Annotated in this window: 52 protein-coding genes, 2 pseudogenes and 1 riboswitch (1 of these 55 running past the window's edge); of the genes and pseudogenes, 21 read left to right on the forward strand and 33 right to left on the reverse strand. The window is 63.6% G+C overall.

The features are described 5' to 3' along the window. Window positions 1-151: 151 nt before the first annotated feature. Entirely contained in the window at window positions 152-1,354 is a 1,203-nt protein-coding gene (gene tyrS, locus CKO23_RS08930; RefSeq protein WP_200330178.1) for a tyrosine--tRNA ligase, read from the reverse strand. Window positions 1,355-1,560: 206 nt separating this feature from the next. On the opposite strand from tyrS, the gene CKO23_RS08935 reads away from it, so the two are divergent. Then, window positions 1,561-1,833, forward strand: coding sequence for a hypothetical protein (locus CKO23_RS08935; protein ID WP_200330180.1), 273 nt, complete (start codon window positions 1,561-1,563; stop codon window positions 1,831-1,833). Between the two features lie 293 nt (window positions 1,834-2,126). Here CKO23_RS08935 and erpA read toward each other — a convergent pair whose 3' ends face one another. From erpA to CKO23_RS08965, 6 genes are all read right to left on the reverse strand, one after another. Then, window positions 2,127-2,477 carry an iron-sulfur cluster insertion protein ErpA gene (gene erpA, locus CKO23_RS08940; RefSeq protein ID WP_200330182.1) on the reverse strand — a complete coding sequence of 117 codons (351 nt, stop codon included), beginning with the start codon at window positions 2,475-2,477 and terminating at the stop codon, window positions 2,127-2,129. A gap of 213 nt (window positions 2,478-2,690) precedes the next feature. Next, entirely contained in the window at window positions 2,691-3,401 is a 711-nt protein-coding gene (locus tag CKO23_RS08945; RefSeq protein ID WP_200330184.1) for a DUF6776 family protein, read from the reverse strand. A 10-nt stretch (window positions 3,402-3,411) separates the two neighbouring features. Next, window positions 3,412-4,440: an N-acetyl-gamma-glutamyl-phosphate reductase gene (argC, locus tag CKO23_RS08950; RefSeq protein ID WP_200330297.1), complete on the reverse strand. Its 1,029-nt coding sequence runs from the start codon at window positions 4,438-4,440 to the stop codon at window positions 3,412-3,414. A 307-nt stretch (window positions 4,441-4,747) separates the two neighbouring features. After that, window positions 4,748-5,119, reverse strand: a complete 372-nt coding sequence (locus tag CKO23_RS08955; RefSeq protein WP_200330186.1) for a HesB/IscA family protein — start codon at window positions 5,117-5,119, stop codon at window positions 4,748-4,750. A gap of 83 nt (window positions 5,120-5,202) precedes the next feature. Beyond that, entirely contained in the window at window positions 5,203-5,706 is a 504-nt protein-coding gene (locus CKO23_RS08960; RefSeq protein ID WP_346014590.1) for a DUF5063 domain-containing protein, read from the reverse strand. Window positions 5,707-5,787: 81 nt separating this feature from the next. Then, window positions 5,788-5,952 (reverse strand): rubredoxin, encoded by a 165-nt coding sequence (locus CKO23_RS08965; protein ID WP_200330189.1) that lies wholly within the window; start codon window positions 5,950-5,952, stop codon window positions 5,788-5,790. 190 nt (window positions 5,953-6,142) lie between these two features. Here CKO23_RS08965 and thiD point away from each other — a divergent pair, with 190 nt between their 5' ends. From thiD to CKO23_RS08985, 4 genes and pseudogenes are all read left to right on the forward strand, one after another. Further along, the gene (gene thiD / locus CKO23_RS08970; RefSeq protein ID WP_200330190.1) at window positions 6,143-6,994 is read left to right on the forward strand and encodes a bifunctional hydroxymethylpyrimidine kinase/phosphomethylpyrimidine kinase; all 852 of its coding nucleotides are present in this window, start codon (window positions 6,143-6,145) and stop codon (window positions 6,992-6,994) included. 13 nt (window positions 6,995-7,007) lie between these two features. Then, the gene (thiE, locus tag CKO23_RS08975) at window positions 7,008-7,661 is read left to right on the forward strand and encodes a thiamine phosphate synthase (protein ID WP_200330192.1); all 654 of its coding nucleotides are present in this window, start codon (window positions 7,008-7,010) and stop codon (window positions 7,659-7,661) included. Beyond that, on the forward strand, window positions 7,661-8,947 hold the full coding sequence (hemL, locus tag CKO23_RS08980; RefSeq protein ID WP_200330194.1) for a glutamate-1-semialdehyde 2,1-aminomutase: 1,287 nt from the start codon (window positions 7,661-7,663) through the stop codon (window positions 8,945-8,947). Before thiE ends, hemL begins: the two co-directional genes overlap by 1 nt. A 217-nt stretch (window positions 8,948-9,164) precedes the next feature. Continuing rightward, window positions 9,165-11,090, forward strand: a pseudogene (locus CKO23_RS08985) (propionyl-CoA synthetase); the annotation flags it as partial. Between the two features lie 101 nt (window positions 11,091-11,191). Here the strand turns inward: CKO23_RS08985 and CKO23_RS25530 are convergent. Next, window positions 11,192-11,314 (reverse strand): DUF3096 domain-containing protein, encoded by a 123-nt coding sequence (locus CKO23_RS25530; RefSeq protein ID WP_242482325.1) that lies wholly within the window; start codon window positions 11,312-11,314, stop codon window positions 11,192-11,194. 39 nt (window positions 11,315-11,353) lie between these two features. Further along, window positions 11,354-11,488: pseudogene (locus CKO23_RS26340) on the reverse strand (DUF3096 domain-containing protein); the annotation flags it as partial. 99 nt (window positions 11,489-11,587) lie between these two features. On the opposite strand from CKO23_RS26340, the gene CKO23_RS08995 reads away from it, so the two are divergent. The 5 genes from CKO23_RS08995 (at window position 11,588) to CKO23_RS09015 (ending at window position 17,023) form a co-directional block, all read left to right on the forward strand. Beyond that, window positions 11,588-12,394 (forward strand): TIGR04282 family arsenosugar biosynthesis glycosyltransferase, encoded by an 807-nt coding sequence (locus tag CKO23_RS08995; protein WP_242482318.1) that lies wholly within the window; start codon window positions 11,588-11,590, stop codon window positions 12,392-12,394. A gap of 175 nt (window positions 12,395-12,569) precedes the next feature. Then, on the forward strand, window positions 12,570-13,256 hold the full coding sequence (locus tag CKO23_RS09000; RefSeq protein ID WP_200330200.1) for a GntR family transcriptional regulator: 687 nt from the start codon (window positions 12,570-12,572) through the stop codon (window positions 13,254-13,256). A gap of 80 nt (window positions 13,257-13,336) precedes the next feature. Next, the gene (prpB, locus tag CKO23_RS09005; RefSeq protein WP_200330202.1) at window positions 13,337-14,227 is read left to right on the forward strand and encodes a methylisocitrate lyase; all 891 of its coding nucleotides are present in this window, start codon (window positions 13,337-13,339) and stop codon (window positions 14,225-14,227) included. Window positions 14,228-14,333: 106 nt separating this feature from the next. Next, window positions 14,334-15,491: a bifunctional 2-methylcitrate synthase/citrate synthase gene (prpC, locus tag CKO23_RS09010; protein ID WP_200330204.1), complete on the forward strand. Its 1,158-nt coding sequence runs from the start codon at window positions 14,334-14,336 to the stop codon at window positions 15,489-15,491. 83 nt (window positions 15,492-15,574) lie between these two features. Further along, entirely contained in the window at window positions 15,575-17,023 is a 1,449-nt protein-coding gene (locus CKO23_RS09015) for a bifunctional 2-methylcitrate dehydratase/aconitate hydratase (protein WP_200330207.1), read from the forward strand. 409 nt (window positions 17,024-17,432) lie between these two features. On the opposite strand, the gene CKO23_RS26345 is transcribed toward CKO23_RS09015, so the two are convergent. Together CKO23_RS26345 and CKO23_RS09020 are read right to left on the reverse strand one after the other, a co-directional pair. Then, window positions 17,433-17,567, reverse strand: coding sequence for a hypothetical protein (locus tag CKO23_RS26345; RefSeq protein WP_274600201.1), 135 nt, complete (start codon window positions 17,565-17,567; stop codon window positions 17,433-17,435). 217 nt (window positions 17,568-17,784) lie between these two features. Further along, on the reverse strand, window positions 17,785-18,555 hold the full coding sequence (locus tag CKO23_RS09020; RefSeq protein WP_200330209.1) for a spermidine synthase: 771 nt from the start codon (window positions 18,553-18,555) through the stop codon (window positions 17,785-17,787). Between the two features lie 179 nt (window positions 18,556-18,734). On the opposite strand from CKO23_RS09020, the gene CKO23_RS09025 reads away from it, so the two are divergent. Further along, on the forward strand, window positions 18,735-19,682 hold the full coding sequence (locus CKO23_RS09025; RefSeq protein WP_200330211.1) for a hypothetical protein: 948 nt from the start codon (window positions 18,735-18,737) through the stop codon (window positions 19,680-19,682). A gap of 17 nt (window positions 19,683-19,699) precedes the next feature. After that, the gene (locus CKO23_RS09030; RefSeq protein ID WP_200330212.1) at window positions 19,700-20,275 is read left to right on the forward strand and encodes a YqiA/YcfP family alpha/beta fold hydrolase; all 576 of its coding nucleotides are present in this window, start codon (window positions 19,700-19,702) and stop codon (window positions 20,273-20,275) included. Here the strand turns inward: CKO23_RS09030 and CKO23_RS09035 are convergent. Then, a complete protein-coding gene (locus tag CKO23_RS09035; RefSeq protein WP_200330214.1) occupies window positions 20,254-21,465 on the reverse strand; it encodes a TraB/GumN family protein in 1,212 nt (403 codons plus the stop codon). The two genes, CKO23_RS09030 and CKO23_RS09035, sit on opposite strands and share 22 nt — an antisense overlap. A gap of 170 nt (window positions 21,466-21,635) precedes the next feature. Here CKO23_RS09035 and CKO23_RS09040 point away from each other — a divergent pair, with 170 nt between their 5' ends. Further along, window positions 21,636-22,082, forward strand: a complete 447-nt coding sequence (locus CKO23_RS09040) for a hypothetical protein (protein WP_242482319.1) — start codon at window positions 21,636-21,638, stop codon at window positions 22,080-22,082. Between the two features lie 28 nt (window positions 22,083-22,110). Here CKO23_RS09040 and CKO23_RS09045 read toward each other — a convergent pair whose 3' ends face one another. Continuing rightward, on the reverse strand, window positions 22,111-22,401 hold the full coding sequence (locus CKO23_RS09045) for a hypothetical protein (protein ID WP_200330216.1): 291 nt from the start codon (window positions 22,399-22,401) through the stop codon (window positions 22,111-22,113). Between the two features lie 48 nt (window positions 22,402-22,449). On the opposite strand from CKO23_RS09045, the gene CKO23_RS09050 reads away from it, so the two are divergent. Then, a complete protein-coding gene (locus CKO23_RS09050; protein ID WP_200330218.1) occupies window positions 22,450-22,764 on the forward strand; it encodes a DUF3301 domain-containing protein in 315 nt (104 codons plus the stop codon). A gap of 24 nt (window positions 22,765-22,788) precedes the next feature. On the opposite strand, the gene CKO23_RS09055 is transcribed toward CKO23_RS09050, so the two are convergent. The 10 genes from CKO23_RS09055 to CKO23_RS09100 all read right to left on the reverse strand — a co-directional run bounded on the left by CKO23_RS09055 (window position 22,789) and on the right by CKO23_RS09100 (window position 31,430). Next, entirely contained in the window at window positions 22,789-23,280 is a 492-nt protein-coding gene (locus tag CKO23_RS09055) for a ClpXP protease specificity-enhancing factor (protein ID WP_200330220.1), read from the reverse strand. Further along, window positions 23,280-23,915: a glutathione S-transferase N-terminal domain-containing protein gene (locus tag CKO23_RS09060; RefSeq protein WP_200330222.1), complete on the reverse strand. Its 636-nt coding sequence runs from the start codon at window positions 23,913-23,915 to the stop codon at window positions 23,280-23,282. Before CKO23_RS09060 ends, CKO23_RS09055 begins: the two co-directional genes overlap by 1 nt. Before the next feature lie 386 nt (window positions 23,916-24,301). After that, complete coding sequence (locus CKO23_RS09065; protein ID WP_200330223.1) at window positions 24,302-25,033, reverse strand: cytochrome c1; 732 nt, start codon at window positions 25,031-25,033, stop codon at window positions 24,302-24,304. After that, the gene (locus tag CKO23_RS09070; protein ID WP_200330225.1) at window positions 25,030-26,274 is read right to left on the reverse strand and encodes a cytochrome b; all 1,245 of its coding nucleotides are present in this window, start codon (window positions 26,272-26,274) and stop codon (window positions 25,030-25,032) included. Before CKO23_RS09070 ends, CKO23_RS09065 begins: the two co-directional genes overlap by 4 nt. Next, window positions 26,274-26,867, reverse strand: a complete 594-nt coding sequence (gene petA / locus CKO23_RS09075) for a ubiquinol-cytochrome c reductase iron-sulfur subunit (RefSeq protein WP_200330227.1) — start codon at window positions 26,865-26,867, stop codon at window positions 26,274-26,276. Before petA ends, CKO23_RS09070 begins: the two co-directional genes overlap by 1 nt. A gap of 204 nt (window positions 26,868-27,071) precedes the next feature. Beyond that, window positions 27,072-27,824 (reverse strand): Nif3-like dinuclear metal center hexameric protein, encoded by a 753-nt coding sequence (locus CKO23_RS09080; RefSeq protein ID WP_200330229.1) that lies wholly within the window; start codon window positions 27,822-27,824, stop codon window positions 27,072-27,074. Between the two features lie 416 nt (window positions 27,825-28,240). Further along, window positions 28,241-28,981, reverse strand: a complete 741-nt coding sequence (gene phbB, locus CKO23_RS09085; RefSeq protein ID WP_200330231.1) for an acetoacetyl-CoA reductase — start codon at window positions 28,979-28,981, stop codon at window positions 28,241-28,243. Between the two features lie 168 nt (window positions 28,982-29,149). After that, window positions 29,150-29,515, reverse strand: coding sequence for a phasin family protein (locus CKO23_RS09090; RefSeq protein ID WP_200330233.1), 366 nt, complete (start codon window positions 29,513-29,515; stop codon window positions 29,150-29,152). A gap of 120 nt (window positions 29,516-29,635) precedes the next feature. Beyond that, entirely contained in the window at window positions 29,636-30,112 is a 477-nt protein-coding gene (gene phaR, locus CKO23_RS09095; protein ID WP_200330235.1) for a polyhydroxyalkanoate synthesis repressor PhaR, read from the reverse strand. Window positions 30,113-30,245: 133 nt separating this feature from the next. Continuing rightward, window positions 30,246-31,430, reverse strand: a complete 1,185-nt coding sequence (locus CKO23_RS09100; RefSeq protein WP_200330237.1) for an acetyl-CoA C-acetyltransferase — start codon at window positions 31,428-31,430, stop codon at window positions 30,246-30,248. A gap of 137 nt (window positions 31,431-31,567) precedes the next feature. Here CKO23_RS09100 and phaE point away from each other — a divergent pair, with 137 nt between their 5' ends. Both phaE and CKO23_RS09110 read left to right on the forward strand, forming a co-directional pair. Continuing rightward, window positions 31,568-32,662 carry a class III poly(R)-hydroxyalkanoic acid synthase subunit PhaE gene (gene phaE, locus CKO23_RS09105; RefSeq protein WP_200330239.1) on the forward strand — a complete coding sequence of 365 codons (1,095 nt, stop codon included), beginning with the start codon at window positions 31,568-31,570 and terminating at the stop codon, window positions 32,660-32,662. Between the two features lie 63 nt (window positions 32,663-32,725). Beyond that, window positions 32,726-33,793, forward strand: coding sequence for a class III poly(R)-hydroxyalkanoic acid synthase subunit PhaC (locus CKO23_RS09110; RefSeq protein WP_200330241.1), 1,068 nt, complete (start codon window positions 32,726-32,728; stop codon window positions 33,791-33,793). 45 nt (window positions 33,794-33,838) lie between these two features. On the opposite strand, the gene CKO23_RS09115 is transcribed toward CKO23_RS09110, so the two are convergent. Both CKO23_RS09115 and CKO23_RS09120 read right to left on the reverse strand, forming a co-directional pair. Then, on the reverse strand, window positions 33,839-34,474 hold the full coding sequence (locus CKO23_RS09115) for a hypothetical protein (protein ID WP_242482320.1): 636 nt from the start codon (window positions 34,472-34,474) through the stop codon (window positions 33,839-33,841). Further along, window positions 34,464-36,542 carry a bifunctional diguanylate cyclase/phosphodiesterase gene (locus tag CKO23_RS09120; protein ID WP_242482321.1) on the reverse strand — a complete coding sequence of 693 codons (2,079 nt, stop codon included), beginning with the start codon at window positions 36,540-36,542 and terminating at the stop codon, window positions 34,464-34,466. The genes CKO23_RS09115 and CKO23_RS09120 overlap by 11 nt, the downstream gene beginning before the upstream one ends. A 140-nt stretch (window positions 36,543-36,682) precedes the next feature. Then, window positions 36,683-36,851, forward strand: a riboswitch (TPP riboswitch). A gap of 165 nt (window positions 36,852-37,016) precedes the next feature. On the opposite strand from CKO23_RS09120, the gene thiC reads away from it, so the two are divergent. Further along, a complete protein-coding gene (gene thiC, locus CKO23_RS09125; protein ID WP_200330245.1) occupies window positions 37,017-38,909 on the forward strand; it encodes a phosphomethylpyrimidine synthase ThiC in 1,893 nt (630 codons plus the stop codon). Window positions 38,910-39,277: 368 nt separating this feature from the next. Here the strand turns inward: thiC and CKO23_RS09130 are convergent, their stop codons facing one another. After that, window positions 39,278-40,843: a hypothetical protein gene (locus CKO23_RS09130; RefSeq protein WP_200330247.1), complete on the reverse strand. Its 1,566-nt coding sequence runs from the start codon at window positions 40,841-40,843 to the stop codon at window positions 39,278-39,280. A 535-nt stretch (window positions 40,844-41,378) separates the two neighbouring features. On the opposite strand from CKO23_RS09130, the gene CKO23_RS09135 reads away from it, so the two are divergent. From CKO23_RS09135 to CKO23_RS09145, 3 genes are read left to right on the forward strand one after another with little or no spacing between them, the layout of a single operon-like run. After that, the gene (locus CKO23_RS09135; RefSeq protein ID WP_200330249.1) at window positions 41,379-42,101 is read left to right on the forward strand and encodes a glycosyltransferase; all 723 of its coding nucleotides are present in this window, start codon (window positions 41,379-41,381) and stop codon (window positions 42,099-42,101) included. Between the two features lie 7 nt (window positions 42,102-42,108). Beyond that, a complete protein-coding gene (locus CKO23_RS09140; RefSeq protein WP_200330251.1) occupies window positions 42,109-42,507 on the forward strand; it encodes a DUF2304 domain-containing protein in 399 nt (132 codons plus the stop codon). Between the two features lie 9 nt (window positions 42,508-42,516). Next, window positions 42,517-43,701, forward strand: coding sequence for a glycosyltransferase (locus CKO23_RS09145; protein ID WP_200330253.1), 1,185 nt, complete (start codon window positions 42,517-42,519; stop codon window positions 43,699-43,701). On the opposite strand, the gene CKO23_RS09150 is transcribed toward CKO23_RS09145, so the two are convergent. From CKO23_RS09150 to CKO23_RS26540, 7 genes are all read right to left on the reverse strand, one after another. Continuing rightward, window positions 43,683-45,149 carry a hypothetical protein gene (locus CKO23_RS09150; RefSeq protein ID WP_200330255.1) on the reverse strand — a complete coding sequence of 489 codons (1,467 nt, stop codon included), beginning with the start codon at window positions 45,147-45,149 and terminating at the stop codon, window positions 43,683-43,685. The two genes, CKO23_RS09145 and CKO23_RS09150, sit on opposite strands and share 19 nt — an antisense overlap. Before the next feature lie 2 nt (window positions 45,150-45,151). Further along, window positions 45,152-46,330, reverse strand: a complete 1,179-nt coding sequence (locus tag CKO23_RS09155) for a hypothetical protein (protein ID WP_200330257.1) — start codon at window positions 46,328-46,330, stop codon at window positions 45,152-45,154. Window positions 46,331-46,577: 247 nt separating this feature from the next. Then, window positions 46,578-47,729, reverse strand: coding sequence for a glycosyltransferase (locus CKO23_RS09160; protein ID WP_200330259.1), 1,152 nt, complete (start codon window positions 47,727-47,729; stop codon window positions 46,578-46,580). 289 nt (window positions 47,730-48,018) lie between these two features. Next, the gene (locus tag CKO23_RS09165; protein WP_200330262.1) at window positions 48,019-49,659 is read right to left on the reverse strand and encodes a sialidase family protein; all 1,641 of its coding nucleotides are present in this window, start codon (window positions 49,657-49,659) and stop codon (window positions 48,019-48,021) included. Window positions 49,660-50,043: 384 nt separating this feature from the next. Then, window positions 50,044-51,129 carry a hypothetical protein gene (locus CKO23_RS09170; RefSeq protein ID WP_200330264.1) on the reverse strand — a complete coding sequence of 362 codons (1,086 nt, stop codon included), beginning with the start codon at window positions 51,127-51,129 and terminating at the stop codon, window positions 50,044-50,046. Window positions 51,130-51,557: 428 nt separating this feature from the next. Next, window positions 51,558-52,541 (reverse strand): GNAT family N-acetyltransferase, encoded by a 984-nt coding sequence (locus CKO23_RS09175; RefSeq protein ID WP_200330266.1) that lies wholly within the window; start codon window positions 52,539-52,541, stop codon window positions 51,558-51,560. 38 nt (window positions 52,542-52,579) lie between these two features. After that, a complete protein-coding gene (locus CKO23_RS26540) occupies window positions 52,580-55,078 on the reverse strand; it encodes an O-linked N-acetylglucosamine transferase family protein (protein WP_200330268.1) in 2,499 nt (832 codons plus the stop codon). 106 nt (window positions 55,079-55,184) lie between these two features. Here CKO23_RS26540 and CKO23_RS09185 point away from each other — a divergent pair, with 106 nt between their 5' ends. Continuing rightward, window positions 55,185-56,669: the 5' portion of a PIG-L family deacetylase gene (locus CKO23_RS09185; protein WP_200330270.1), read on the forward strand. Its footprint extends 255 nt past the window's final position; the window shows 1,485 of its 1,740 coding nt (coding positions 1-1,485); it begins with the start codon at window positions 55,185-55,187; its stop codon lies beyond the right edge, outside the window.

Here is a 56,669-nt window from a genome sequence, read left to right on the forward strand (position 1 = left end):
TTTTCTCGCCGCCGATCCAATCCCCGAATCAGCTCACTCCCTCGCAACCCCTCAATATCCCTTCCTCCCGAAGGAGCCGCGCATTCTAGCGAAACCATAGAACACGTCAAGCCCTTTTTACAGACCACCCCGCACAGAAAAGTCCAACACCTCATACAAGACGAATCCGCGCAAAACGACGCTTGCCAACCTGGTAAATGTGCTCGCTACCCGCGGCACAGGTCAGCTGAGCATCGTCGACGCGCACGCCATCGATCTTCACCGCGCCTTGACGGATCATCCGTATGGCCTCCGAGGTGCTGGCAACCAGCTGGGCGTCTTTCAGGAGATTCGCGATCGGCAGCAAGCCGGCCTCGCCGCAAGCAAGATCGAGCACATGGATATCCTCGGGCAGGGCGCCGCGCTGGAATCGGGCGATGAAGGCCTCTCGCGCCTTGCCCGCCTGCTCAGCACCGTGGAAGCGGCTTACCAACTCGGCTCCCAGCTCGAACTTGATGTCGCGGGGATTGGCACCCTCTTCGACCGAGCGTCGCCACGCATCGATCTCCGACATGTCACGGAAGCTCAGCAGTTCGAAGTAACGCCACATCAGGTCGTCCGAAACGGACATCACCTTGCCGAACATCTCCTCGGGCGGATCCGCGATACCAATATAGTTACCGAGGGATTTCGACATCTTTTGGACACCGTCGAGCCCCTCGAGGATCGGCAGGGTAATGACGACCTGAGGCTCCTGCCCATAGAGCTCCTGGAGCTGCCGACCAACGAGCAGGTTGAACTTTTGGTCCGTCCCACCCAACTCCACATCGGCCTTCAGCGCAACCGAGTCATAGCCCTGGATCAGTGGGTAAAGGAACTCATGGATCGCAATGGGCTGACCGGATTTGTAGCGCTTGGAGAAATCATCCCGCTCAAGCATGCGTGCAACGGTGTGCTGAGCCGCAAGCTGGATGAGGCCGGCGGCACCGAGCTCGTCGAGCCATTCTGAATTGAAGACAACGCGGGTGCGCTCCGGATCGAGAATCCGAAATATCTGATCTTGATAGGTCGCGGCATTTTTCTGGATGTCTTCCCGCGACAAGGGTTTGCGGGTCGCACTCTTGCCGGTCGGATCACCGATCATGCCGGTGAAGTCGCCGATGAGAAACAAGACCTCGTGCCCAAGATCCTGAAATTGACGCAACTTGTTGATGAGCACCGTGTGGCCGAGGTGTAAGTCCGGCGCCGTGGGGTCGAACCCCGCCTTGATGCGCAGCGGGCGTCCTTGCATCAGCTTCTTGCGCAAGGCCTCCTCTAACAAGATCTCTTCTGTGCCGCGCCGAATCAGCGCGAGGGATCGCTCGAGTGAATCCATCTTCGGTTCGTCTGTCTCAGGCTTTGATGGGGCGCCGCCGCCGGCGCGGAAAGCGCGAGAGCGTACGACGGGCTCAAGAAGGAGACAAGGGCACTACCCGCGTTGACGCCCACCTCTGGCACCAGCCGGCCTTGTTCAAAGACGCGAATTCCGACTACACTAAGGCCAAGAAAAATCTTTGATTTCCTTGATATTGCGGCTTCTTCATGATTCGCGATTACAAATTCCAGAGAACCGAGTGGACGCTTAGAAAGAAGCGCAGGCTCAGTCGTCGGAGCCTGGTCAAATTGCTGCTGCTCCTTGCTGCGGTGGGGGCCAGTTATTCGGCCTACCTGCTGATCACGGCAGCGCCGAGCGATCCTCAGGAAGCTGCGCCCGTCGTGCAGCAGGATTCGCGTGAGTCGCAGTTCATCCAGCTGCAGCTCCCGCCCAACCCTCAAGCCGACTCGACACCCGCGACGCCGGACCAGAAACCTTGACACTCGACGGGCTAGCCAGCCTCCAGCGATAGGGGCACTTTCGATCCTTGCCCCTCCCTGCGCACTAGCGTCCGTCTGAGAGACGGCCTTGAAGACACGCCGCAACAAAAGCCTCGCGCAAGGCGGCATCCTCTCGATTGACGGCGCTTCTACTGGGACATCCCTCGACAAGCGCGAAGGACTCCGGTTCGGCCGCGAAACCGCGCGTCGGGGGGAGGCCCCGCGACGACCCTCATTTCAAGAGCCGATCTATCGACGCAATTCTCCGCTTCGCCACGCCCCCAACTCCGAGGTCAGGCCGAGAAGGATGAGCCGCATCCGCAAGTCGTCGTCGCGTTCGGATTTCTGATGACGAACTGCGCCCCCTGCAACCCTTCCGTGTAGTCGATCTCGGCGCCCATGAGGTACTGCATACTCATAGGATCGACGACCAGGGTGACGCCATCGGTAACGATCTCCGTATCGCCCTCCTGGACGTCTTCATCGAACGTAAAGCCATACTGGAATCCGGAGCAACCCCCGCCCTGGATGTAGACCCGCAACATCAAACTCGGATTCCCTTCCTCGCGGATCAACTCGGCGACCTTCGAAGCGGCCGAGGAGGTGAAGACCAAATCTGCATCTAGAGTCATTTCGGCGGTCATGGTGGATTCATCCTCACTGGTAAGCCTATCGGAAGAAGGTGCGTCTGACATGACGGCGGTTCAAGCCAAACGAAGCGGGCTGCGCAGAACCCCAGCATTCGCAGAACGACGAGGCGACTAACTTGAACGCCAACCAGCTCGGGCTGCGCGCGCAGAGACGACGCTAGGGACGGCGATTTGCCGAGGCGCGCCCTACCGAGGCCCGACGTCGATTCATTGAGCGCTCAGCTCCCACGGCAGCATGACCGAGGTCGAAAGCAGAAGATTGGAGTTCGGCTTGATGTTGACGACGATGGCCTTCGGCTCAACATCCGGCGGAATCTCGAGACTCCCCTGAAAATTCTGGAAGTGCTCGAAATCCATACTCAGACTCTTGGGATCAGCCGATGGCAGGTCGCCGAGCCCGAGAGAAAGCGTTTCGTCATCGCGCGTACCCTCGACGGTCAACTGCACGCTGCCTGTGGATTGCCCGAACCCCTGAACCAGCTGCGTGATCGTGAAGGCATAAAGAAATTCCCGCGGAGTAGCCCCCTGCGAGAGGCGCATGTCATAGACCTGAATCGCCCCCTTGCCGCCGGTCTGAACCAATCGCTTCAGATAGGTCAACTCGCGGTTCACCTCCAGCCGGGCATCCTGCGCCTGCTTGAGCTCGTCCTTCAGGACGCGCGTCGCCTCTTGGTCGATTTGTGCCGCCCGCTCGAGGATCACCCGCTGGCGCTCGGACTCCGCCAGCAGGGCGCGCAGGGTATCGCGTTCTTTCAGGAGATGGACACGGAGGGAATCAGGAGAGGTCACGCCGCTGACCGAATCCGAGGCGCCTCCGCCACCCAGCTCGAACCCGATCAGGAAAATGGCGGCCACCACGAGGGTGAATGCGCCGGAGGCCAGTAGCCGAAAGGAAAGTCGCTGGAAAGAATCCGGCATGTCCTGCCAGCTAGGGCAAGAGGGCCAAGGCCCCAAGCCCCGTCGACTCCTCGACGCCGAACATCAGATTCATATTCTGCACGGCCTGCCCAGCGGCTCCCTTGACGAGATTATCGATGACCGACTGCACGATCACGACAGGGCCGTCGCCCGGGCGAGAAACGGCGATCCGACAGACATTCGAGCCGCGCACCGAGCGCGTGTCCGGATGTCCTCCCGGCATCAGATCAATGAAAGCCTCACCAGCATAGCGTTCGGCGTAGAGACCTTCGAGATCGACCGCCGGGTCCAGCAGTCGCGCATAGAGCGTCGCCTCGATCCCCCTGATCATTGGCACCAGGTGAGGAACGAAGGTCAACCCGACATCCACCCCGCCGAACAACTTGAGGTTCTGCGCAATCTCGGGGGCATGCCGGTGTCCACCGACGGAGTAAGCCTTGAAGCTCTCACCGACCTCGGCCATCAAGAGGCCGGTCGTGGCTTTGCGGCCCGCACCGCTGACCCCAGACTTGGCGTCCGCAATCAGCCAGGACGGATCGATGACCCGAGACTCCAGGAGTGGCAAGAAGCCGAGGGTGACCGCTGTCGGATAGCAACCCGGATTGGCGACGAGCCGAGCGTCCCGGATCGCCGCGCGATTGATCTCAGCCAAACCGTAGACGGCCTCATCGAGTAGGTCTGGGCATTGATGAGGCATGCCGTACCACGTCTGCCAGACGGACGCATCCTTGAGCCTGAAGTCGGCTGCCAGATCGATCACCCGCGCACCACGGTCGAGCAATTGCGGCACCGTCTGCATGGCGGTCCCGTTCGGCGTGGCGAAGAAGACGAGATCGCACTCGGCCAAGGCCCCGGTATCGGGCTCAGTGAAGCGCAAATCGAGATGGCCGCGCAGATGGGGGAACATCTCGGCCACAGATTGACCCGCCTCGCTCCGAGACGTGATGACGTCCACAGAGGCCGAGGGGTGCCGCGCCAGGATACGCAGCAGCTCGGCGCCCGTATATCCGGTTCCTCCGACAATACCGACCCTGATCATGTCAGGCATGGGCTCCTGTTCAATGCATCTCTCGAAATGCCAAGTCGCCGCCCTCAGCGATAACGCCGCATCGACGGGAGTCACGCGTCATTTGAGTGCCGGGGCGTCGACGCGATCCTCGCGACGGAGGCGTCACCCGAGGTCTGCAATACGGGGCGCGCGAAGGCATGATCTTTGGCCCGTTGACCGCGGGAACGTACTCAACCGACACGAACTCGCACCCCTAGACCGGGACCTCTTCGGCGCCTGGCTGAGTCGCCGGGCCTTGGTCGGTCATGAGGGACGAGATCGCGCCGTCAGGCTCAGGTTAGGAGCAGCCGCCCCCGGAAGACGACGACGAGCCACAGCTTCCGCAGCCACCGCCGATCTGAGGCAGATTATTGAAGACGAAGGTGGCATTACCGTCGCCCTGGTCGACGAAGTCGATCTCGACCCCGCGCAGGTACTCGAGGGTGCCATCATCGACGACGACCTTGAAGCCTTCGTAGGCGAGCACGCCGTCATCATCACCGATCGCGTCGGTGAAGGTCATGCCGAAGCTGACGCCACTACACCCACCAGCCGTCGCGAAGACACGCACGGCCTGAACACTGTCGTCCACCTGTTGAAACAAGTCGGTCATCTTGGCCTGGGCCGGCTGAGTCAGCGACAACTCCGACTCACTGAGGGCTGCGGACATAGCTTCGGATCCTCTAGAATCTTGCAAATCGATTCATTAGACTAGCAGAAAGTGGCACGGAAATTCCAGCGCACAATACAAGGTTAAGACTCGCCCGTTGCATGCTCGCCGAGCGTCGCGAGATGGCGCTGCGCATCAATGAGGTGCCGTCCCCAGTGCTGCTCATAGCCGCTCGCCCAGGCCGCCAGCGCACAGCTCGGATCCAGCTCAAAGAGCCGCAAACCTTGCTTCAGCTCGCAGTAGATATCGGTGAGGTCGTCAGCCAAGCTGCCCGTCATGGCACCTCGACCCTCGGCCGCGCAATCGAACTCGAGCCAATAACCATCGCGCTCACCGAGCAACCCGCGCAGCAGGGTGAAGAGTTCGAAGCGCGCGTCCAGATCCACCGGGTCCAGATAGTCGACATATCCATAGTCGGCATCGACGGACGTGATCGCGGCATGCAACCGAGGGAGCAAATCCGCCACGTCCCGGAGCCATTGGCAGCGATCATCCGACACACCGTCGATCAGCGCACAGTAGCGCCGCGCCAATGTGGCGACTTCGGAGTGGGTTCCGGACTCCGGCGCCGGGCCTAGTCTTGTCATCGCGTCCATGCCACGGAGTTTAGCTGAGTTTGAGCGTTTCGGTCGAAGCCGCAGGGCGCAGTTCGTCACAATTCAGGGCCATCAGACCAGCACCATGTCGAAGTCTTCCTTGCCTACCCCGCATTCCGGACATTTCCAATCTGCGGGGACATCTTCCCATTTGGTCCCCGGCGCGATACCGTCCTTCGGCCAACCCTTGGCTTCGTCATAGACCAAACCACACACGAGACACTGGTACGATTTCACGTGACTGCTCCTGATCGAAAGTGCCAGCGTGTTCTGGATTGCGTCCGTCACGGCTGGCGAAAGCCCGAAAATTAATCTGACTCAAAATGTCTGGTTTTCTGACGGCGTTTCAACTGGATGCCGCCGCTCTGCAGGACGTCGGCTCAACGCCGACCTTCCGGCCTATACCGCCCCGCTAGAGGCCCCGCTGATGGAACCCAACGACGTCCGCCCCAAATCACGGGCAGAGCAGGAAGGAATCGCGCTGAAGGAGCGACCCGTCGTGCTCTGCGCTGGCGGTCACGACCCGACTGGAGGGGCCGGGATTCTAGCAGATGCCGAGGCCGTACAAGCCGCGGCGGCCTTCGCAGTGACGCTGATCACGGCCCTCACGGAGCAAGACACCTGCGGCCTGAGGAACATGTATCCGCAACCACCGGAGCAGGTCGAGTCGCAGTGCCGCCGACTCATCGCGGACAGCGCGCCACGCGCGCTCAAGATCGGCTTGCTGGGCAGCTCGGGAATCGTCCGCATCCTCAGCCGGATCATCGACGAGCACACCAAGCTCCCGGTGGTGCTGGATCCGGTCCTGGCAACCGGCACCGGACAAAACCTGGTGGATGCCGCCCTATTGAACCAGCTTCGCCAGCACCTGCTGCACCGCTGCACACTGATCACGCCAAACCTGCCCGAGGCCCGCACGCTGACAGACGCGCGATCCCCGGACGAGTGCGCGGCACGCCTGCTGGGCGCCGGCGTCCGCTGGGCACTGATCACCGGCACCCATGACGACACCGAGCAGGTGACCAATCGCCTCTACGGGGCGAATGGCGTCCAACGGACCTGGGACTGGCCCCGCCTTCCTCACGCCTACCACGGCTCCGGCTGCACGCTCGCCAGCGCAATCGCCGCCCGGCTCGCCTGGGGCATGGAGATGCAGGAGGCTGTCGCCTCCGCCCAAGAATATACCTGGCAGGCGCTCAAGCACGCCTTCCGCACCGGCCACTGCCAGCTCACGCCCAACCGGCTGTACCATCTGATCCCGCGTGACCACTCCACCTGACTCGATGCATGGCATGACCCACCGCCCACGCACGCACCAGAGGCTCCGCGGCCTCTACGCCATCACACCAGAGACGACGACGCACCCGGTCGCGCTCGCCGACCAGGTCGCCGCCGCGATACAGGGCGGAGCCAGGGTCATCCAGTACCGCGACAAGCGCGCGGATTCACACCGCCGACGCGCTGAAGGCTCGGCCCTGCTCGCGCTCTGCAAGGCAGCCGGCGTACCGCTGATCATCAACGACGACCTGCAGCTCGCCCTGGCGCTGGGCGCCGACGGCGTGCACCTGGGTCGCGACGATCCAGACCCGCGCGAGGCGCGCGAGCAGCTCGGAGCAGACGCCATCATCGGTGTTTCCTGCTATGACCGGCTCGCACTCGCCGAAACGGCACAGGCCCAGGGCGCCAGCTACGTCGCCTTCGGAAGCTTCTTCCCGTCGCCCACCAAGCCCAAGGCGGTCAGACCGAGCCCCGATCTCTTGACGGAGGCGCATGCACGCCTGGAGATTCCACTGGTTGCGATCGGCGGAATCACATCACAAAATGGCGGATTACTGATTGCAGCGGGCGCCGACATGCTCGCGGTCGTGAGCGGCGTCTTCGCGCAGCCCGACATCGCCGCCGCCGCCCGCGCCTACACCAACCTGTTTCCCACGGAGACCCCCTGATGAGCCGATCCCACGACCTCTTCCAAGCCGCACAGCGCCACATCCCCGGCGGCGTCAACTCGCCGGTCCGCGCCTTCCGCGGCGTGGGCGGCGACCCCATCTTCTTCGAGCGTGCCGAAGGCCCCTATGCCTTCGATGCCGACGGCAACCGCTATGTCGACTATGTCGGTTCCTGGGGTCCGATGATCCTGGGCCACGCCCATCCCGAGGTACTGGCCGCGGTGCGCGAGCGCCTGGACAAGGGCCTCTCGTTCGGCGCCCCGACTGAACTCGAAACCACCATGGCCGACAAGGTGTGCGAGCTGGTCCCGAGCATGGACATGGTGCGCATGGTCAGCTCCGGCACCGAGGCGACCATGAGCGCCCTGCGCCTGGCGCGCGGCTACACCGGGCGCGACAAGATCGTCAAGTTCGAGGGCTGCTACCACGGCCATGCCGACTCCCTTCTGGTCAAGGCCGGCTCCGGCGCCCTCACCCTGGGCGAGCCCAGCTCGCCGGGCGTCCCCGCCGCGCTCGCGGAGCTGACCATCACGCTGCGCTACAACGACATCGAGCAGGTCCGCGAGACCTTCGCCGAGATCGGCTCCGAGATCGCCTGCATCATCGTCGAGCCGGTCGCCGGCAACATGAATTGCATCCCGCCGGTGCCGGGCTTTCTCGAAGGGCTGCGCGCGGTCTGCGATCAGTATGGCGCCGTGCTCATCTTCGACGAGGTCATGACCGGCTTCCGCGTCTCGCTCGGCGGTGCCCAGCAGCACTTCGGCATCACGCCCGACATGACCGCGCTCGGCAAGGTGATCGGCGGCGGCATGCCAGTCGGCGCCTTCGGAGGCAAGCGCGAGATCATGTCGCGCATCTCGCCGCTCGGCCCCGTCTATCAGGCCGGCACGCTCTCCGGCAATCCGATCGCCATGGCCGCCGGCCTCAAGACGCTGGAGCTGATCTCGGCCCCGGGCTTCTACGCGCAGCTGGCCACTACCACCAAGACCCTGCTCGCCGGCCTGCAGGAGCGCGCGGATGCCGCTGGCATCCCCTTCACGACCAACCAGGCCGGGGGTATGTTCGGGCTCTTCTTCACCAGCGAGCCGGTGACCAACTTCGAGCAAGCCATGCAGTGCAACCAGGATCACTTCAAGGCCTTCTTCCACGGCATGCTGGAGCGCGGCGTCTATCTCGCGCCCTCGGCCTTCGAGGCCGGCTTCGTGTCCATCATGCACGAGGACGCGCAGATCCAGGCGACACTGGACGCGGCAGCGGAAACCTTCGCCCAGATCGCCGCGGGTTGAGTCGAAGGACTGACCAGGCGGATGGACCAAGGTTCTAAATAGATAGGATTGACAGGATTGTTCCGGATTCACGGGATTCCGAAAAGGCTTTTGCCTATCCTGCCGGGGCGGCCGCCAAGACCGCCCCGGTTCCTGTCGACGACGGACTGGGCATACAGACCCGAAGGAGACTGCCCCGACGCAGCGACCATCGCAAACGGCTTCAGCCCCACCGAAGGCCGTGACCTCACCACCGGAGAAGCAGAGCATGGGCTACCAGACCCTCTACGACCGCTCGATGAGCGACCCGTCCGCCTTCTGGGCCGAAGCGGCGGAGCTGATCGATTGGGACAGACCTTGGGATCGCGTGCTGGACGACAGCAACCCACCCTTCTATCGCTGGTTCAGCGGCGCCAAGCTCAACACCTGTTACAACGCCGTCGACCGCCACGTCGCGGCGGGTCGCGGCGACCAGGCGGCCATCATCCACGACAGCCCCGTCACGCATTCCAAGACGACCATCACCTATGCTGAGCTGCACGCGCAGGTCGCGCGCTTCGGCGGGGCGTTGAAGGCCCTGGGAGTCGAGAAAGGCGATCGGGTCATCATTTACATGCCCATGGTGCCCGAGGCGGTCATCGCCATGCTCGGCTGCGCCCGCATCGGCGCCGTCCACTCGGTGGTCTTCGGCGGCTTCTCCTCCCGCGAGCTGGCCACGCGCATCGACGACGCCAAGCCCAAGGTCATGGTCGCCGGCTCCTGCGGTATCGAGCCCAACCGGGTCGTCCACTACAAGCCCTTGCTGGACGCCGCCATCGAGCAGGCGGAGAACAAGCCCCAGCACTGCATCATCCTGCAACGCCCAGAGGAGCCTGGCACCCTGGTCGCCGGGCGAGACCTCAACTGGGAGGAGGCCATGGCCGCCGCCGAGCCGGCCGACTGCGTCTCGGTGGAGGCGACGGATCCGCTCTATATCCTCTACACCTCCGGGACCACCGGGCAGCCGAAGGGCGTGGTCCGCGACACTGGCGGCCATGCCGTCGCCATGGCCTGGAGCATGGGCAACGTCTACGACGTCAAGCCAGGGGAGGTCTTCTGGGCCGCCTCGGACGTCGGCTGGGTGGTCGGGCACTCCTATATCGTCTACGCCCCGCTGCTCATGGGCTGCACCACCATCGTCTACGAGGGCAAACCGGTCGGAACGCCCGATGCCGGCGCCTTTTGGCGCGTCATCCAGGAGCACAAGGTCGCGGTCCTCTTCACGGCGCCCACGGCCTTCCGCGCCATCAAGCGCGACGATCCGAACGCCGAGCATCTCAAACGCTATGATCTCAGCGGCTTTCGCGCCCTCTTCCTGGCCGGAGAGCGTTGCGATCCGGACACCCTCAACTGGGCCGAGCAGAAGCTCGGGGTGCCGGTCATCGACCACTGGTGGCAGACGGAAACCGGCTGGGCGATCGCGGCCAACTGCCTCGGCATCGAGCAGCTTCCAGTCAAGCCGGGCTCACCGACACGCGCTGTGCCGGGCTATGACGTCCAGGTCCTGAACGACGAGGGCAACCCTGTCGAGGCTGGCGACATCGGGCGCATCATGATCAAGCTGCCCATGCCGCCCGGCTGTCTGCCAACCCTCTGGGGCAACGATACCCGTTTCGTTCAGTCCTATCTCTCCACGCAGCCGGGCTACTATCTCACCGGTGACGCGGGCTACATGGACGAAGACGGCTATCTCTTCGTCATGAGCCGCATCGATGACATCATCAACGTCGCCGGCCACAGGCTCTCGACGGGAGGAATGGAGGCCGTGCTGGCCTCCCACCCGGATGTCGCGGAATGCGCCGTCATTGGCGCCGCCGACCAGCTCAAGGGCGAGCTGCCGCTCGGACTCGTGGTGCTCAAGTCGGGCGTCGACCGCGACAAGGCGGAAATCGCCAGGGAGCTGGTCGGCCTGGTGCGGGATCAAATCGGCCCGGTCGCGGCTTTCAAGACGGTCGCCGTGGTGGACCGACTGCCGAAGACGCGCTCCGGCAAGATCCTGCGCGGGACCATGAAGGCCATTGCCGACGGCAAGGAGTATCGCTTGCCGGCCACCATCGACGATCCCGCCATTCTCGACGAGATCACCTCGGCGCTATCCGCCATCGGTTACGCAAAACACGGCTGATCGCGTCACGCCAAGGGAGCCGGACCGGCCCATGCGCCGGTCCGGCCCGATGAACGCGATGAGATCCCGGCAGCGCCCAGCTCCGCCAGACTGAACCGTCCTCAGAAGTGCAGAATCCCGGCCTCGAGGAGTCCGACGAGGATCAGGTAGATCCCGACCACATAATTGAGGATGGCCGGCTTGATCAAGATGAGCACGCCAGCGACGATGGAGATCACCGTCATCGGGCGAATGGCCTGGCCGTAGAAGAAATGCAGGACGCCGAGCGCCCCGATGAGAAGCAGATAGGCCGCAATGGCGTAGTTCAGAACGCGGGGCACCAGCAGGATGACCAAGCCGGCAATGATGGCCACCACGGCCTGCATCGGCCAATGCTGCAGCATGTTTGGAATATCCATCCAAGCCTTCCTTTGTGTAAGCCCAAAACGTCGGTTCGGACGGCACGCGGGGCAATGCCCGCGATGCGGCAAGGCAACGCCCAACACGATGCGTGCGGGATGAAAACATGTTTCACCGATCGATCCAAGTCGCTCCGCAAGCGCTCGGAGGCACCCATCCAAAGCGCGAATCACAGCGACGGATGCACGGCCGGCCAGGGCACGAGCAGCACGAACACCCTCGCGGACCAAGGCATGACCATCAGGCACGACGATCCCGGTGAGGCGCGCCCGACGCTCGCCGTGCGCACCTTGATCTTCGCGCGAGCGCCTGTCCCCGGTCAGGTGAAGACCCGACTCATCCCCGCCTTGGGAGCCGCTGGCGCGGCCGCGCTGCATCTGCGGCTCATGACCGACCTCATCGACCGGTTGAGCACGGCGGCGCTCACACCGGTGGAACTCTGGGTCACACCGAACCTCAGCCACCCCCGCTTCGCCGATCTCGCGCACCGCTATGCGCTGAGTCTGCACCAGCAGCACGCGGGGGATCTGGGTCAACGGCTCGCCAGCGGCGCACGCGCCGCACTGACCCGCGCCGACGCAGTCGTCCTCATAGGCACCGACTGCCCTGGGCTCTCGGCCGAGTACCTGGGCCAGGCGATCGAGCAGCTGCGCCGGCGCGACGCGGTTCTCGGCCCAGCCCTGGACGGCGGCTATGTACTGCTGGGGCTGAGGCGCCTGTCTCACCGGCTTTTCGAGGGCATTCCCTGGGGAGGCGCTGAGGTCGCCGAGCTCACCCGCCAACGCCTTCGGGAGCTGAACTGGAGCTGGTCCGAGCTGAGTCCCTTGGCCGACATCGACCGCCCGGAGGATCTCGCCCACCTGCCGCCAGGGCTCCATCCCGCCTGTGCGACACCACCGAACTGATCAGCGCCGACCAGGTTCCCAACGGTTGCCGTCATCGGGGGTTTTTGCTGAAGTGGCGGCGCAGTCGATCCGACGCCCCATCTTGCCGCCCAAAGATTGTCGACAATAAGATTGACAATATCCCAAAAAAAGCTAATTTATGGCGAAAGCACAGGAACAGTGTCGACAACTTGCCATGTCCATCACCGCCGAAGCTTTACCCGAGGTCACCGCGACCATTGCGGACCGCATCTTCGATCAACTACGCCAAGCCATCGTCGAGGGCGAGATCCCGCCTGGCAGCAAGATCAGCGAGCCAGTCCTAGCGGCCCGTTACGGCATCAGCCGCGGCCCCTTGCGCGAAGCCATGCGCCGGCTGGAGTCGAGCAGCCTGGTCGAGCGCAAACCTAATGTGGGCGCACGCGTCATCACCCTCACCAGCGAGCAGCTGCTGGAGATCTACGTGATTCGCGAGGCGCTCGAGGGCATGGCCGCCCGTCTCGCGGCCGAGCACATGTCCGACGCGGCGATCGCAGACCTCAAGCGCCTGCTCACCCGGCACCGCACCGATGTCGCCCAAGAGGAATGGCAGACCTATTTCCAGAAAGAGGGCGACCTGGACTTCCACTTCAGGATCGTCCAGGGCAGCGGTAACCGCCGCCTGATCAACATCCTCTGCAACGATCTCTATCACCTTGCGCGCATGTATCGCTGCCAGTTCGGGATGAAAAGCGACCGCGCCCGAGACGCCCTCAAGGAGCACGAACTCGTGGTCGAGGCGATCGCGGAACGCGACGGCGAGCTGGCGGAATGGCTGATGCGCCGCCACATCCGCAAATCACGCAAAGCGACCGAGCGACGGCTCGCCGCCATGCAGGAATGACCCCCGGACGAAGACGCCGGATTGCACTTCTCGAGTCCGGGGCGCCAACGCCACCGGACTCAACAGACGAGGCCACTAGCATGACCGAAACGATGACCCCAGGCGCCAAGCTACGCCGCGCCGTCCAGGAAGAACACCCCTTGCAGGTGGTCGGCGCAATCAACGCCTATCACGCCAGAATGGCCGAGCGCACCGGCTACCGCGCGCTCTATCTCTCCGGCGGCGGCGTCGCGGCGGGCTCCTACGGCGTACCCGACCTCGGCATGACCAGCCTGGACAACGTGCTGGAAGACGTCAGCCGCATCACCTACAGCACCGACCTGCCCCTGCTGGTCGATGCCGATACCGGCTGGGGCAGCGCCTTCAACATCGCCCGCACGGTCAAGCAGCTGATTCGCGCCGGCGCCGCCGGCTGTCACATCGAGGACCAGGTCGCCGCCAAACGCTGCGGGCACCGTCCCGGCAAAGCCGTCGTCTCCAAGGAGGAGATGGTCGACCGCATCAAGGCCGCCGTCGACGCGCGTACGGATGATTTCGTCATCATGGCCCGCACCGACGCCCTCGCCGTCGAAGGCATGGACTCCGCGATCGAACGCGCCATCGCCTGCGTCGAAGCCGGCGCCGACATGATCTTTCCGGAGGCCATGACGGAGCTCGCCCAATACGCGCACTTCAGCGCGGCGGTCAAGGTGCCGGTGCTCGCCAACATCACCGAGTTCGGCGCGACGCCGCTCTTCAAGACGGACGAGCTGGCCGGCGCCGGCGTTTCACTGGTGCTCTATCCCCTCTCGGCCTTCCGCGCGATGAACCAGGCGGCGCTCAACGTCTACCAAGCCATCCGTCGCGACGGCACTCAGGCCAATGTCGTCGACACCATGCAGACCCGCATGGCGCTCTATGACTACCTGGATTATCACAGCTTCGAGCAAAAGCTCGATGCGCTCTTCGCACAGGGACAGGCGGAAGACTAGCGATCATGCGGGGCCCGGCCCCGACGAGCACTCACAGCCCCACGATTGGATCCGTTCCGGCCGCGATCCAGGCCGGAGACCACGCCGACACGAGGAGACAGGACCCATGACCGAGAACCAAGAGAGCCAGCTGCCCAAGCCGAAGAAGTCCGTCGCACTCTCCGGAACCGCCGCCGGCAATACCGCCATCTGCACCGTCGGGCGCACCGGAAACGATCTCCACTACCGCGGCTATGACATCCTGGATTTCGCCGACACCGCGGAGTTCGAGGAGATCGCCTTCCTGTTGATCCATGAGCGACTGCCCACGCAGAGCGAGCTCGTCGCCTACAAACACAAGCTCAAGTCCCTGCGCGGCATCCCCGCGGCCCTGAAAACGGCCTTGGAGCAACTGCCCCCGTCCGCCCACCCGATGGACGTCATGCGCACCGGCTGCTCCGTCCTAGGCACCCTGGAGCCCGAGAAGGACAGCATGCCGGTCGCGGCGGCGCGCGACATCGGCGATCGGCTGATCGCGTGCTTCGGCTCCATGCTGCTCTACTGGTACCACTTTGCCCACAATGGGCGCCGCATCGAGGTCGAGACCGACGACGACTCCATCGGCGGCCATTTCCTGCACCTGCTGCACGGCCACACACCGCGCCCGGAGTGGGTGCGCGCCATGCACACCTCGCTCATCCTCTACGCCGAGCATGAGTTCAACGCCTCCACCTTCGCCGGTCGCGTGGTGGCGGGTACCAACTCGGATATGTACTCGGCCATCACCGGCGCCATCGGGGCACTGCGCGGCCCCAAACACGGCGGCGCCAACGAGGCCGCCTGCGAGATCCAGGAACGCTACGCCAATGCCGACGAGGCCGAGGCCGACATCACCGCGCGTGTCGGTCGCAAGGAGATCATCATCGGCTTCGGCCACCCGGTCTATACCATCTCGGATCCGCGCAACGAGGTGATCAAGTCGGTCGCGAAGCGGCTGTCCGATGCCAACGAGAACATGCGCATGTTCGAGGTCGCGGACCGGCTCGAAAGCGTCATGTGGGATCTCAAAAAGATGTTCCCGAATCTGGACTGGTTCTCAGCCGTGTCCTACGCCCAGATGGGCGTACCGACCGCGCTCTTCACGCCCATCTTCGTCATCTCGCGCACCAGCGGCTGGGTGGCCCACGTCATCGAGCAGCGCAAGGACGGCAAGATCATCCGCCCGAGCGCCAACTATGTCGGGGTCGAAAACCTCCAGTGGACGCCGATCGATCAGCGTTCCTAGTGCGTGCTTGAGCCGATCCCGGATCGGCTCGACGACCCATTGCTGGTCAGACAATCGCATTCTCAACAAACGGAAAGCCCTTCATGAGCACACACATCGCCGACGCCAACATGCGTCCAGCGCCCGACCAGGAATTGGTGGCCATCGCCGACTATGTCTGCGACTACAAGATCGACTCCCAAGAGGCCATCACGACCGCCCGCCACTGTCTGATGGACTCCCTCGGCTGCGCGCTCCTGGCGCTGCAGTATCCGGAGTGCACCAAACACCTCGGCCCCATCGTTCCGGGCACCAGCGTGCCGAACGGCGCCCGCGTGCCCGGCACCCAGTTCCAGCTCGACCCGGTCAAGGCAGCCTGGGACATCGGCGCCCTGGTGCGCTGGCTGGACTTCAACGACACCTGGCTCGCCGCGGAGTGGGGGCACCCCTCGGACAACCTGGGCGCCATCCTGGGCCTGGGCGACTATCTGTCTCGCAAGGCGATCGCCGACGGCGCAGCCCCCTTGAACGTGGGCGACGTGCTCCACTACATGGTCAAGGCGCATGAGATCCAGGGCGTGCTCGCACTGGAGAACAGCTTCAACCGGGTCGGACTGGACCACGTCCTGCTGGTCAAGGTCGCCTCCGCCGGCGTTGCCGCGCTGATGCTGGGCGCCGACAAGGATCAGGTGATCGACACCCTGTCTCAGGCCTGGGTCGATGGCCAATCGTTGCGCACCTACCGTCACGCACCGAACACCGGCTCGCGCAAGTCCTGGGCCGCTGGTGACGCCAGCTCCCGAGCCGTGCGCCTGGCGATGATGGTCCAGAAAGGCGAAATGGGCCTGCCCTCGGTGCTGAGCGCACCGCGCTGGGGCTTCTACGACGTGCTCTTCAAGGGCAACACGTTCGCCTTCCAGCGCGACTACGGCAGCTATGTGATGGAGAACATCCTGTTCAAGATCAGCTTCCCGGCCGAGTTCCACGCCCAGACCGCGGCCGAGTGCGCCATGACGCTGCACCCCCAGGTCAAGGACCGCATTGACCAGATCGAGCGTATCGAGCTGACCACACAGGAGTCCGCCGTCCGCATCATCAGCAAGGACGGCCCGCTCTACAACCCGGCCGACCGCGACCACTGCCTGCAGTACATGGTCGCCGTTCCGCTCATCTTCGGCCGCCTGACCGCCGACGACTACGAGGACGCGGTCGCCAAGGATGCGCGTGTCGACGCCCTGCGCGAGAAGATGGTGGTGACGGAAGACGCGCGCTACACCAAGGAATACCTGGATCCCGGCAAGCGCTCCATCGCCAACGCCGTGCAGGTCTTCTTCAGCGATGGCTCCAAGACCGAAAAGGTCGAGGTCGAGTATCCCATCGGCCATCGCCGCCGCCGCGCCGAGGGCATTCCCGTCCTGGAGGCCAAGTTCCTCGACGCACTGCGGACCCGCTTCCCCAAGGGGCAGGCCCAGCGCATCTACGCGCTCTGCCAGGACGAGCAAGCCTTGATGGCAACCCCGCTCAATCAGTTCATGGATCTCTTCATGATCTGAGCCCCGGCCTGCCCCTGCGCCCCGGCCCAGACGCGGGGCGCATCCTCAGCCCGCCGCTGTCGGCGGATGACGCGGAACCGCGCGGCGCGCCGCGATAGGACTGCGCGAGCGCAGTGACACCTGCTTGAATCGGGTAAGTCGCCACCTGGAATCGCTCGACCACAGGCAAGGTCGGCAGCACGCCGACGCTCTGCCAGAGCGCGGATGGATTGGATTGGAAGGATAAGGCGTTCGGAGAGGAACATCAGGCGAGGAGCAGCGGCTGGGCCGCTGCTCCTCGCGACTTCATCTGGCGATGCGCGTGGGAACGCCGGGGTCATCATGACCTGCATCGGGTGCCGATCGCCATCGCGTGCCATCGCATCGAGCACCGTCGCCGCGCACCGAGCCCGGCATCGTCAGATGCCGATTAGTGATCGGTCTTGTCGGAGGACGAGCGGACCAGATTCACGAAGCTCGCCTGAAGTCTCTTGGCCCAGGGTGGTTGTGTCCAGTTCCAACCGATGAGGATCCCGATCACCAGTCCAATCAGCAGCTGTATCATGCGCGTTTCCTCTTCTTCGAGTCTTGAGCGATCGCGGTCGACGCCCGGCCACCGGCAAGCACGTCTGCGGCAATCGCCTGAAGCAACAGCTCATTGCAGCCCGCCCGTCAGGACGAACCGGACGGCAGGGTATCCCAAAAACAAGGCACCAAGTAAGGTTTTTCGCGCAACAGGACGCGCGGATGGGACGAAAGACCGAGAGCGGAGGAGCGCGCCCTCAGATCTGATCTTCTAGATGGAAACCGAACAGCTCCAGCAGAATGCCGGTTAGAGCCCCACCGAGCAGGCCGCCCGTGAGACCCGGAGGGATGTCATGCAGCACCTTGCCGATCTCGTCCTGAGTACTCGCGTCCAGCATCATGGCGGTGGTCCCACCGACGATCCAGATGCTCGCCCCCACCACGGCCGCAATGAGGGCGGCAACCAGGGGTGCGGAGAGCGCATCCGGGAGCCAGCCCAGACTGCGGCTGACCAGCCAGCGCTCCGAGACCTGAAAGAAGGTGCCGACGAGCGCGACCACGCCGGCGGCCAGGACGAACATGCCGACATGCTCGCCAAGCACGGCCAGCACTATGGCAAGGACGCCTCCGGCCAGCACGCCGGCGATGAGGCCGGTCAGCGTCTCCGCCAGGGGTCGACTGCCGCTCGTGACGATCCAAGAGTAAAAACTGCCGGCGATCAGCCCCGCCAATCCGGCAATACCCACGATCGTCAACAACTCGACTTCTTGACCGGTCGCAATCAAATAGCCAATGGACGCCAAGACGCCGGCCATGGCACCTACCAGCGCGACCGGCATCGCGCTATAAAAGGCGGATGTGGTCATGGCGGCCGCGGCGGCCGCGATGACCAGAGGCTGCCAGCCCGACAGCCCGAGCACGCCGAGCACCTGATAGAGCCCTGCAAAGAGCGCTCCGAAGAGTGCACCCGCGAACCCCCAGACGAAGAGCGCCATGACGATCGCGGCAAACTGGTCCTTAGTGAACATACTTAGGTGACTCAGCGACGTTGGAACGATTGAACATAGTCTAGCCTTTCTCTGAACGCAGGCCCCAGTCGAAATTGCGATTCGACCCGCAAGCGCATCGGCCAGACAGGGACTCCAATACAGCGGCACCAGGCACTTACACTCACCCACACCGATCGCCCAGCGCATTGATGCCAAGCATGTACCAGCCCCCCGTCAATGGCACCAAAGCTCTCGTCGATGGACACACACGCGTCTATTATGACGGATACTGGATCAAGTATTACGAGGCTCCGCCGGACAGTTTCGAAGCCCGGCGCCAGCTGATTCAGGCGTTGACGCGGCGCCTGTTCAATCATGTCGAACACGGCATCAACATCCCCGGCGCGCGCTTGAAGGAAGCCCGCGAGGCCTATGAGGCCGAGACCGATACGGAGCGCAAGCGGGTCAACGGCGCCATGCTGGCCGGGGCACTGTTCAACCGCGCGGCCGACATCTTCCACAGTCTGGTCGATCTACAAACGGCGGGCGTCGAGATCGGCTCGGACCACACCCTGATGCGCGAGTGCGGGCACTGCCTCATCGAGGCACTCGAGCTCGGCAAGATGGTACGACACCGCGGCGGGGACGAGGGCATCGACGAACTCTGGGGCGAGCCCTTCAAGGCGTTCTCGATGCCGATCGAGGTCTTCTACTCCAGCCGCTACCTGAAGATCGCCATGACCATGCACGACATCGACCGCATCGCCGGGGTGATGAAAGACACCTTCGCCGACAGCCGCCAAATCCTGGACATAGCACCCCGCATCGACGAGCTCGCGGAGACGGCCAAGCGCAAGTGCGAGATCCTCAGAACCGACCCGGCGGTCTTCGACGTCTGGCCGGCGTACGTGGTCGCGAGCGAGCGGCTCTGCAACCTAGAGCCCATCCTCCCCAGCACGCACGATGCCTGCGATATCCGCGAGGCGGTCGAGGGGACACGTCTGCTGCGCGAGGGCACGGACCTGGTGAGCTTCATCGTGCGCGCGCGCGTCCCCATGCCAAAGAGCATGCGGGAGTTCATCGATCGCTGCCAACAATTCCGTCGGGCCTACATCGAGCCCAAGCTGACCGCCCTCGGCGGCCCCTCGCAGACGTCTTCCACCTAAGCCGGAGCCGCGCCCAGATGCTCGTCTATCTCCACGGACTCCATAGCTCGAGCCAGTCCATCAAGGGCCAACGCCTCAAGCGACGCCTGGCACCCTTCGAGGTGCGCGCCATCGATTATCCGGCACACAGCCCCGATGCGGCCGTCGAGCAGTTGAGTGCCTTCTTCGCGGGATTGGGCGCGGCGCGGCCCGCCGTCGTTGGCAGCTCGATGGGCGGCTTTTACGGCCAATACCTGGCGCGACGCTTCGCACTATCGCATCTGTTCATGATCAATCCAGCCCTGACGCCCTGGACCCTGACATCGGTCGGTCTAGCGCCCTCGATCCTTGAGCAGACCCGCGCTTACGGCATCGAGAATCCCTGCGACGGGATCCCGACGACGGTCTTCCTGAATACCGGTGACGAGGTGATCGACTACCGCATCGCCGAGCGACGCTACGCCCGGTGCGGGCGCCTCTTCATCTGGGAGGGGGGCGACCACGCCTTCCAGCAGATGGAGGAGGCGATCGCGATCATCCGCACCCATCTGCAGCGCGAGGAGCAGAGCGGGCGCGACGGGAACGCTGTGGCTCAAGCGCCGCCAGGCGAGTGAAAGAGCGTTGCGACGATGCGGTAGCCCGCCACATAGGTGCCAATCCCGGCGCCCAAACTGCTGAGCAGGAAGACGACGAACACCCTGGACACCCGATTGCGCCACCATCCCCTCAAGGTCGCGACATCGGCCCGCAACCGGCTGAAATCGCCGACGCTCGGCTTACGCAGGTAGAGTTCGACCGCACCCGTCACCATGCCGGCCCCGATGGTGGGATTCAGGGTCGTGAGCGGTGCGGCAATGAAGGCCGAAACCACCGTGAGCGGGTGTCCGCCAGCGAGCAGCGTCCCAATAGCCGAGAGACCACCGGTAATGAGGATCCAAGCGGTCAGCAGATCCAGCCCGATCTCGGGTCCCATGGCGAACCCATAACCGAAACCGGCCAAAATGAGGCCGAGCAGGCCCCAACCCAGGATCTTCGGCCACTTGCTCGGCGGCGGGATCTCCTCGAGAGCCGCGATGACAGCGGCGGGATCCCTCCCGTCGCGCTCCAAATCCTGGACCATGCCTTTAAGGTGCCCGACACCGATCACGACCAAGACGCGCCGAACACCGAGACGCGCGGCTTCGCGCCGAAGCTTGGCCGCCATGTAGTGGTCACGCTCCTCGATCAAGGGGATATAGAGATCCCGGCGGTCGGCGGCGAACTCGGCAAAGGTGGTCTCCAGCACATCTCCTTCCTTGAGGCGCTCGATCTCGTCTTCCGTCACCTCATCAGAGTTCACCATGGCCGCGAGCAAGCCAGCGAAGAGCCCATAACGCTTCCACCAGCCGAGATTCGCCGAGATCCTCTTGAGGGTGATGCCGATCTCCCGGTCGATCAACATGATCGGCAGATCACGCTCCTTGGCCAGACGCAGGGCGGCACGCTGCTCGGCACCTGGCTCGATGCCGAACTGATCGGCCAGGCGCTGCTGGTAGGCGGACAGGGCCAGATTCGCGACCACCATGTAGACGCGGTTCTGTCGGATGACGGAGAAGAGGTCTAGCTGCGAGAGCGACTTCGGGTCCATCAGCGCACTGAAGCGGCTACGGCACAGCTCGACGGCGACGGCGTCATACTCGCCGGTCTGGATCAGCTTGCGGACCTGCTCGGCACTCGCGCGGGAGACATGTGCGGTGCCAAGGAGCGTGACCTCGACGCCCGCGTCCAGGACCATGTCAACTTGGGGTTCTAGCGGCTCGACCATGGGCTATCGTCACTGGCCAGAGTGGACAAAAGAGCGGCATCATACCTCAGGGCCGGACGGGTTTCCCGCCTGTCATCGCAGAAATGCCAGGCGGCGTACCCGCCTTGGGGCAGGCGTCCAGGTGCCTTATCATCTGCAGCCCATTCATCCCTGACGGCAAGGACAAGACCATGGATTCATCGCTCGACGGCCCCAAGTCACGACCGCTGCCCGGGCGCACTGGGAGGCTCATGGCGCTCGTGGCACTGGCCGCTATCGCCGGCTGCAGCCCGGTCAAGAAGGACAAGATGGCCGTCACCCTGCAGAACGCAACCAATGCCTACCAATCCGCGCTCAGATGGGGCTACTTCGAGAATGCCTTCGGCTTTGTCGATCCCGCAAAGCGTCAGGACAAGGACATGCCAGAGGCGCTGGAGGACATCAGACTAACGGGCTACGACGTCGTGCAAGCGCCCGTGATGAAAGAGGACTCCAACACGGCGCTCCAGATCGTGAAGATCGAGTACCTCCATCAGGACAGACAGGTCGTCAAGACACTGACGGATCGCCAGCTCTGGCGCTACGATGAAGCGGAGAAAAAGTGGTGGCTGGAGTCGGGTCTACCCAAATTCGAGTAGACAGCACCAGACGCACCATCGCTTGACCTCAAGGCATACCCGCGAAGAGCGCGCCAAGCCGGTCGAGCTCGAGCTGGCGATCGGGCGTCAGGTTGGCGCGGGTCGCCCGCAGGGCATGCCAGGCGTGCCCCGCCTCCCCGACCTGGCCGTCCGCCAAGAGATCCTTGACGCGCCTGAGTTCGGCCGCGAACGGATCCCCATCCATGGCATCCACCACGACGAGATCGACATCAGACGTCACCTCTGGCGCCTGCTGGACCGATCGGTCGCAAGCGGTCAGCGCCAAAACCAAACAGAAGAGCGGTGCGACGCGAGGCATCCGAAACCTCAGCCATCGCCCGCGTGCGTCGGATCCGACAGGAGCCCCATGGACAATCTGCTTGCCATCTTTCTGATTCTCGTCTTGAGCTGGTTTTGGCTGGACAGCCTGCGCGCACGCGAGATCGCAACGGCCATCTGCCAGGCGGCGTGCAAGCAACGCAGCCTTCAATTCCTCGATCAGGCCGTGGCTCTGCGCCGCCTGGGCCTGTCCTGGCGCACCGAAGGAATGCGCATTCGACGGGTCTATCGGTTCGACTTCAGCGAGGAGGGCACCGGGCGACGCAACGGCTACGTCGTGATGCGCGGATTGAATCTGGAGGAGTTGAGCTTCGGTCTGCCCACACAAACGCGTGACGCCTGAATCAAAGGCCCAATGAGAGGGCGACTACTTCACGACCTTGAGAGTTGGACCTCGCCCCTTGCCCTTGCCCTTATCGCGTGGCGCTGTCGGGCTCGGGCCGCCGCCGGCCTCGCCGGAGGCGTCGGCAATCGGCTTGAGCCTGGGGGCTGGCGCGGCATCCACGCCGGCAGGTTCCACGTCAGGGTAGCGCGGCTCGGGAAACACCATGCCCTGCCCGTTCTCGCGCGTGAAAATGCCGATCGCGGCCTCGCTCGGGACCATGACCTCCCGCGCCGAGCCGCTGAAACGCGCGTTGAACTGGATCCAATCGTTACCGATGACCAAGCCCTTGACCGCACTCGGCGAGATATTGAGCACGATCCGCCCGTCGTCGACGAACTCCATGGGCACCAGCGCCCCCGGAAACGCCGCGTCCACGACCAAGTGCGGTGTCATCTGGTTGTCCAGAATCCAGTCGTAGATCGCCCGGATCAGATAGGGCTTGCTGGAGGTCATGCTGTCGGCGTCGTCGATCATCAGGCAGCGTCCGCGATCATCTCCTTCTCTGCCTCGGTCAGGCTTTGGCGGAAGGCATCCCAAGTGAAAATACGCTTCATGTAGACGCGGATCGCGTCCGCCTGCGACGGCAGCTCCACACCCAGCACGGGCAAACGCCACAGCAGAGGTGCGACACAGCAGTCGACCAGGGAGAACTCCTCGCTCATGAAGAACGGATGCGCCGAGAAGACCGGCGCGGTCACCGTCAGGCTCTCGCGCAGCTCCTTGCGGGCTTGCTCGACCTCCTTGCCCTCACCCTTGAGGATGCGCCCCATGAGCGTGTACCAATCGCGGTCGACCCGGTACATGAACAGCCGCGCGCTCGCACGCGAGACCGGGTCGACGGGCAGCAGGGGCGGATGCGGAAAGCGCTCGTCGAGATATTCCATGATGATGCGCGATTCGTAGAGGCGCAGATCCCGGTCGACGAAAGTCGGAACAGTCCCATAGGGATTGAAATCCATGACCTCATCGGGGAGCGCGTCGGCATCGACGTCGACCACGTCCACGGCGATACCCTTCTCCGCGAGCACCATCCTGACGCGATGGCAATAGGGGCAAACGGGATCGGAAAATAGGGTCATCAGTGCTCGTCTGCTTGCGGCCTCTGCCATTTTTCCCTTCTCCAGCGCTAAGGCGGAGCCCGGCAGGGCTCTTTACAAAGAAATCAGGCCGACTCGATCCAAGCCGACATCCGAGTGTCCGCGGTGTCCTCGACCCTAATTGGATCTCGTTCGAGGTACCGGTGCTCGCTCTGCCCCGCCCAAGGGACCGGGGGGGCCGTGCACGCCACTTATTGAGCTGTCAAGTATACGCGCTGACGGACGCCTTCACGGGCGTTTTTATCTGAACGGCAACCATCGCGCCATGGGAAAGACGCGACTGCATGCCGATCGCGGTCGCTGAGCGCGCGGGATCTCAAAACACGACCCGGACCGCCGGAGCCAATCAGGGCCGTCAAGGTGGGACGATCGCCCCCGAGGGGGCGATCGGTGTCCGATCAATGGACGTCTTTCCAGAACTCTTTCTTGAGCAGGTAGGCAAAGATGAAGAGCACGCCCAGGAACAGCAGGACGTACATACCCAAGCGCTCCCGCTGGAGCTTGAAGGGCTCGCCCGCGTAGGTCAGGAAGGCCGTGATGTCGCGCACCATGGTGTCGTACTCCTTGGGAGAGAGCGACCCCTGTTCGACCAGTTTGACACCCTCGATCTCCGGCGTCGCACCTGGCTCCTCCGGCGGCTCCATCTCGGCCTCTTGCTTACCCTGGAGATCGCCCAGCACGTGGGGCATTCCGACCAGCGGGAAGACCACGTTGTTCACGCCGTAAGGACGGGTGTCGTCCTGGTAGAAGCTCTTCAGATAGGTGTAGACCCAATCCGGAGAGCGCCAGCGCGTCACCAGCGTGAGGTCAGGCACGGCGGTGCCGAACCACTTCAGGGCATCATCCGCGCGCATGGCGTTCGTCATCAGATCGCCTGGCTTGGCATCACCGAAGAGCAGGTTCTGCCGCAGGCTGACCTCGTCGATACCGAGATCCGCCGCCATGCGGTTGTAGCGCATGTACTGGAGCGAATGGCAGCCCATGCAGTAGTTGACGTAATACTTGGCGCCGCGCTGCAGGGACGCCTGATCCCGCAGATCGATATCCGCGTGCTCCAGGTGCGCCGTCTCGGAAGCCAGCAGCGCGACCGGCGCCAGGAGCAGAAGGGTGGCAAGGATCAGCTTTCTCATGAGGTCACCCTCTCCGGAACGGGCTTGGTCTTGTCCAAGGCGCTATAGATCGGCATCAGCAGGAAGTAGGCGAAGTAAAGCCCCGTGAAGATGCGTGAGAGGAGCGTGGAGAGATCGGACGCCGGCTGCATGCCGAGCCACGCCAGAACCACGAAGGAAACGGCGAAGATTCCGGTCGCCCACTTGAAGATCGGCCCCTTATAACGCATGGACTTCACAGGACTGCGATCGAGCCAGGGCAGCACGAAGAGGATCAGGATCGCTGCGAACATGACGACGACGCCCGGGAACTGCGAATCCCACATCGGCGGGACGGCACGCAACATGGCGTAGAAGGGCGTGAAATACCAGACCGGTGCGATGTGCGCAGGCGTCTGCATGGGGTTGGCGGGCTGGAAGTTGGGCGCCTCCAGGAAGATACCGCCGAAGGTGGGCATGAAGAACATCACGGCACTGAAGAGCGCCAGGAAGACCACGACCCCCATGAGATCCTTGACCGTGTAGTAGGGGTGGAAGGGAATGCCATCGGCGGGAGCCTTATCGCTCCAGCGATTGCCCTTTGGCCCCTGCTTGATCTCGATGCCGTCCGGGTTGTTCGAGCCGACATGGTGCAAAGCCACGATGTGGACGAAGACCAGCCCGACGAGGAGGAAGGGCAGCAGGAAGTGGAAGGCGAAGAAGCGGTTCAGCGTCGCGTCCGAGATGACGTAGTCACCACGCACCCAGACCGACAGATCCTCACCCACGCCAGGGACGGCCGCGAAGAGGTTGACGATGACCTGCGCGCCCCAGTAGGACATCTGGCCCCAGGGAAGCAGATAGCCGAAGAAGGCGGTCGCCATCATGACGAGGTAGATGACCACACCGATGATCCACAACAACTCGCGTGGCTTGCGGTAGGAGCCCCACAGCAAGGCGCGGAACATGTGCATGTAGATGACGATGAAGAAGGCCGACGCACCCGTGGAATGCATGTAGCGGATCAGCCAACCCCAGTCGACATCACGCATGATGTACTCGACGGAGGCGAAAGCCAGCGTGGCGTCCGGCTTATAGTTCATCGCCAGCCAAATCCCGGTGAGGATCTGCAGGACCAGCGTGAGAATCGCCAAGGAGCCAAAGAAGGACCAGAAATTCAGGTTCTTCGGTGCGTAATACTCGGAGAGATGGGCGCGCCAGGTCTCCGTCAGCGGAAATCGCTTGTCGATCCAATTGAGGTTTTCGGTCTTTTCAGCACTCATCAGGCCGCTCCTCGATCTTCACCGACCAGAATGGTGGTGTCGTTAAGGTAGGTGTGCTTCGGGATCACCAGATTGGTGGGCGCCGGGACACCTTTGAACACCCGAGCCGCGAGATCGAACTTCGATCCATGGCAGGGACAGAAGAAGCCGCCCTTCCACTGCTCGCCGAGATCCTCGGGAGCGAACTCTGGCCGGTACGTCGGCGAGCACCCGAGGTGGGTGCAGATGCCGATGGCCACCAGATACTCCGGCTTGATCGAACGCGTGGGGTTCTGGCAATACTCAGGCTGCTGAGCGACGGTCGAACTGGGATCGACCAGTCTTGGATCATTGCTCGACAGCGCCTCGAGCATCTCGGGCGTGCGATACACGACCCAGATGGGCTTCCCGCGCCATTTGACGCGCAGCAGGGCGCCTGGCTCCAGTTTACTGACGTCCGCCTCGACCGGCGCACCTGCGGCTCGAGCGCGAGCGCTCGGGTTCATGGATGCAACGAACGGGACGAGGGTGTATCCGGCACCAATGGCACCGACCACGCTGGTCGCGGCAACGAGCACTCGTCGCCTCATTTTGTTCACGCCTTGCGCGCTCATAGGCCAATATCCCCCGGCTGTTGCGAGCACTGCCAGGCCTTCCAGGCAAGCACCCCACGCAGCTTGGATGAAACATTCAAGTGGAAAATTTAAGAATATGACGATTGACTATAAAATCGACCGCGCATTCTCTTCGATACGAACGAGAGAGGTCAAGGAAAAAGCCGAAAAACAGTAGGTTTAGCAACTGCGCCACCACCCTCGTCACGCCGGATTGTCGATCTCAATGAACTCGTGCCGGACCCCGAAGGCAGCGGCAAGATGATTGCCAAGCGCCTGAACGCCATAGCGTTCTGTCGCGTGATGACCGGCAGCCAGATAACAGAGACCAAGCTCTCGCGCCTCATGGGTGGTCTGCTCGGAAAGCTCGCCACTCAGGAAGGCATCGACCCCTAACTCGGCCGCCTGCTGGATGTACCCCTGCCCGCCACCGGTGCACCAGGCCACCCGCTCGATACGCGGGAGCGGATGCCCGACCAACACGGGGGGGCGCCCGAGCCGATGCGCGACCTGCTGCGCAAACTGCTCAGCGGATGCGGGGGCCGGGAGACGACCGACCCACAGAAGACCCTTGCCAAGCGCAGATGGTTCCGCACCCAGGAACCCGAGACGGGCGCCCAGGGTTGCGTTATTGCCGACCTCGGGATGCGCGTCCAGCGGGAGATGATAGGCAATCAGGCTCACGCCCGCCCTGAGAATTGTCTTTGCGCGCTGACCCTTGATCCCGACAAGACAAGGATTCTCGCCCTTCCAGAACCAGCCGTGGTGAACCAGGATGGCATCGGCCTGCACGCCGATCGCGGCCTCGATGAGGGCAGCACTCGCGGTGACGCCGGAGACGAGGCGGCGGATGGGCCTGTCGCCTTCGACCTGGAGGCCGTTCGGCGCATAGTCGCTGAAGCTCGAGGCATCGAGAAAACGATCGCAATACTCGATCAGTGCACGGGGCTCGATCATGCTCCAACTGCCTCCGCTGAGTTGAGGTCAAACAGAAAACCAGGCCAACCATCGACCCCAACCCGCTCTACGCGGATGGACGACAGGACGGCGATCACCTTCGAATGGAAAACGCCGCAGCTTAGTCAAATGCGCAAAACGGGTCCAATATCGCTCACGAACGCGGTCTTGCCCGCCGCCAGCCTCGGGCCAGTAGCCGCCGACAACGGCGCGGCGGCCAAGGCGGCCAGAGGCATGCCATCACCGAGGAACGCACGCCGAGCGACGACGCAAGCGCATGATGTCGAGCGCAAAAAAAAGCCCGGCGGGGAGCCGGGCTGGAAACGTCTCATGATGAGAGAGACGAGGAGGACTCGGTAGAAACTTTTGGACGCGCGAGGGGCCGTTATTCAGCCTCCAGGACGCATCGCTCGAAATCAGTGCATGAACAAACCGCCATTGACCGGAAGGTTGGCCCCGGTCATGTAGCCGGCCTCATCGCTCGCAAGGAAGGCAATGGCTGCCGCGATCTCATCGGGCCGAGCCATCCGGCGCATCGGGATGCCGCCGATAATGCTGTTGCGAACCGTATCATCCATCGCCAGGGTCATGGCAGTCTCGACATAGCCAGGCGAGATGGTGTTGACGGTAACACCCTTGGAGGCGCCCTCTTGCGCCAGCGCCATGGTGAAGCCGTGCATACCCGCCTTGGCGGCGGAGTAGTTCGCCTGGCCGAACTGGCCACGCTGCCCATTGACGGAGGAGATGTTGATGATCCGCCCGTAGCCGCGCTCGAGCATGCCTTCCCAGACCTGCCGCGTCACGTTGAAGACACTGTTCAGGTTGACGTTGATGACGGCCTCCCATTGGGCCGATTCCATCTTCTTGAAGGTCTTGTCGCGCGTGATGCCGGCGCAGTTGACCAAGATGTCGACCGGGCCGAATTGGTCGGTGATCTCCTTGATCATGCGCGCGCTGTCCTCGAACGAAGACACGTCGGCGGCGATGGTCGCGATCTCATAACCTTCGGCGGCACGCGCCTTCTTCCACTCTTCCGCGGCGGCGGCCTCAGTGGGGTGATGGTTCGCCACGACGCTGCAGCCATCCTTCGCGAGACGGGTGCAGATTGCAGTACCGATACCGCCGATACCACCAGTGACGAGAGCAATGCGTGCCATAGGACTCCTCCAAACTGAGAGATTCGTTGATCTTGTTTTGCAAGCGGACCTTACAACCAAACTGAGGAACCTGTGAAGCCTTGCCCCCCATTTGTCATGACGTCCGTCAACGACAGAGCCATGACGAATGGCAGTCCCTCCCTGGACCGCCGGGCAGTTGATTACCGATCAGGCCGTCGCGACGTTCTTGCGCAGGTCAGCGTTGACTTCGTTCAGGTTCTTTTCGAACCAGGCGCGGTAGTCGTCACGGGCTTCGCTGGCGATCTGCATGGTGGACTTGCTCTCCGCCATGACGCGCTCGCTCAGATCCTTGGTCGCATCGACCTGGCCCTTGAACAGCTCGTTGTAGCCCTTGGACTCGGTGGCAATCTTCATGACGCGCATGGCGTGATCCATGTACAGGGTCATGGCGTCCATCTGACGCGCAGCCATCTTCTCGAAGATGCGGACGTTCAGCTCGCCCAGGCTGGTCATACGCTCGACGTTCTTGCTGGTCAGGTCGTTGATGGCCTTCATGCTATCTGTGTTGTTCATGGTGTCGTCTCCGAAGGTTTGTTGTGCAGTGCAGCAATGTTGCATTGCACAATAAACATCCGCGCCACCCGGGTCAACAGTCATTTTCTCAATCTTCACTATTGGGAAAACCAGCAGCGCTCAGACGGGCCCCTTGTCCTGCTTCTTGCGCTCGCCCCCGAGCTGAAAGCCGGCGGCACGCATGAATTCCTCCTGCATATCCGCCCAGATCTCAACGTTCTTTTGCGTCATCCGCGTCATGGCCTCGAAGGGGTTGTCGCCAAGCGTCTTGGTCATATCCTGCTGCTGCTTGGCGAAGAGATCGAGCGAGGACTCCAGATAGCGAGCGAACATCCCTTGCAGGGTTCCGCCGTAGAAGCGAATGATTTGGGCGAGCATCGAGGCACTGAAGAGCGGCTCTCCACCGGTTTCCTCTTCAAGCATGATCTGGAGCAGGATGGAGCGGGTGATATCGCTTTCATTGGCCGTGTCGACGACCTTGAAGCTGGTGCAATCCATCACGAGGTTGCGGACGTCCGCGAGGGTGATGTAACGGCTCACCTCTGTGTCATAGAGGCGGCGATTGGGGTATTTCTTGATGATGCGGTCGCTGTTCATTCAGCACCTGAGCTACCGACGTTGTCGTCCGGCCAGTGTACCCGACACTCGCCGCCGCGCCTCGCCGACTTCGCTCGGCGAGGCGCGACCTGACCCAAGGATCCGGGCGGGCTCCGCGCCTCGCCCGAGGGCCTCAGAGACGCTCGACCGCCAACGCCACGCCCTGGCCGCCGCCGATGCAGAGGGTTGCGAGACCCTTCTTCGCATCGCGCTTCTGCATCTCATAGAGGAGGGTGACCAGCACACGCGCACCAGAGGCACCGATCGGGTGGCCGATGGCGATAGCTCCGCCATTGACGTTTACCTTGCTGAGATCCCAGCCCATCTCCTGATTGACGGACATCGCCTGAGCGGCAAAGGCCTCATTGGCCTCGACAAGGTCCAGATCAGCCGGGGCCCAGCCGGCCTTCTTCAGACAATCGGTCGAAGCCGGGATAGGTCCGGTGCCCATGATGGCCGGATCCACGCCCGCGCTCGAGAACGCGACCAGGCGCGCCATGGGCGTCAAACCCAGTTCCTTGGCCTTGGATTCCTTCATCACCACGACCATGGCCGCGCCGTCGTTGATCCCGGAGGCGTTGCCGGCGGTCACAGTGCCTTGCTTGTCGAAGGCGGGGCGCAGCCTGCCGAGCGTTTCGGCCGTGGTGCCCGGACGCGGAAACTCGTCGGTGTCGAACACCAGGGGATCGCCCTTGCGCTGCGGGATGCTCACCGGGATGATCTCGTCGGCAAAGCGTCCGGATTGGATGGCGGCCTCCGCCTTCTGCTGGGACGCCGCGGCGAACGCATCCTGCGCCTCGCGGGTGAAGGCGTACTTCTTCGCGATGTTCTCCGCCGTGACACCCATGTGGCACTGATTGAAGGCATCCCAGAGGCCGTCGACGATCATGGTGTCCTTCATCGGCCAGTCGCCCATGCGCTGCCCCTCGCGCGAGCGCGGCAGGACGTGCGACGACTGACTCATGCTCTCTTGACCACCGGCGATCACGATCTCCGCATCGCCACAGGCAACCGCCTGCATGGCCAGATGGACCGCCTTGAGCCCACTGCCGCAGACCTTGTTGATGGTCATCGCCGGGACCGTGTGCGGCAGCCCCGCCATCAAGGTGGTCTGACGCGCCGGATTCTGACCGCAGCCCGCGGTCAGCACCTGCCCCAGAATAACTTCGCTGACCTGCTCGGGGGCGATTCCGGTCCGCTCGATCAGGGCCTTGAGCACGGTCGTGCCGATATCGGTCGCCTGGAGGGCCGAGAGTGCGCCGCCGAAGGTTCCGATCGCGGTCCGACCCGCATCGACGATAACGATAGTGTCGCTCATGGTGTGGATGTCCTCTCTTAGACGATGGAATCGCCCTTTGCACAGGGCTTGTTGTGTGCGGATTCTACGCACCTTTGTTGCAGTGCACAAATCCGCGTGCTAACTTTTGCCAAATATCATCCCGAGGAGGCAAATGCATGAGCAACGATAGCTTTTTCAACAACGACTGGCTGGAACTTCAACGCAAGTACTGGGACAGCTGGTCCGAGATGGGCCGCAAGGCGATGGGGCTCGAGAACCAGCAGACGCTGACCACGCCCTGGGAGGGCGCGCTCGACCATTGGTGGAAGGCCATGTCACCGGCCACGCCCGACTTCTCCAAGACCTTCATGGAAAAGATGATGGAGCAGGGCAAGAACTTCTTCCGCATGGCGGAGACCTTCGCCAACACACCCGAGGATACGACCGCCACCAATGGTCTCACCTGGTGGACCAAGGCCCTCGAGGACATGCAGAAGCAGTTCAGCGGCTCGCTCGACGACGGCGGCAACAGCATGCAACGCATGATGTCCTTCTGGGAACTGCCGATCGACAACTGGCAGCGCATGATGTCCTCCATGTCCCCCATGCCGGGCGACATGCTGCGCAACATGCCGCACGAGCAGCTCAAGGACCGGTTCGACCGCGCCCTCTCCGCCCCTGGCCTGGGCTACACGCGCGAGGAGCAGAGCCAGTACCAGGAGCTGACGCGCACCGCCATGGACTATCAGGCGGCCTTGCAGGAGTACACCGGCTTCTACAGCCAGCTGGGCATGAAGTCGGTCGAGCGCATGGGCGACTTCATTCAAGGCGTGATCGACAGCGGCAAGAGCATCGACTCGGCACGCACCCTCTATGACAACTGGATCAGCTGCTGCGAGACCGTCTACGCCGCCGAGGTCGCGACCCCGGAGTACGCCCAGATCCACGGGCGCCTGGTCAACGCGCAGATGGCGCTGAAACGGCGCATGGCCATCATGGTGGACGAAAACCTCGGCGCCATGAACATGCCCACCCGCAGCGAGCTGCGCACCTTGCAGGACCGACTCCAAGAGACGCGCCGCGACAACAAACAACTCCACCGCGCCCTCCATGCGCTGGAAAAGCAGGTCGCCGCACTGAGCGGCAAGACCCCAACGACCGCACTCAAGGCACCGGCACCCGCCACCAAAGCGACCGAGAAGCCGGCGACACGCGCGACCACCAGGCGCAAGACCGCCGCCAAGCCGACCGGCGGCACCGCGGATGACTGAGCGCCTTCCGACGCCTAAAACCATGTGCAGCGCCACGAAAAGACTACTGCGAGGATAGAGAACATGCTTCCCATCGACATTCGCCCGGACAAGCTCGCGCAGGAAATGCTCGACTACACCAGCAAACTGGGACAGGGCATGGAGAACCTGCTCAATGCGGACGCCATCGACACCGGAGTCAGCCCCAAGGAGGCCGTCTACAGCGAGGACAAGCTCGTCCTCTACCGCTACGACACCCCGGCCGGCGTCACCCCCCAGAAGACGCCGCTCCTGATCGTCTACGCCCTGGTGAACCGGCCCTATATGACCGACATCCAGGAAGACCGCTCCACCATCAAGGGCCTGCTCGCAACCGGCCAGGATGTCTATCTGATCGACTGGGGCTATCCGGACCAGGCCGATAGCGCCCTCACGCTGGACGACTACATCAACGGCTACATCGACAGCTGCGTCGACTATCTTTGCGAGACCCATGAAGTCGACCAGGTGAACATCCTCGGCATCTGCCAGGGCGGCGCCTTCAGCCTCATGTATGCCTCCCTGCACCCGGACAAGGTCAAGAACCTGGTCACCATGGTCACCCCCGTGGACTTCAAGACCCCGGGCAATCTGCTGTCGGCCTGGGTGCAGAACGTCGACATCGACTTGGCCGTGGACACCATGGGCAACATCCCCGGCGAGTTGCTGAACTGGACCTTCCTCTCGCTCAAACCCTTCAGCCTCACCGGCCAGAAGTACGTCAACATGGTTGACATGCTGGACGACCCGGACAAGGTCAAGAACTTCCTGCGCATGGAAAAGTGGATCTTCGACAGCCCTGACCAGGCAGGCGAAACCTTCCGCCAGTTCACCAAGGACTTCTACCAGAAGAACGGCTTCATCAACGGCGGCGTCAAGCTTGGCGGAAAAGAGATCGACCTCAAGAACGTCGACTGCCCGGTGCTGAACATCTACGCCCTGCAGGACCACCTGGTGCCACCGGACGCCTCCAAGGCCCTCAAGCCCCTGGTCGGCAGCAAGGACTATACGGAGCTGGCGTTCCCCGGCGGCCACATCGGCATCTACGTCAGCGGCAAGGCCCAGAAAGAAGTCACGCCGGCGATCGGCAAGTGGCTGAACGAGCGGTCGTGATCTAGCGGCCAGCGGCCAGCTTGATGGCGGCTGGCCGCTGGAACGCTAGTCCTGGATGTAGAAATGACGCCACCCGGTCCCAGTCGCTCGGATCAGCAGATCGAAGAGCGCGGGGGTCGGCGTGGCTTCGTCCGGAAAGATCTCTTCGATCTGAATGAAGAGGCGGCCGAAGCCGCCCTGTTGCTTCCAGTCCCACAGCCACGGCGGCCGAGTCTCGCGGCACGTCGGACAGGTCACCCCCGCGTGCGGATGCGAGGCCCAGTGAGCCCGACGCTCGCGCCAATCAAGTAAGCGCGCACGGCAACCGACGCAGCGTGGCGCACGGGTGTTGCGGCCCGCGAGCAGGTAGGGATGCTCTCGCACCGGCGGAACCTGGATATGGCAAAAGGGCGCCCCCGCATCCGGCTCCGAGCGAATCCTGACCGCGCATCCGGCAAAGGTCAGCAAGCTGAGAAAGCCTGGCCCAATGGCGTAGGCTGCTACCTCCCCCTGCGCCAGACGCTCACCGATGAACCCCTTTTCCGCCAGCATCTCGACCAGCAGCACCCTTTGGGGGCTGGCATGAGGATCGAGCGTGGTGAGCACCAGCCGGCCCGTGTGATTGGGAGCGACGCGGCGGGCGAGATCCAGCCCGCCCGAGGTCGCGGACACCTTCGGCAGCAACGGGGGCTCAGCCGTCATGGGACATGTGCTGGAAATCGAAGCTCAGCTCGGGCTGAGGCAGCTGCAGATAGTTGCCTTGTATGAAGTCCGGGCGGCAGGTCCAGACACGCGACACCGTGGCCTGGTCGTCGATCCCGGCCGCGATGACCGCCACACCCCTCGCCTGCAGGGCCTGAACGATCTCGGTCAGCTGGATCCGATCCGCGTTGCGAATCGTCTGGAAGGCAAGTTTCGCGAGGGTCGCGCCGATGCGCGCAAGCAAGGAGATCTCTTCCCGGATGCCGGTGACATTGGCGACACAGACCTGGATCCCGTATTTGCGCAGACGCTCGATGAACACCTTTGCCTCGGCGCGGTTCTGTCGGACATCGGCCATCTGCAGCTCGAGCACGGGGTAGATCTGCGTCAGATTGCGTTTGATGATCTGGTCCCTGAACCAGGGGAACCACTCGGGCGCCGCCAGCGTCATGACGTTCTGGTGGACCAGGAGGCGCAAACGTGGATGCGCGACGCGTTCGGCATGCATGACCTCGAAGGCGCGCCTGAGCACCCAGCGGTCGATCCTTGGCATCATCTCGGCGCGCTCGGCGACGGACAGGAATTCCGCGGGTGGCATCTGCTCGCCATCCAGCGTCTTCATGCGAATCTGCGCCTCGTAGAGCTCGTCCTCCTGCTGATTGAGCGAGAGGATCGGCTGGAAGAACAGCAGAAAGCCGTCTTGCGCCAACGCGGTGCTCACCAGACGCTTGATGACCGACTCCGCTTCCGGGGCACCATTCTGCCGGCTGGCCGCAGACCAGACGTGCGCCTGGTTTCCGCCCGCCGATTTGGCGCCCGCGGCGGCCTTTTCCGCGCGCGACACCATGGCGAAGGCGTCGTCGGCCGGCGGGTCGAAGAGACCGACGCCGACGCTGACGCTGACCTCCAACTTGATGTCTCTGTCCTGCGGCTTGAGGCCGGAGAGCTGTTGACAGAGGGTGCTGGCGAGCGCCTCGAGCTTGGACAGGGTCTCCCGCTTGGCCAGCAGACCGTAGCGGAAATCGTCCATGCGGGTCGCGCTCTCCTCGGGTGTCATCGTCTTGCTGAGCAGCGACTCCAGCTCACGCAGCAACTTCTCGGTCGCCGTCAAACCCAAGGCGTTCAGGATGCCCTGCGAGCCGTCGACGTCGATGATCACCAGCCCATGAACACCGCCCTGAGCCTCGCGGGCACGCGTGATCTGCTCGAGGTGGCGCATGAAGACGTCGCGCGGAAGGAAGCCGCCGGCCGTCTCGCGCCGATTGACCAGGGTGCGGCGGTCCTGCAGCCAGCGCGACATGCGCATGCGGTATTCGACGGCGGCGATGAGCGCCTCCCGGCTCACCGGCTTCTTGATGAAACCGTCGCCGCCCGCCTTGAGCGCCGCCAGCTGCTTGTCGAGGTCGGCTTCCTGGGACAGGAAGAGGATCGGAATCCCGTAGAAGTCGTCGTGATCGCGAATGATCGTGGTCAGCTCCGACCCCGTCGCCCCGGGCAAATAGAGATCCATCAGCACCAGGTTCGGGCGGAAGGCCTGCATACGCGCCAGGATCTTCATGGGGTCATCGACCACCAAGGTCTCCATCCCGATCGTCGCGAGCAGCGAGGCGATCTTCTTCGCGTGCGACGCATCCTGCTCAAGAATCAGGATACGGTAGCGCACCGTCTCGACGATGCCACACATCCTGAGGACGCGGCTCGCCAATCGCTTCACGGAAATGGGCGGGACCAGATAGCTGGCGGCCCCGGCGCGCAGGGCGGCAAGCCGTTGCTCCATGCGGTCTTCGCCGCTGCCTGCGCGCGCGATGCAGATCGCACGCGGATGGAACGCCTCGCCACCGTACAGCGTACCCAGGAACGCCGCGAGCCCGCCCTCCACCGAGACCGCCGCCGCATCGAGGATGACGACCTCTGGCGCCAGGCGGCGCAGCTCCTGAGCGAGCGCGGACGCACTGCCGAGTTGAACGAGCTGGACGGATTTCGGCTCAACGAGCGCCGTCAGATCCCTCATCAACCCCTGATCTGATCCGAGATAAAGGACGCGACTGCCCGTTGCTGCATTGCTCATAGGTTCCATGTCCTGTTAAGCCTGGTCTGGTTCGGAACGTCGCGCGCGGTCGTTGTGAAACGCCCGCTCCGGTCTCGTAATTCTGTCACGCCGGGTTTTCTATTGAAATCGCCGCGTCCTTTCGCTAGCTTCGAGCCTAGCCATACTGCTGGGGGTGTCCGTGACGACCCGCTCGGCTTGGATTTTCGGCGCTGGGCGCTCAGACGTCCAGCCGCTATCCCTGCCGAGAGTTTCGCGTCTCGGGCTGAGAAAAGACCCTTCGAACCTGATCCGGATCATGCTGGCGCAGGAAAGCAGGCAAGACAGAGGCCATGCCGTCGCGCAACCGCTCGTCGGAAAGCCCGCGGCATTCGCCGTCGTCCCACCTGCCCCCATCCGCCCGCGCCCGCCAGGCCATCGAGGCGCCCCGCAGCCGTATCCAAGCTGAGTCCATCAGGCGCGTGCAGCGCCCCGCAACAGCCTCCAGGAGCACCGATGAGCGCCATCCCACACGAATTCGTCCTCAAGACCGCCGAGCTCTCAGAGGAGGTGACACAGCCCTTCCCGAGCTCACGCAAGATCTACGTGACCGGTTCGCGACCCGATCTGCGCGTCCCCATGCGCGAGGTGACCCTGACGCCGACCCAGACCAACCTGGAGGCCGAGGAAAACCCGCCGATCATGATCTATGACACCTCCGGACCCTACACGGACCCCGACGCACGCATCGACCTACTGAGCGGACTGGCGCCGGTCCGGGAGACCTGGATCGAGGAGCGCGGCGACACCGAGCTGCTCAGCGGTCCGAGCTCGGCCTTTGGGCGCAGACGCCAGGCGGATCCCAGCCTTGCCCACCTGCGTTTCGAGCACCTCCGCACCCCGCGCCGCGCCAAGGCGGGCTGCAACGTCACCCAGATGCACTATGCGCGCAGAGGGATCGTCACGCCCGAGATGGAATACGTCGCCATCCGCGAGAACATGCGGCTCGATGCGCTGCGTGCCGATCCGCGCTACGCCAAGCTCCTGCGCCAGCATCCCGGTCAGGATTTCGCCTCCGGCATGCCGGAGACCATCACCGCGGAATTCGTGCGTGAGGAGATCGCCCGCGGGCGCGCCATCATTCCGGCCAACATCAACCACCCCGAGCTCGAACCCATGATCATCGGGCGCAACTTCCGGGTGAAGATCAACACCAACATCGGCAACTCCGCCCTCACCTCCTCGATCGAGGAAGAGGTCGAGAAAATGGTCTGGTCCGCACGCTGGGGCGGCGACACCCTGATGGACCTCTCCACCGGCAAGAACATCCACGAGACCCGCGAGTGGATCCTGCGCAACGCCCCCATGCCCATCGGCACGGTGCCCATCTATCAGGCGCTGGAGAAGGTCGACGGCAAGCCCGAGGAACTCACCTGGGAGCTGATGCGCGACACCCTCATCGAGCAGGCCGAACAAGGCGTCGACTACTTCACCATCCACGCCGGCGTGTTGCTGCGCTATGTGCCGCTGACCGCGGACCGACTGACCGGCATCGTCTCGCGCGGCGGTTCCATCCTCGCCAAGTGGTGCCTAGCCCACCATCAGGAGAACTTCCTCTACACCCACTTCGCCGAGATCTGCGAGATCATGAAGGCCTACGACGTCGCCTTCAGCTTGGGTGATGGCCTGCGCCCCGGCTCGCTGGCCGACGCCAACGACCGCGCACAGTTCGCCGAGCTCGAGACCCTGGGCGAGCTGACCCGGTTCGCCTGGGAGCATGACGTCCAGGTCATGATCGAAGGCCCCGGCCACGTGCCCATGCAGATGATCCAGGAGAACGTGACCAAGGAGCTGGCCGACTGCGACGAAGCCCCCTTCTACACGCTTGGCCCCCTGGTCACCGACATCGCGCCGGCCTACGACCACATCACCTCGGGCATCGGCGCCGCCAACATCGGCTGGTACGGCACCGCCATGCTCTGCTACGTGACGCCCAAGGAGCACCTGGGGCTCCCCGACAAGCAGGACGTACGCGACGGCATCGTCACCTACAAGATCGCCGCCCACGCCGCCGACCTCGCCAAGGGGCTTCCAGGCGCGCAGATCCGCGACAACGCCCTCTCCAAGGCCCGCTTCGAGTTCCGCTGGGAAGACCAGTTCAACCTCTCGCTCGACCCCGATCGCGCCCGCGAGTACCACGACCAGACCATGCCGCACGCCTCGCACAAGGTCGCCCACTTCTGCTCCATGTGCGGCCCGCACTTCTGCTCCATGAAGATCACCCAGGACGTGCGCGACTATGCCGAGGCGAACCGCATCGCAGACATCGAGGTCGCCGTCGAGGAAGGCATGAAGGAGAAGGCACGGGAGTTCAGAGACGAAGGGGCGGCCATTTACAAGGCCGTCTGATCGCTTGAGGCGGGCTGTCGGCTCGGCGCCTGACGGATCCGACCGGTCGCCACCGGACTCGCGAAGCACAGCTTCGCCACCAGGCAACCGCGTGGGAGCGCCGCCCCGGCGCGACCTGCACCGCTCCGGCGAACCCGATCGCGGCGGGGCGCCGCTCCCATCATGACCGGCAAGAACGACTCACCCAGTCTCAGCTTCGTCACCAGGCACACTCCCGTCGGCGCTTGGCGGATCCGCCGTCTGTTCTGGTCACAAAGCTCCCGCTTCGCGACCCCGACGATAAAGCTCCGCCTCACGAAACCCGCCGCACAAAAAAGCCGGCTCGGAAGCATCCGAGCCGGCTGACCTAGACCGCGTTCAGTATGCGGTTAGTTGTAGGGATTGGGTCGATTCAGGTAATCCTCGTAGGCATCCGTATCGATCGTGTTGGTTGGCAGTTGAGTGCCGTGCCAGGTGAAGTTGTACGGGCTGGTATATTGGTTCTCCGGCACTTCAACCACACCACCGTACTGGCTACAAGCACAACGGGCTTGTGTCTGGTAGGTGTCACAAGCTTCGACGTTGCCTTCCGCATCGGCCACCCCGCAACCGGGCGGACTGTTTTCGATGTAGGCGCAACCAGCCTCGATACCCACGACGCAGTCCGTCGGTACGGCGTTGCAGACGAGGCCGAGCGCGTCGTTGCTGCAATCGGCGGGCAGATAGCAGGAGTTGTTACCCGCCTCGCATTCGCAGAAGCCGGTGAAGCCGGTATCAGACGTCGTGGAGTTGAACTGTTGGAGCAGGCATGGGGCCGTGAAGAGACGCTTGTGATTGACCCGCATGAAGTAGTAACCAGGGTCTTTGAACCCGATGCGGAACGTCGCGCTCGGATCTTCTGTCGTGTCCGTATTGAAGGACAGCAGCGGGGTCAGGTTCTGACGGGGCTCACCCGACTCCCAGCGAGTCGCCATCCCTTGGTCGTAGATCTCAATGAACCAGTTGCCCGGACCACAGGCTTCCTTGGCACAGAGCGTCAGAGTGACGAGTTCGTTGCCGTCGGTCTTGTAGACATACCAATCGTCCTCGCCCTGGCCCCAGACATAGGTATCCTCGTCGTCTCCGACACCCGGGAGCGCCGTATTGAAGGTGAGGTTGATCAACCCGTACATGCTGACGCCGGTCGCGAGCGGATTGGAGTGGCTCGGCACGTTGTTCGGCTCGACCTCCGTATCGTAGAAGCCGACGATCGGCTGTTTGTTGTCGAGCGTCGTATCTTGGATGAAGGCAGTCAAGGCGTAGGTGTAGGCGTTCTGCGTCGTCTTGTCAGCGGGCTGGATCATGACGTAGTAGCTGCCAACCAGACCCAGGGTGACGCTATAGGTCACGGAGTCGGCCGTCGAGGCGATCCCGCCAGCGAAGTTCGTATAGTAGTTGGCGAAGACGTTTCCCGCCGCGTCTCGAACGGAGACATTCCAGATCGCCGGCAGACCGGCCGAAAGATTGGCGTTCGCGGAAGCCGGGACAGAGAAATTGACGATGATGTTCTGATTCGGCGCGGTCGTTTCGGTGTAGAACCAGTCCTGATCCGCACCACCGTAGTTCTGACCCGAGAAAGGCACGCCGAGCGTCAGCTTATCGGCTGTAATGAAATTGTCGTTCGGCTCCGTCTCGCCGTAAGTTGCATCCGGAATACAGGAGGAGAGCGGAATCCCGCAGTTACCGAAGGGATCCGCGACGCACTGCTCGAGTTTCGCGACCGCGCCGAAATAGAAACCGATGGGATATCCGCGTTCATACCCATTGGCGTCACCCGCCGTGAATCCTTCCGAATAGCTCTGGTTGCGCTCGTCCTCGCAGGTCTTTTCGGCGGGTTGAGAACCGAGCCCCGCCGCATTCACGGTCAACGGGATCAGAATGGCCAAGCCGAGGAGGGGTCTAGCGAGCAAGTTCATAAGTTCGGTCCTTGGTTCGGGCGCTAAAAAGACGGTGCGCTGGGCGCAACAGTGTCTCAGCAAGACATCAATACGATCTGGCTCCGTCAGTGTAGCGAAAGCCAGATTTCGATCAAGCGACCGGACGGAGAAACAAGGCGTTTTCCGCGACTTCGTCGGATATTTGTGATCGGCTTCCGAGGTTCGCGCAGTCGGATGCGGATTGTGGTCGAGCGGAGGTGGCGGCGTTCCCTAGCAGACACCCGGGACAGCCGAGAGACGTGGCAACTTCAACCTTTCCCGGCTGATTTCGTTACAATCCCCGAGTCCTGGTCGATCGCGACTGGCACCCGACGCTGGCTTGAAGCCCAGCAAGGACGCTGAAGAGACCGCGGCTCGATCGAGACCATAGCCATGGTCCGCCGCAGGGCGGCACAGGCTTGAGGCATCGACAAGGACGCCCTTCGCTTGAAGCGCCTAACCCGCGGGGCCGTGCCAGCCTGAGCGCACACGGAACGCACCTCCCACTTCGAGATACCCAGACCGCCCATCGCCTGTGAGCACACTCCCGACAGCATCGATCGCGGTCCTGATTCCCGCCTTCAACGAAGCCGCGACGGTCGCCGAGGTCATCGCGGCAGTTCGCCGCGCCTGCGGCTGCTCCGTGAGCGTGATCGTGATCGACGATCTCAGCACCGATGACACGGCGGAGGTTGCGCGCAACGCGGGCGCGACGGTCATTCCGTTGCCGCTGCAACTGGGCGCCTGGGGCGCCATCCAAACCGGCCTGCGCTATGCCCTCGCGCGCGACTACGACATGGCGGTGACACTGGATGCGGACGGACAGCATGAACCGGCCTACGTGAGCGCCCTCCTCGCCCCGCTGCGCGAGCAGCGAGCGGACGTGGTGATTGGTGCTTATCCGGCGCGCGCCAGTCGCGCGCGCCGACTCGCCTGGAGGTACTTCCGCTGGCTGACCGGCTTGAGCCTGGAGGACATCACCTCCGGGTTTCGCGCCTACAACCGCGCCGCTATCGGCCTCCTCGCCTCCCGCGAGGCGACCTTACTCGACTATCAGGACGTCGGCGTTCTGCTCACCCTGCATCGGCGCGGCATGCGCACCTGCGAGGTCCCGGTCCCGATGCAGCCGCGTGCCGCGGGCGGTTCGCGCGTCTTCGACTCCTGGTGGACGGTCGGAAAGTACATGCTGCAGACCAGTCTGCTGTGCGTGGCCCGCGTCGGCCACGGCCGCCGCTCTGATCTCAGCGACGAAGGCTGACTGCCCCATGATGACTTACCAAATGACCTCGACGGCCATCGGCCTAGCGATCGGCGCCGTCATCCTCTTCCTGGTGCGGCGAGACCACCTCCACGGGCCTTACGCGGTCTGGTGGGTCGGAGCCGCCGCCACGGTCATCGCGCTCGGCCTGTTTCCGGGCGCCGTCGATGAGGTCGCCGCGTACCTGGGCATCAGCTATCCGCCCATGCTCGCGATGGTGTTGGGCCTCGCCCTACTCCTGGTCAAAGTGCTGACGATGGATCTCGAACGGTCGCGTCAAGAGCGCCAGATCCGTCGCTTGGCCCAGCGGATCGCACTCATCGAGACCCGTGAGCCGGCCGCCGCAAGACCGGACCGAAGGGGTTCAGAAACATCCACCCCTCCCGGATCGACCGAGCGCGACTGAGTCGGCCAGATGCGGGTCCTGCACATCGGCAAATATTTCCCGCCGTTTGCCGGCGGGATGGAGTATTTCCTCGCGGACCTGGCACGCGCGCAGGCACGCATGGGGATGGGTGTGGCCGTCTTGGTCCATGACGCGCGGCGCGGCGGCCCTGGGGCGCTGCCGTGCGACCAAGACGCCGTCGCCGTCTATCGGGCGCCCAGCCATGGCCGGCTCTTGTACGCGCCCGTGAGCCCTGCGTTTCCGCTGTGGCTGAGGCGCATCATCGGGGAATTCCGCCCCGACCTGCTCCACCTCCACATGCCCAACACCTCCGCCTTCTGGGCCTTGGCGACCCCCGCCGCCCGGCGGCTGCCTTGGGTGGTGCACTGGCATTCCGACGTCGTCGCCTCGACGCTCGATCCTCGCATCAGGCTGGCCTATCGCCTCTATCGCCCCTTCGAGCAGAGACTGCTCGCCCGGAGCCGGGCCATCATCGCGACCTCGCAGACCTACCTGAACGCCAGCGAGGCGCTCGCGCGCTGGACGGAGCGTTGCACCGTCATCCCGCTGGGTCTCGACCCGGCCCGGATCCCCGCGCCAGATGCGCGGGCCAAAGCCCAAGCCAGCCGCTTATGGGGAGAACGCGGCTGTCGGGTGCTCGCGATCGGACGCCTGACCTACTACAAGGGTCACGAGGCGCTCATCCGGGCGGCAGCGGATCTGCCGGACACGCGCGTCCTCATCGTCGGAACGGGGGATCTCCAGTCCGCGCTCGCGCGGCTCACGCAGTCCCTCGGACTCGAAGACCGGGTCAGCCTCATCGGATATCAGTCGGAGGCGATCTTGAATGCCCTGCTGGCAAGCTGCGATCTCGTCTGCCTGCCCTCGGTCGAACGCACCGAGGCATTCGGACTGGTACAGCTTGAGGCCATGCGCTTCGGCAAGGCCGTCGTCGTCAGCGACATTGCGGGCTCCGGCACGGGCTGGGTGGTTCGCCACGCTGGAAACGGCCTGCTCGCGCCACCCGGCGACCCGCGCGGGCTTGCGCGGCAGCTACGCGGGCTGCAAGAGGATCCTGCGCTGCGGGACAGGCTCGGTGCCGCGGGAAGGCTGGCGCTGGAGCATGACTTTGGCATCGCCCCCGTCGCCGCGCGAATCGACGGTGTCTACCAAGACGTTCTTGGGCTTGCCCGACGTCAGACCGAGAGGCGTTGAGCCTCTGCCTCGGTCATCGCTAAGGTCTTCGCTTCACTCGCGGGGCGGAGGAAGCCCACCCAGAGTGTGAGCAGGTAGAAGACGTAGATCGGCATGAAATGCAGCACCAGGCGAGCGAGGCTCGTGGATTGCTCCGCCCATCGATAGGCGCCCGTGAAGAAGAAGAGGACGAAGAGCGCGAGCAGGCTGCCAACCACCAAGACCAGTTCCACGCGCAGCCAGCGACTCGCCCCGTCCTCATAGGCCTTCACGAGCCCGAAGAGTACCGCCGGGATCATCGCGTAGGCCAGCAGGTGCCAATTCCCGAAAACGAAGAGGTTCTTCACGACCGCCGCCCAGCTGTCATGAAAACCAAGCTCGAAGCGACCCAAGAACGGAATCTGCAGGGTCGAAGCTGACACCTCCAGCACCCCAAGCCATGGGATGCGAAGCTCCACGCCGCCCACAACGAACGGCAGGGCGCAGAGGCCGCCGATGACCAGTAGCAGCAGGACGAAGGCTCGCACGCCCAGACGCGCGGCCAAGACGGCAGGCAGGAGCAGACCGACCCAAACCGCGCCCTCCGTCTTGATGAGCGGAAAACAGACGGCAAGCGCGACGGCAAGCGCCGCCTGCCGTGGGTCCGCCTCACGCGACCATTGAACGAGCGCAATGGCGCTGAGGCCAAGGATCGCCGCCATCCAGAGGTCCGCATAGCCCGCAAGGGCGACGTGCGTATCGAGCAGGGGCATGGACAGGAGCAACCAGACAGAGATCAGGCTGGTCAGACGCGTCGCACCCCACCACCGCGCTTGTCCATAGAAGCCGAGACCGAGCGCGAGGAAACAGGCGAGCCACGGCAGCTTCGCGGCGGTTTCATTCCAGGCGCCGTAGCCGAGAGTCGGCCACAGCGCGAGCAGGGACACCGTCTTCGGATAGGCCGAAGCGGCGATGCTATAGGCTTGGCCGGACGGATCCCTCAGCCAGTCTTCGGCCGAGACGAAAGCGACCAGCTCACCGGTCTCGGACCAGACGCGCGCCCGCGCGAACCAGGTCGTCCAGGCATCCCAGGGAAACAGCGGTTGCCACCAGACCTCGGCGGCCAAACCAAGCAGCCGCAGGACAAGCCAAGCCAGCACGAGCGCCGTCAGCGCCTTCGCCCAGACGCCAGCCTGCTCGGCTCCGCAGGCACGCACGATCGGTCTCGCCTTAGCGCTCAGCAGCCACCTGCGAACGCCCAACCCTGCCGCGAGCGCAAGCAGGAGCCCGGATAGCCAGAAACCCATCTGCAATCCCAGCGGAGAAAGCAGGTAGAGCATGGCGACAGCACCCAGCATCCCGAGCAGATAGCCATAGCCCAAGGCCAAGGACCAGGCCCCTGATGACGGCTGACCGATCAGCAATCTCAGCCAGATCGTCCCAGCGAGCCAGGGCGCGACGAACGCCAGCGTGACACCCATCCAACCCATGATCACCCCCCGTCGATGACGCGGAAGAGTCCGCCGAGGCTCGCATTGGAGAGTTCCCGCGTCGCGGACACCCGATAACCATCGACGACGAGCGCCTGGCCTGCCTGATCGAAGCGCACCCGATCCTCGGGCGACATCATGAGGATGTAGTCGCCCGCGCGCACGCCGCTGCCCGGGTCGATCGATGGGACGGCCAGGGAATTGCTCGGGAAGAGGTGATAGCGCACTCGCCCAGCCGCGTAGCCATTGGGGTCCGACGTCACGATGAAGAGCCGCGCGGTCGTTGGCTCGATGCGCTGCCGGATCTCGCGCAGAAAGGGATAAAAGCTCCGATCGGGCCCGGCCTCTTGACGTTCGTCTTGCCCAAGGCCGGCGTACAAGACCTTGGTCGTCGCGAGACGCTGCAGCAGCGACCACTGCCACCCGAGATCCAGCGACAGCCAGCCGATCAGGGCGATTGCGACATAGGGCACAGGATGGCGTCCATCTCGAGCGGAGAGACTCAGAAGCAGATAGAGCCCGCCGCTCGCCAGGACCCAGAGCAGCGCTTGCAGCACCCGCGGGACATGCGCGCCATCCGCGCCCGCGTATTCGAAATTGATGGAGCGCCCAGTCCAGCCTGCATCGCGGGTCCAGTCCCGCCAGATGGCCTGCGCGATCTGGCCGATGGTCGGCGCTCTCGGCTGCAGCTCGATCCGGCTGAGAATCAATGGCGCCTTCACGGTACCCACAACGACCAGCCCACAGGCAACCACCCGCCCCCGCCAGCGCTCCACGGCGGTCAGGTCCACGGCGCCTTCAGCCCGCGCACCTTGCGGGATGACCAGGTCGTCAGGCCGACCGCCAGAGGTCTCCGTGGCCCACACGAACCTGACCTCCTGCTCCGCGCTCAACCCGCTCAGCTGCCAACGCAGTCGCGCATAGTCCCCCGCCTGGAAGGGGCGAATCGCGCCCTGAACCATGACCATCCCATTCGCTCCGGGCGCGGTGATCCTGAGCCCATCCTTGGTCTCGTCGCCGACGCCCTGGACGAGCTGAAGCGCATCGCCCGAAAGCTCGATTGCTGAGATGCTCAGACCGTCCGCCGTGCGATAGGCCGCCATCAGCACCGCGGCAACGATGACGGTGCCGCCGGATACCGCGACCACGAAGCGGACGAAACGACGAAGATGCTGTTTCAAGAGGCTCCCTCGACAGCGACGTGCACGGAGGCGAGTTCCGGGCATCACCTGCCCCGAAAGACGCGGATCGGTAGGATGGGCAAAGTCCGCGCTCTTGGCTCCGGTTGGACCTCGGCGCCGGACGGACGTGCCCATCGCGCAAGGCGCTGAGCTGGAATGATGGGCACGCCCGCCGACGCTCAGCGCTCCGAATGAAGCTCGGCACAGGGGCTTTGCCTATCCTAGGGGACGTGTTCCGTCCAGCCCATCAAGCAGACCGCATCACGTCCTCGAACACGGCTTCATAGCGACGCACCATGCGCTCAATGCTCAACTGACGCGCGCGCTCCAACCCCGCCGCCGCCAGATCGGCGCGGCGTTGTGGATCCGCGAGCAATGCCAGGATGGCCGATGCGAGTGCCCCAGGGTCTTCCATCGGGACCAGCATGCCGTAGGCATTGTCGCCAATCACCTCGCGGGGTCCATAGGGGCAATCCGTCGCGATCACCGGAGTCCCACATGCCATCGCCTCCAGCATGGTATAGCCAAACCCCTCGAACTGGCAGGTATGGACATAGAGATCGGCAGCGCGGATGTAGGGGTAGACGTTCTCTCGGTGTCCCAGGAAAACGACTCGGTCATCCAGGCCCCAGTCCTTCACCTGCTGGATGAGCGCACCCCGATCCGGTCCATCTCCAAGCACCACGAGGGCGGCCGGGCGTTGACCTTGGACGTGCCGAAACGCGGCCAGCAAGAGTCCAACGTCTTTCTCGGCAGACAGCCGGGCAGCGACGCAGATCTTTGGGAGAGCGTCCGGCAGACGCTCCAAACCAGACGCCGATTCAGACGCTGCGGATGCGACTTGCGCCAGGTCGATCCCGTTCGGGATGACCGCGATGCGTCCCGTCGGAACCAAGAAGCGCCGTCGCAGCTCGCCCGCCGTCCCTTCCGAAGGCACGATCATGCGATCAGCCAGACGTGCCGTTGCGCCGACGGCCAATCTCAGGAAGAGCTTTCGTTGCACCCCATGCTCGTAGCGGCGCATGTGCTCGTAGACAGGCCCGCGATAACTGCCGACGGTCTTGACCCGCAACCGCTTGAGCCTGGACCCGAGCACGGCCAGGGCGGCCGGGTAGTGCATCATCCCGAGGACCAGGTCGGGGCGGGCCTCCGCGATCAGATCGCCGGCCGCCCTGACATCCGTCATGAGCCCCTTGGCCGAGGAAAACCAACCGTGCCGAATCAGCCCTGAGGTGTCGATGAAGGTATCGATGCCTTGAGGCAAGAAGGCACGTAGAGCCTCGGGTGCCGCCACGGAGACGTGACGCACCACATCCCGATCGAGGTGCGTGATGAGGTTGCTCGTCGTGCGTTCCGCACCACCGAAGACAGTGGCAAGGTGGAGGATCAGCAGGCGCATCGTAGAGATCCGCGGAAGACGCGCCGCTGCGGCCAGCCGATGCGACGCCAAGGAGACGCGGGGCTTCCGCATCCCTTCCAAGCGACAGGGTCAAGATGGTAGAGCGCGCGGCGGGCGGGCGATCCTTCGCACAGAAGAATCTCGCGATCTTCAATCGCAGCATCCCGCCACGCAGTCCAGAACCGATAAAAACGTCGGCGATCCACTGCGGTCACGCCGACGTCAGGCTGGAGTGCGGCGCCGCTCTCGCGGCGCACAGACACCCAGCAAGTCAATACGGACGCACGAATCAATAACGCGTGAAGACGGCATCCTGCGACTCGACCCGGAACTCGTTGACCCATTCGCCGTCCAGCCACAGCCACCGGTTCTTCACCAACGCCTCGCGCTCGGGCTGACTCATCATCGCGCCAGTGGTCGGCACTTTGAAGGCGGGCACCGAGGCGCGAATCTTGGTGTTCACCTCCGCGAGCGGTCCTTGGATCTTGATGTCCTCGACCTTGGCCTCCGCGTACTTGATCTTGCCCATGTTCGCCACGTAGGCATTCAAGGGGGTCACGGCCTTGAAGAAGGGGTCCAAGTAGTCATAGGCCTTCTCGAACTCACCGTCCCGCATCGCTTGCCAATACCCCTCCGCGCGCTGACGCAGCTGCGCCTCACCCGCGATTTCATCTGCCTTCATCGATTCTGAACGCTGTTTCGCGTAATCAGACAGCACGGCCGGGGCGACGTCGATCTGGACCAATTGCTTGGACTTGAAGGTGTCGTCGGCATAGCGTTCGGCGAGGACATGATAGGATCCGCCGGCGACATAGATCGCGCCGGGCTCGTAACGCAGACCCAGATTCGTCCCGCGAGGACGGGGCAAGGGCACATTACTCAGAGCCCAGGTCTCCCCGAAGTCCTTGGACAACGAAGCGTAGAGGCCGGATCGGATCGTCCGCCAATCCTCCCAAACGACGAGGATCTCGCCCGGCGTCTCACCGAAGGCCACGGATGGGTTGCGAGCGTGGAAAAACGCGAGCAGATTCCGATCCTCCTCGGTTGCGCTCCGGCCCGCCAACTCAGGCGCACGAAGCGGAGATGCCTTCGACCAGGTGCTGCCTCGATCGGCGGATCGGATGAGATAGACATCCTGCTTGGCACGGTCGTCCACCTGACGATTACGGGCGGTGATCGCGAGCATCAGGTGCCCCTCAGCATCCGATGCCGTTTGCAAGCTGGCGATATCGAAACCCTTGAGGTCGTCGAAACCGAACCGCGTCCACCGAGCCCCGTCATCGTCCGAATAGGCGCCTTCCAAGCGAAAATCGCGGCGGTCTAGGCCATACTGACCGACCCAAAGCACCATCCAGCGCGACCCCAGCCTCAATGCCTCGAAGATCGGGGTGATACTCGGAACCTCAGCAACGGTCACCTCGGCACGGAAACCGCCGTCATCCTTGTCTGCAACGGCGTCGGCTGGCCGGAACCGGGAGGCTATACGCTGCGGCCCATCGCTCGACTGCCAGCTGAACGCCATCAGGCTGCCACCTGGATCCACGGCCATCACCGGATAGATACCGGGCATGACGAGCGCTATCTCGGACAGCGCCTGATCGCTCTGCCGCCAGTTGCGGTAATACAGGTTGTACCGGTCTGAACTCGCCTCGGTCGCCTTCTCCCCGTACCAGAGCAGGTGCGTCTTGCCCTGGCCATCGGTCTCAGCCACGAAACGCGCGAGCGGCTCCGTGTCTCCGCCGACTTCTTGCGGGCGAATCTCATCGCTCGGCGCCTCGAAGAGATAGAGGCCCTTCTCGGGATACTTGTCGCGCCAAAGCACGGCGGCGCCCGCGGACCTCGCGGCCATCGCCAGGCCAGAGGGCGATTGCGCGCGCCCGGCAGGCACCAAGAGGCTCTCAGCGCCCTTTGGGTCGCGGAGCCTGAGCATCCGACTCTCGTCGTAATAACTGAGCCATAGGTGATCGGACGCGTCGAGCGAATACGCCCAATCGCTGTTCGCATCCATGGCCGACGACGTCACGGGATGCGCCGACCATTCCTCGAGAGCCCCCTCACCGGCATGCAGTTGCGCCGACAGAACAGACGCGCTGAATGCACAAGCAAGGCCGGCAGCCCTAATAGCTTCGAAATTCACTGAACTCCCCGACTACTGGATACAAAAAGAACGAGGCCTGTGGTGTGCGACGAGTCGCTCCCCAGGCGCAAAAAGGCCGCCCGAAGGCGGCCTTGGCACGCGGCATCACGATGCGAAACGCTTCTAGATGGCTGCGTGCAAAGTGCATCGATGCTGCCTCAGCAGCATCTAAGCACCTCAGTTCGGGGCCAGCATAATAGCGTTGTTGAAGACGCCATTGGTGCCGCTGGACTCGCCGTTGATGGTTCCGCCCAGGTTGTACTCGAGCTTGATGACCACAGCGCCAGCATCCGCCGAGCGCGCAGAGGATGCAGCGGAAAGCCCGTCGCTCTGCTGGGGATCAAACACAGCAGGCACCCAGCCGGCGGCGCCGCCATTCTTCACGCGGTAGTTCCAAAGCTTCGCCCAGCCACCGTCTTCCAAGCGGGCGAGCGTGCCGTCGCTGAGCATATCTGCCGCATCGACGCGAGCCACACAGACAACGTCCTGAGGAACCGTGCCAGAGATCAGATTCTCGTCACGATCGTAGAGGTCGCCACGGCTCGTCGTCACGAATTCAACGCGGGCACGATAGTCATTGGCGAAGTCCGGCGCCTGATCCCAATCGACCGGCGTCACGAAGAATGCGGTCGTGATCTCGGTGAAGGGCATGATCGAGACATTGGAAGGACTTGCCGAAGCCGCCCAGCGGTAGTCAGACGTGTACCAGTGGTAGGCTTGATAGCCCCAAGCCGCGCCGCTGCCAAATTCGAAGACGAATGCCTCACCGCTCAACGACTCGCTGCGCGCGGTCGGGCCGTCATAGGTGTCGACGAAGAGATAGCCACGTGCCGGCAGCACGTTACGACCGAAGGCATAATCCCGACCGGACTGCTGCCACTGGTTGTTGATGCTCGGGTCATTGAAGAGAACACCCGAGGTCTCGGCGCCAAAGTGACCGCTGAGATCGATGGTCTGCAGGTCGTTGTAGCTGGTCGGGAGATACTCGTCGTACTCTTCGCACTTGGCCAGCTTGTCGTTAGCAGCGGTACCGCTCTTGTAGTAGAAGCGGTAGTGCAGATTGTCGCCAGCTGCGCCGGTCCCGTTTGCCGCGCCGCCCGACGACCAGTTGTAGTCGGAGGTGTTGATGACGCTGACGATGGTGGTGACGGTTTCGCTGAGGGCGGCATAGGGCCAAAACGCCGTGCCTGCCTGAGCGGCTCCGACTGCCGATACGCCGATGGCTGCCGCGACCGCGGATGCGAGTGTGTTCTTTGCAAACATCGCTGGAGTTCTCCTGTGATTCACACGTTACAAACTAGTCAAATTGTGAGTTGTCCGGGATACCATGGACTTCTCGTGATGGAGTTAGCGGAGGCGCCGCCCATCCGAAACGCATGCCACGCTGGCTCGCGGCTCGATCAGGAGTCTACACCACAAATTGTTGTTGTCAACCCACATCGATCGATTTGGCGACGCCAAACCCTCCCCAGTAGGCATGACAAGAAACCACGTGGAATATACAAGTCACTGCAAAAGAGCACCTTTTCGGCGTCTCAGACGACCCTGTTGCGCAATCGCAACATTTGGTGGAAAAACCTCGGGATGAATCGCTGCCCTGAATATGGCACGAGACACCTGAGTGCGACGAATGGACGGACATCGACCGAGCACTCCGCCAGGCCGGCCCTCGCCCTCACGCCAAGCACCGGCTAGTAGATATCCACGTCTCCCATGGTGTAGTACAGGTGCTCGCGGGCCGTCGCTGTATCGATCGCGCTCCGCCAGCACATGTTCGCCGCGAAGACGGGCGTCTCAAGCATCGGAAGATCCAGCCGCGAACGCCAAGCGTGAGGCAACCAAACCGAAAGGGGTTCAGGCGCGCGATTCGCGCCGACGTGCCTCGCAACGGCATGAATCGCCGCTCGGATGCTTGCGGGCGGCAGCAGCAGATCGACGAGTCGCCGCTCTCCCTGCTCGCAACATGAAACGACCCACCCCTGGAGCCGCCCGAAGCGCGCCAAGCCAAAAAGCTCGTAGCTGCGCACCGGATTGTCTGCGTATCGCCAGCGCAGATAGGCCGCATCCCTGACAAGCCCAAGGGTAAAGGATTTCCGCAAGCGCCCCCACAGCACATCTAGCCGGTCGTCACCCCAGGACAAGGGAACAACCCGCCAGAAGCTCGCCGACAACGGACCCTTGGCCGGAACGTCTGCTTTGAGCGCGACTTCCATCAAGCCGTAGACGCCCGCGCGCTCTCCAACCAAGTACGGACCGCGCCCAGGGAACCCGTAACGAAACGCCGTCGGTAGATCAGTCGCGATCTTGGAGAGGAGACTGCGAAGCAGAACTGTGAAAAGGTTATTTTGACCGATGCCGCCGCGATAGCTCGGATGAACCATGACGTCGCAGATCTGAACGAAGGGCGTGCGCTTTCCACGAAAAACACCAGGAAGACAGAGCGCACCGGCATGCGCGATGATCATGCCACTCGGATCCAGCGCAACCATCGACTCCACTGGAGTAAAATCCCGAGCCAAGGCCCTACTTGCCACGAACTTCCAACGCCACTCCGCCGAGGATCGCTGGACCCCGAACACCTTGGCAAACAGCTCAATGAGCGCGGGCTCGTCGTCATGCGTGACGCTACGCAGATGATCATCCCTCATCGGCAAATTATCGATGGTATCGGCCAAATCCCGCAACCGCTTTCTCGTCTCGTGCCCGAGCACTCCTAGCGCGCCGCATGCGGCCCCGCCTCACCAGCCGGCCCCAACTGGACAGGAGCCTCACCTTTCGTGTGCCGCCCCCACATCCGCCGATAGACGTCCTCAAGATGGCCGACGAACTGCTGGCTATCGAAGAAAATCGATTCCTGCCGAGCCTTCCGCAACTGCATCTTGATCGCCGCCAGCGCATCACCCCGTTTAGCCAACTCCCGCGCCAGGGTTTCATAGTGGTCGAGGTCCGCCGCAATCAGCTCGGGCACTCCAACGGCGGTCACTAGACTGGCCGCAACGCGCGACGCAAAGGTGTCGCCGGGACAGGTCAAGACGGGCACGCCCATCCACAGGGCGTCGGATGCCGTCGTGTGCGCATTCACCGGACGCGTATCGAGGAAGAGGTCGGCCTGGGCCAGGCGCGCCAGATGCTCGGCTTGAGGCAGCTTTGGCGCAAAGATCAATCGCTCCGGCGCAACGCCGCGGGCCTGCGCCTCACGACGCAGGTTGTTTTGCGCCGCGTCGGTTCGCGCATACAGCCAAAGGATCCCGTTCGGCGTATCGCGAAGCACGCGGCACCAGCGATCGAAGATGTCGGGGGTGATTTTATAGGGGTCGTTGAAACAGCAAAAAACGAAGCCATCCTCCGGCAAGCCAACAGCGGCGCGCGCGGGAGTCTCCGCGACCACGCGCGCATCATCCACAGGCGCATAGGTCCCCGGAAGGTAGGCGATCGACTCGTCGTAGTGAACGGCGTGCTCCGGCGGAATGACGACTGGGTCGGCAATCAGATAGTCGATGAAAGCAGCCCCAAGCCCGCCCGGGAAACCCAACCAGCTCACCTGAATCGGGCTTGGGCGCAGCGCGAGGATCTCCAGCCGAGCGTTCTTGGTGTAGCCCTTGAGATCCACGAGGATGTCGATGCCGTCGTCACGCATACGCTGAGCCGCCGCGAGGTGGGGCATCGAGCGAATATCCACAAAGTGATCGAAGGCGGCCGCAAGGCGGCGGCGCATCGGGCCGCCATCATCAGGCCCCGTGGAATAGGCAAAAATCTCGAATTGCCCGCGATCGTGCCGCTCGAAGAGAGACGCCGTCAGATAGGCCGTCGCATGCTCCTGGAAATCGTCGGACAGGTAGCCGATCCGTAGACGAGCATCAGGGGATGAAGGCCGCGAAACCGCTAGCGAGCCAGCGCGCTGCTCCCACTCTTGGTAGCCGCGAGCACGCAAACGCGCAATCCGCAACAAGTCGGCAGGGCCGAACGCGGATATCGTCATCGCAACGAAGGGCTCGATGATCGACTCGTCCGTGGCCAGCACCAAGGCACGGAGCGCAGCTTCCCGCTCGGCAAACTGCCGCCAATCGCACAGGTAGCGCTGGTTCCTGACGAGCAGTCCGAGGAGGCTCTGGGGCTGATTCCCTGAGCGCTCCAGGCTCCGCTCAAGGATCTCGACGGCTTGATCGAACAGGCCGAGATCCGCAAGCAGGGGAGCAAGGGCAATCGCTCGCTCGGGGCCGTCGGCATTGGCCTTGACCATCCGCACGGCGGTATCCAATGCGGCTGAAGCAGTGCGACCCGGATCAGCCGTCGCCGATGAGGCCTCCCCCAGCTTGAAGGCAGCCTGCAACAGGCAGTAATTTGCTTCGAGCAAGCTCGGCGACAATCGAACGGCCTGCAGCGCGAATTGAAAGGCCCCTTCAAGATCATCACGCCGCAAGGCCGCGTCGGCCGCGTTGTTCCAAGTCTCGGCGCGCAGCGGGTCCAAGACCAGCGACTGCTCGAATGCCTTGACGACCCCGTCGGCCCGGCCGAGCCGCGCGTAAACGACGCCGAGGTGGTCCCACAGCTCGCAGCGGCCGGGAATCAGTGCGACGGCACGCTCAAGAGACGCCAGCGCCCGGTCGAAACGCTGCAGGGCCATCCATGCCAAGCCGCTGAGATGATGACCCTCACCCCATGAGGGACAGTCCGCCAGGACGGGCTCCAAGCGCTCGACAAGGGCCTCGTAGTGCCCGGACTGATAGTCTCGCATCGCCTGAGCAAAGGGATCCTGAAGCCTCGCGTGAACGGCGGATGCCGCGACCACGGCCAGCGGGGCATCCGCGAACTCACGCGTCAGGTCGGCCGGACGCGGTGCCAAGGCGGACGCTGCCAGGGCACTCTCGGTGCCAGAATCCTGGTCATGGAGCCAGACGCGCCAGCGCTCCAGCGTCTCCGAGGGGAAGCCCCGCTGCGGCGCCTCGCTCAACAGCTGATGTGCCTCGGCCAGCCGGCCTGAGCGGGCCAGAGCGTATAGCAATGCCTGGCAGAAGGTCTGGGAGTTTGGCTGCTGCAGCACCGCGCGCTTGAGGAGCGGCATGGCCGCTAGACCCAAGCCGGAGTCGATCAAGGCCACGGCGAGGTTGTAGCATGCAACGACCCGATGGGGCCTCTCCCGCAAGGCCCGCAGATACGCCAGGATCGCCTCCTCGAATGCACCTTGCAGATGCTTGGCGAGACCCTCCGCCACTGGATCAGGCGGAGAGTCGGACGGCGGTCCGGACTGGGATGTCCACGAAATCGAATAATTGATCAAGACTCAGACCTTGCGAATCAAAGGGCATTCCTGGCGACTGATGACAATCTCAGAGCACGACATCCTTCCCTACCACGCCGAGCGAGCCATGCCGAGCGGGCGCGCCCTGATATTGGCGCCTCATCCGGATGACGAGGTGCTCGGCTGCGCAGGGGCCATTATGCGGCATATCGCCGCCAATGACCCAGTTCGGGTGGTCATCGCCACGGACGGCGCCTTTGGCGAGACCGACGGCCGCGACGCGCACATGCGGTTGCGCCAGGACGAAAGTCGCCGTGCGGCGGCCGTGCTCGGTTGTGACCAACCGGCATTCTGGGAGCTTCCCGATCGCGGGCTTGAGTACGGCGAATCTCTGATCGAGCGCATCCGCGCCGCAATCGACGAGTTGGCCGCGGATCTGGTCTATGCCCCATCCTGGTGGGAGATGCATCCGGACCATTTCGCGCTGGCCCTGGCCGCCGCCGAGGCGGTCAGACGCTGTCAGCGCCCCGTTCGGCTCGTGATGTACGAGATCGGCGTCCCGCTGCATCCCAACCGCCTGCTCGACATCTCCGATCTCGTGGAGCGCAAGCACGCCGCGCTCGCCTGCTTTGCAAGCCAGCTCGCGCAACAGCGCTACGACGAGCACATTGCCGGATTGAACCGCTACCGCACCTACACCTTGCCGGGCCATGTCCTGGCGGCGGAGGCATACCGGATGATGACGGGCGATGAGCTACGCCAAGATCCGGTCCGCGTCATTCGCCCCGGCGTCTATTACACGCAGAACGGCCATCCGAGCACCAAGCCGCCGCCATTGGTCTCGGTGATCGTCGATCGGCCCGGCGCCGACACGGGCATGGAGACATTGGACGCGATCACGCTCCAGACCTATCCGAACATCGAGATCCTGGTGGTGCCGACGAACGCCGAGCAGGAGATCGAAACGCCGACCTGGAGGGATCGCTATCCGCTTCGAGCCATCGCCCCGGGGGATGGCGATTCCTCCGCGCGCGCCATGAACCGCGCCCTGGACGCGGCACGCGGCGATTTCCTGGTCATCGTGCAGGATGACGCCATCCTCGCCCCGGATCATGTCAGCGCCATGGTGGAAGCGCTCGCCAACGCAGACGGCAGCGGATGCGCCTATTCTGGCGTCCTCTTCGAAGGCCCCGGCCCGGAGCCCCATCCAAGCCGGGTCACCCTGAATCGCCGCATCGACCGACGGGAGCTGTGGGGCGGCACCGCGCCACCCATCTCCTGCTTCCTCGTGGCGCGCCGGCATCTCGCGGATGGCTGCCGCTTCGACGAAACGCTTGAGGCCGGGCAGGCGTGGGATTTTCTCGTGCAGCTCTCCCTGCGAACCGAGTTCCTGCATGTCGATCGAACGAGTCTTCGTGTTCGACGTCAGACGGATCGGCCGGAGAACCGATCGTCAAGCCGCGAAACGCTGGCATCTCGACCACCGCCCTCGGTCTTCGAGAAATGGCAAAAGACGTGGGGTGCTGCCGAACTGATCGAGATCATCGCCTTCCACGACGCGCGC

Origin of the sequence: Thiocystis violacea (assembly GCF_016583565.1) — a bacterium.
In the GTDB taxonomy this organism is placed as follows: Bacteria; Pseudomonadota; Gammaproteobacteria; order Chromatiales; family Chromatiaceae; genus Thiorhodococcus; species Thiorhodococcus violaceus_A.

Excerpts from the sequence above, each read along its gene's own strand:
- CKO23_RS08995 (WP_242482318.1), top strand. The coding sequence starts at position 11,588 with ATGAAAACATGTTTCACCGATCGATCCAAGTCGCTCCGCAAGCGCTCG.
- CKO23_RS09110 (WP_200330241.1), top strand. The coding sequence starts at position 32,726 with ATGCTTCCCATCGACATTCGCCCGGACAAGCTCGCGCAGGAAATGCTC.
- phaE (WP_200330239.1), top strand. The coding sequence starts at position 31,568 with ATGAGCAACGATAGCTTTTTCAACAACGACTGGCTGGAACTTCAACGC.
- thiD (WP_200330190.1), top strand. The coding sequence starts at position 6,143 with ATGGAACCCAACGACGTCCGCCCCAAATCACGGGCAGAGCAGGAAGGA.
- phbB (WP_200330231.1), bottom strand. The coding sequence starts at position 28,981 with ATGGCACGCATTGCTCTCGTCACTGGTGGTATCGGCGGTATCGGTACT.
- phaR (WP_200330235.1), bottom strand. The coding sequence starts at position 30,112 with ATGAACAGCGACCGCATCATCAAGAAATACCCCAATCGCCGCCTCTAT.
- CKO23_RS09070 (WP_200330225.1), bottom strand. The coding sequence starts at position 26,274 with ATGAGTGCTGAAAAGACCGAAAACCTCAATTGGATCGACAAGCGATTT.
- CKO23_RS26345 (WP_274600201.1), bottom strand. The coding sequence starts at position 17,567 with ATGATACAGCTGCTGATTGGACTGGTGATCGGGATCCTCATCGGTTGG.
- thiE (WP_200330192.1), top strand. The coding sequence starts at position 7,008 with ATGACCCACCGCCCACGCACGCACCAGAGGCTCCGCGGCCTCTACGCC.
- CKO23_RS09150 (WP_200330255.1), bottom strand. The coding sequence starts at position 45,149 with ATGGGTTGGATGGGTGTCACGCTGGCGTTCGTCGCGCCCTGGCTCGCT.
- CKO23_RS09080 (WP_200330229.1), bottom strand. The coding sequence starts at position 27,824 with ATGATCGAGCCCCGTGCACTGATCGAGTATTGCGATCGTTTTCTCGAT.
- CKO23_RS09020 (WP_200330209.1), bottom strand. The coding sequence starts at position 18,555 with ATGTTCACTAAGGACCAGTTTGCCGCGATCGTCATGGCGCTCTTCGTC.
- CKO23_RS09040 (WP_242482319.1), top strand. The coding sequence starts at position 21,636 with ATGGATTCATCGCTCGACGGCCCCAAGTCACGACCGCTGCCCGGGCGC.
- erpA (WP_200330182.1), bottom strand. The coding sequence starts at position 2,477 with ATGACCGCCGAAATGACTCTAGATGCAGATTTGGTCTTCACCTCCTCG.
- prpB (WP_200330202.1), top strand. The coding sequence starts at position 13,337 with ATGACCGAAACGATGACCCCAGGCGCCAAGCTACGCCGCGCCGTCCAG.
- CKO23_RS09060 (WP_200330222.1), bottom strand. The coding sequence starts at position 23,915 with ATGGCAGAGGCCGCAAGCAGACGAGCACTGATGACCCTATTTTCCGAT.
- CKO23_RS09025 (WP_200330211.1), top strand. The coding sequence starts at position 18,735 with ATGTACCAGCCCCCCGTCAATGGCACCAAAGCTCTCGTCGATGGACAC.
- CKO23_RS08960 (WP_346014590.1), bottom strand. The coding sequence starts at position 5,706 with ATGACAAGACTAGGCCCGGCGCCGGAGTCCGGAACCCACTCCGAAGTC.
- CKO23_RS09160 (WP_200330259.1), bottom strand. The coding sequence starts at position 47,729 with ATGCGCCTGCTGATCCTCCACCTTGCCACTGTCTTCGGTGGTGCGGAA.
- CKO23_RS09130 (WP_200330247.1), bottom strand. The coding sequence starts at position 40,843 with ATGAACTTGCTCGCTAGACCCCTCCTCGGCTTGGCCATTCTGATCCCG.
- CKO23_RS09055 (WP_200330220.1), bottom strand. The coding sequence starts at position 23,280 with ATGATCGACGACGCCGACAGCATGACCTCCAGCAAGCCCTATCTGATC.
- CKO23_RS08945 (WP_200330184.1), bottom strand. The coding sequence starts at position 3,401 with ATGCCGGATTCTTTCCAGCGACTTTCCTTTCGGCTACTGGCCTCCGGC.
- CKO23_RS25530 (WP_242482325.1), bottom strand. The coding sequence starts at position 11,314 with ATGACGGTGATCTCCATCGTCGCTGGCGTGCTCATCTTGATCAAGCCG.
- tyrS (WP_200330178.1), bottom strand. The coding sequence starts at position 1,354 with ATGGATTCACTCGAGCGATCCCTCGCGCTGATTCGGCGCGGCACAGAA.
- CKO23_RS09035 (WP_200330214.1), bottom strand. The coding sequence starts at position 21,465 with ATGGTCGAGCCGCTAGAACCCCAAGTTGACATGGTCCTGGACGCGGGC.
- CKO23_RS09165 (WP_200330262.1), bottom strand. The coding sequence starts at position 49,659 with ATGCTCAGGCTCCGCGACCCAAAGGGCGCTGAGAGCCTCTTGGTGCCT.
- prpC (WP_200330204.1), top strand. The coding sequence starts at position 14,334 with ATGACCGAGAACCAAGAGAGCCAGCTGCCCAAGCCGAAGAAGTCCGTC.
- CKO23_RS09120 (WP_242482321.1), bottom strand. The coding sequence starts at position 36,542 with ATGAGCAATGCAGCAACGGGCAGTCGCGTCCTTTATCTCGGATCAGAT.
- CKO23_RS09045 (WP_200330216.1), bottom strand. The coding sequence starts at position 22,401 with ATGCCTCGCGTCGCACCGCTCTTCTGTTTGGTTTTGGCGCTGACCGCT.
- petA (WP_200330227.1), bottom strand. The coding sequence starts at position 26,867 with ATGAGCGCGCAAGGCGTGAACAAAATGAGGCGACGAGTGCTCGTTGCC.
- CKO23_RS09090 (WP_200330233.1), bottom strand. The coding sequence starts at position 29,515 with ATGAACAACACAGATAGCATGAAGGCCATCAACGACCTGACCAGCAAG.
- CKO23_RS09140 (WP_200330251.1), top strand. The coding sequence starts at position 42,109 with ATGATGACTTACCAAATGACCTCGACGGCCATCGGCCTAGCGATCGGC.
- CKO23_RS09065 (WP_200330223.1), bottom strand. The coding sequence starts at position 25,033 with ATGAGAAAGCTGATCCTTGCCACCCTTCTGCTCCTGGCGCCGGTCGCG.
- CKO23_RS09115 (WP_242482320.1), bottom strand. The coding sequence starts at position 34,474 with ATGACGGCTGAGCCCCCGTTGCTGCCGAAGGTGTCCGCGACCTCGGGC.
- hemL (WP_200330194.1), top strand. The coding sequence starts at position 7,661 with ATGAGCCGATCCCACGACCTCTTCCAAGCCGCACAGCGCCACATCCCC.
- CKO23_RS09100 (WP_200330237.1), bottom strand. The coding sequence starts at position 31,430 with ATGAGCGACACTATCGTTATCGTCGATGCGGGTCGGACCGCGATCGGA.
- CKO23_RS09015 (WP_200330207.1), top strand. The coding sequence starts at position 15,575 with ATGAGCACACACATCGCCGACGCCAACATGCGTCCAGCGCCCGACCAG.
- CKO23_RS09000 (WP_200330200.1), top strand. The coding sequence starts at position 12,570 with ATGTCCATCACCGCCGAAGCTTTACCCGAGGTCACCGCGACCATTGCG.
- CKO23_RS09030 (WP_200330212.1), top strand. The coding sequence starts at position 19,700 with ATGCTCGTCTATCTCCACGGACTCCATAGCTCGAGCCAGTCCATCAAG.
- CKO23_RS09145 (WP_200330253.1), top strand. The coding sequence starts at position 42,517 with ATGCGGGTCCTGCACATCGGCAAATATTTCCCGCCGTTTGCCGGCGGG.
- CKO23_RS08955 (WP_200330186.1), bottom strand. The coding sequence starts at position 5,119 with ATGTCCGCAGCCCTCAGTGAGTCGGAGTTGTCGCTGACTCAGCCGGCC.
- CKO23_RS08935 (WP_200330180.1), top strand. The coding sequence starts at position 1,561 with ATGATTCGCGATTACAAATTCCAGAGAACCGAGTGGACGCTTAGAAAG.
- CKO23_RS09170 (WP_200330264.1), bottom strand. The coding sequence starts at position 51,129 with ATGTTTGCAAAGAACACACTCGCATCCGCGGTCGCGGCAGCCATCGGC.
- thiC (WP_200330245.1), top strand. The coding sequence starts at position 37,017 with ATGAGCGCCATCCCACACGAATTCGTCCTCAAGACCGCCGAGCTCTCA.
- argC (WP_200330297.1), bottom strand. The coding sequence starts at position 4,440 with ATGATCAGGGTCGGTATTGTCGGAGGAACCGGATATACGGGCGCCGAG.
- CKO23_RS09050 (WP_200330218.1), top strand. The coding sequence starts at position 22,450 with ATGGACAATCTGCTTGCCATCTTTCTGATTCTCGTCTTGAGCTGGTTT.